Origin of the sequence: Phytoactinopolyspora halotolerans, assembly GCF_010550675.1 — a bacterium.
Lineage (GTDB): Bacteria > Actinomycetota > Actinomycetes > Jiangellales > Jiangellaceae > Phytoactinopolyspora > Phytoactinopolyspora halotolerans.
Window position 1 is genome coordinate 57,672 of the sequence record NZ_JAAGOA010000029.1, and the last position, 41,508, is coordinate 99,179.

The 41,508-nt window shown below is 67.7% G+C and carries 36 protein-coding genes and 1 tRNA gene; 25 read left to right on the top strand and 12 right to left on the bottom strand.

The window, feature by feature from the left end:
- Nucleotides 1-156 precede the first annotated feature (156 nt).
- From G1H10_RS28470 to G1H10_RS28495, 6 genes are all read left to right on the top strand, one after another.
- Nucleotides 157-870 carry a lysophospholipid acyltransferase family protein gene (locus G1H10_RS28470; RefSeq protein WP_163744360.1) on the top strand — a complete coding sequence of 238 codons (714 nt, stop codon included), beginning with the start codon at nt 157-159 and terminating at the stop codon, nt 868-870.
- A 224-nt stretch (nt 871-1,094) separates the two neighbouring features.
- Entirely contained in the window at nt 1,095-1,640 is a 546-nt protein-coding gene (locus G1H10_RS28475) for an HNH endonuclease (RefSeq protein WP_312856659.1), read from the top strand.
- Nucleotides 1,641-1,734: 94 nt separating this feature from the next.
- Nucleotides 1,735-2,208, top strand: a complete 474-nt coding sequence (locus tag G1H10_RS28480; RefSeq protein WP_163744362.1) for a YflT domain-containing protein — start codon at nt 1,735-1,737, stop codon at nt 2,206-2,208.
- Nucleotides 2,209-2,320: 112 nt separating this feature from the next.
- Complete coding sequence (locus G1H10_RS28485; protein ID WP_163744363.1) at nt 2,321-2,968, top strand: DUF6758 family protein; 648 nt, start codon at nt 2,321-2,323, stop codon at nt 2,966-2,968.
- Between the two features lie 3 nt (nt 2,969-2,971).
- Nucleotides 2,972-3,805, top strand: coding sequence for a RecB family exonuclease (locus tag G1H10_RS28490; RefSeq protein ID WP_163744365.1), 834 nt, complete (start codon nt 2,972-2,974; stop codon nt 3,803-3,805).
- A 221-nt stretch (nt 3,806-4,026) separates the two neighbouring features.
- Nucleotides 4,027-4,890 (top strand): L,D-transpeptidase, encoded by an 864-nt coding sequence (locus G1H10_RS28495; protein WP_163744367.1) that lies wholly within the window; start codon nt 4,027-4,029, stop codon nt 4,888-4,890.
- A 72-nt stretch (nt 4,891-4,962) separates the two neighbouring features.
- Here the strand turns inward: G1H10_RS28495 and G1H10_RS28500 are convergent, their stop codons facing one another.
- Nucleotides 4,963-6,369, bottom strand: a complete 1,407-nt coding sequence (locus G1H10_RS28500) for a DEAD/DEAH box helicase (RefSeq protein ID WP_216853755.1) — start codon at nt 6,367-6,369, stop codon at nt 4,963-4,965.
- A gap of 402 nt (nt 6,370-6,771) precedes the next feature.
- On the opposite strand from G1H10_RS28500, the gene G1H10_RS28505 reads away from it, so the two are divergent.
- Nucleotides 6,772-7,437, top strand: coding sequence for a ferritin-like fold-containing protein (locus G1H10_RS28505; RefSeq protein ID WP_376778674.1), 666 nt, complete (start codon nt 6,772-6,774; stop codon nt 7,435-7,437).
- Between the two features lie 31 nt (nt 7,438-7,468).
- Here G1H10_RS28505 and G1H10_RS28510 read toward each other — a convergent pair whose 3' ends face one another.
- The 3 genes from G1H10_RS28510 to G1H10_RS28520 all read right to left on the bottom strand — a co-directional run bounded on the left by G1H10_RS28510 (nt 7,469) and on the right by G1H10_RS28520 (nt 8,803).
- Nucleotides 7,469-7,702, bottom strand: coding sequence for a DUF3107 domain-containing protein (locus G1H10_RS28510; protein WP_312856660.1), 234 nt, complete (start codon nt 7,700-7,702; stop codon nt 7,469-7,471).
- A gap of 114 nt (nt 7,703-7,816) precedes the next feature.
- Nucleotides 7,817-8,449: a TetR/AcrR family transcriptional regulator gene (locus G1H10_RS28515; RefSeq protein WP_216853757.1), complete on the bottom strand. Its 633-nt coding sequence runs from the start codon at nt 8,447-8,449 to the stop codon at nt 7,817-7,819.
- 126 nt (nt 8,450-8,575) lie between these two features.
- Nucleotides 8,576-8,803 (bottom strand): hypothetical protein, encoded by a 228-nt coding sequence (locus tag G1H10_RS28520; protein WP_163744373.1) that lies wholly within the window; start codon nt 8,801-8,803, stop codon nt 8,576-8,578.
- Between the two features lie 185 nt (nt 8,804-8,988).
- On the opposite strand from G1H10_RS28520, the gene G1H10_RS28525 reads away from it, so the two are divergent.
- Both G1H10_RS28525 and moeZ read left to right on the top strand, forming a co-directional pair.
- The gene (locus G1H10_RS28525) at nt 8,989-9,954 is read left to right on the top strand and encodes an alpha/beta fold hydrolase (protein WP_163744375.1); all 966 of its coding nucleotides are present in this window, start codon (nt 8,989-8,991) and stop codon (nt 9,952-9,954) included.
- Nucleotides 9,955-10,003: 49 nt separating this feature from the next.
- Nucleotides 10,004-11,176 (top strand): adenylyltransferase/sulfurtransferase MoeZ, encoded by a 1,173-nt coding sequence (moeZ, locus tag G1H10_RS28530; protein ID WP_163744377.1) that lies wholly within the window; start codon nt 10,004-10,006, stop codon nt 11,174-11,176.
- A gap of 117 nt (nt 11,177-11,293) precedes the next feature.
- On the opposite strand, the gene G1H10_RS28535 is transcribed toward moeZ, so the two are convergent.
- Nucleotides 11,294-13,720: a flippase-like domain-containing protein gene (locus tag G1H10_RS28535; RefSeq protein WP_163744379.1), complete on the bottom strand. Its 2,427-nt coding sequence runs from the start codon at nt 13,718-13,720 to the stop codon at nt 11,294-11,296.
- A gap of 122 nt (nt 13,721-13,842) precedes the next feature.
- On the opposite strand from G1H10_RS28535, the gene G1H10_RS28540 reads away from it, so the two are divergent.
- Nucleotides 13,843-14,154 carry an MGMT family protein gene (locus G1H10_RS28540; protein ID WP_163744381.1) on the top strand — a complete coding sequence of 104 codons (312 nt, stop codon included), beginning with the start codon at nt 13,843-13,845 and terminating at the stop codon, nt 14,152-14,154.
- Nucleotides 14,155-14,283: 129 nt separating this feature from the next.
- Nucleotides 14,284-17,454, top strand: coding sequence for an ATP-dependent helicase (locus G1H10_RS28545; protein ID WP_216853758.1), 3,171 nt, complete (start codon nt 14,284-14,286; stop codon nt 17,452-17,454).
- Between the two features lie 389 nt (nt 17,455-17,843).
- Here G1H10_RS28545 and G1H10_RS28550 read toward each other — a convergent pair whose 3' ends face one another.
- Nucleotides 17,844-18,452 carry a MarC family protein gene (locus G1H10_RS28550; protein ID WP_163744383.1) on the bottom strand — a complete coding sequence of 203 codons (609 nt, stop codon included), beginning with the start codon at nt 18,450-18,452 and terminating at the stop codon, nt 17,844-17,846.
- A gap of 99 nt (nt 18,453-18,551) precedes the next feature.
- Here G1H10_RS28550 and G1H10_RS28555 point away from each other — a divergent pair, with 99 nt between their 5' ends.
- Genes G1H10_RS28555 through G1H10_RS28565 form a run of 3 tightly spaced genes read left to right on the top strand, consistent with a single transcriptional unit; the run spans nt 18,552 to nt 23,397 of the window.
- A complete protein-coding gene (locus G1H10_RS28555) occupies nt 18,552-19,103 on the top strand; it encodes an ATP-binding protein (protein ID WP_163744385.1) in 552 nt (183 codons plus the stop codon).
- Between the two features lie 39 nt (nt 19,104-19,142).
- Nucleotides 19,143-22,373 (top strand): ATP-dependent DNA helicase, encoded by a 3,231-nt coding sequence (locus G1H10_RS28560; protein WP_163744386.1) that lies wholly within the window; start codon nt 19,143-19,145, stop codon nt 22,371-22,373.
- Nucleotides 22,374-22,425: 52 nt separating this feature from the next.
- Nucleotides 22,426-23,397: an NUDIX hydrolase gene (locus G1H10_RS28565; RefSeq protein ID WP_163744388.1), complete on the top strand. Its 972-nt coding sequence runs from the start codon at nt 22,426-22,428 to the stop codon at nt 23,395-23,397.
- Between the two features lie 639 nt (nt 23,398-24,036).
- On the opposite strand, the gene deoD is transcribed toward G1H10_RS28565, so the two are convergent.
- Nucleotides 24,037-24,741: a purine-nucleoside phosphorylase gene (gene deoD, locus G1H10_RS28570; protein WP_163744390.1), complete on the bottom strand. Its 705-nt coding sequence runs from the start codon at nt 24,739-24,741 to the stop codon at nt 24,037-24,039.
- A gap of 15 nt (nt 24,742-24,756) precedes the next feature.
- Between deoD and nudC the strand changes: the two genes are divergently transcribed.
- Nucleotides 24,757-25,776, top strand: coding sequence for an NAD(+) diphosphatase (gene nudC, locus G1H10_RS28575; RefSeq protein WP_163744392.1), 1,020 nt, complete (start codon nt 24,757-24,759; stop codon nt 25,774-25,776).
- 22 nt (nt 25,777-25,798) lie between these two features.
- Here nudC and G1H10_RS28580 read toward each other — a convergent pair whose 3' ends face one another.
- Nucleotides 25,799-26,050, bottom strand: a complete 252-nt coding sequence (locus tag G1H10_RS28580; RefSeq protein ID WP_163744393.1) for a mycoredoxin — start codon at nt 26,048-26,050, stop codon at nt 25,799-25,801.
- A 182-nt stretch (nt 26,051-26,232) separates the two neighbouring features.
- On the opposite strand from G1H10_RS28580, the gene G1H10_RS28585 reads away from it, so the two are divergent.
- The 4 genes from G1H10_RS28585 (at nt 26,233) to G1H10_RS28600 (ending at nt 29,427) form a co-directional block, all read left to right on the top strand.
- On the top strand, nt 26,233-28,347 hold the full coding sequence (locus tag G1H10_RS28585; protein WP_246220062.1) for an ATP-dependent DNA helicase UvrD2: 2,115 nt from the start codon (nt 26,233-26,235) through the stop codon (nt 28,345-28,347).
- 118 nt (nt 28,348-28,465) lie between these two features.
- Nucleotides 28,466-28,699: a hypothetical protein gene (locus G1H10_RS28590; protein WP_163744397.1), complete on the top strand. Its 234-nt coding sequence runs from the start codon at nt 28,466-28,468 to the stop codon at nt 28,697-28,699.
- Between the two features lie 161 nt (nt 28,700-28,860).
- On the top strand, nt 28,861-29,133 hold the full coding sequence (locus G1H10_RS28595) for a WhiB family transcriptional regulator (RefSeq protein WP_163744440.1): 273 nt from the start codon (nt 28,861-28,863) through the stop codon (nt 29,131-29,133).
- A gap of 108 nt (nt 29,134-29,241) precedes the next feature.
- A complete protein-coding gene (locus G1H10_RS28600) occupies nt 29,242-29,427 on the top strand; it encodes a putative WhiB-interacting protein (protein ID WP_512700330.1) in 186 nt (61 codons plus the stop codon).
- A gap of 177 nt (nt 29,428-29,604) precedes the next feature.
- On the opposite strand, the gene G1H10_RS28605 is transcribed toward G1H10_RS28600, so the two are convergent.
- Both G1H10_RS28605 and G1H10_RS28610 read right to left on the bottom strand, forming a co-directional pair.
- Nucleotides 29,605-30,918, bottom strand: coding sequence for an ABC1 kinase family protein (locus G1H10_RS28605; protein ID WP_163744401.1), 1,314 nt, complete (start codon nt 30,916-30,918; stop codon nt 29,605-29,607).
- On the bottom strand, nt 30,915-31,961 hold the full coding sequence (locus tag G1H10_RS28610; protein ID WP_163744403.1) for a ThiF family adenylyltransferase: 1,047 nt from the start codon (nt 31,959-31,961) through the stop codon (nt 30,915-30,917). Before G1H10_RS28610 ends, G1H10_RS28605 begins: the two co-directional genes overlap by 4 nt.
- Nucleotides 31,962-32,689: 728 nt before the next feature.
- On the opposite strand from G1H10_RS28610, the gene G1H10_RS28615 reads away from it, so the two are divergent.
- A complete protein-coding gene (locus G1H10_RS28615) occupies nt 32,690-33,226 on the top strand; it encodes a M48 metallopeptidase family protein (RefSeq protein ID WP_163744405.1) in 537 nt (178 codons plus the stop codon).
- 42 nt (nt 33,227-33,268) lie between these two features.
- On the opposite strand, the gene G1H10_RS28620 is transcribed toward G1H10_RS28615, so the two are convergent.
- The gene (locus G1H10_RS28620; RefSeq protein WP_163744407.1) at nt 33,269-34,669 is read right to left on the bottom strand and encodes a zinc-dependent metalloprotease; all 1,401 of its coding nucleotides are present in this window, start codon (nt 34,667-34,669) and stop codon (nt 33,269-33,271) included.
- 81 nt (nt 34,670-34,750) lie between these two features.
- Between G1H10_RS28620 and G1H10_RS28625 the strand changes: the two genes are divergently transcribed.
- The 3 genes from G1H10_RS28625 to G1H10_RS28635 are packed head-to-tail and all read left to right on the top strand — an operon-like array spanning nt 34,751 to nt 37,371.
- A complete protein-coding gene (locus tag G1H10_RS28625; RefSeq protein ID WP_216853760.1) occupies nt 34,751-35,854 on the top strand; it encodes an NAD-dependent epimerase/dehydratase family protein in 1,104 nt (367 codons plus the stop codon).
- Between the two features lie 3 nt (nt 35,855-35,857).
- Nucleotides 35,858-36,280 carry a molybdenum cofactor biosynthesis protein MoaE gene (locus G1H10_RS28630; protein WP_163744408.1) on the top strand — a complete coding sequence of 141 codons (423 nt, stop codon included), beginning with the start codon at nt 35,858-35,860 and terminating at the stop codon, nt 36,278-36,280.
- A gap of 29 nt (nt 36,281-36,309) precedes the next feature.
- Nucleotides 36,310-37,371, top strand: a complete 1,062-nt coding sequence (locus G1H10_RS28635; RefSeq protein ID WP_163744410.1) for a YlbL family protein — start codon at nt 36,310-36,312, stop codon at nt 37,369-37,371.
- Nucleotides 37,372-37,423: 52 nt separating this feature from the next.
- Here G1H10_RS28635 and G1H10_RS28640 read toward each other — a convergent pair whose 3' ends face one another.
- Nucleotides 37,424-37,984, bottom strand: coding sequence for a PPA1309 family protein (locus G1H10_RS28640; RefSeq protein ID WP_163744412.1), 561 nt, complete (start codon nt 37,982-37,984; stop codon nt 37,424-37,426).
- 143 nt (nt 37,985-38,127) lie between these two features.
- Here G1H10_RS28640 and G1H10_RS28645 point away from each other — a divergent pair, with 143 nt between their 5' ends.
- Both G1H10_RS28645 and G1H10_RS28650 read left to right on the top strand, forming a co-directional pair.
- Complete coding sequence (locus G1H10_RS28645; RefSeq protein ID WP_163744414.1) at nt 38,128-41,097, top strand: UPF0182 family membrane protein; 2,970 nt, start codon at nt 38,128-38,130, stop codon at nt 41,095-41,097.
- A 200-nt stretch (nt 41,098-41,297) separates the two neighbouring features.
- Nucleotides 41,298-41,374: transfer RNA gene (locus tag G1H10_RS28650), tRNA-Met, on the top strand.
- Nucleotides 41,375-41,508 lie beyond the last annotated feature (134 nt).

Below are 41,508 nucleotides of genomic sequence, written 5' to 3' on the forward strand. Positions count from 1 at the left end.
AGACTCCGCGGCGGACCCGTCCAGCGGCCCTGGCCGGCGGCGTGACGCTCGGCCGGCGATTCACGCTCGCTAGGACTCTCGTTCGGAGGAGCTGACTCGCATCGTCTCCCAGCCTGCCGACGAGCGGTGCGGGCTGATCGGAGATAATGGGCAATTGTGGAGCTTGTGGGAGCGATCGCGGTCGGCTTGACACGCCTGTTCGGCAAGGTGGAGGCCGACGGGCTGGAGAACCTGCCGATGACGGGTCCTGCCATCATCGCGGTGAACCACACCACCATCGCCGACGTTCCGCCCGTGCTGTCCACCCTGTATGAAGCCGGGCTGCGTCCCAGCGTGCCGTGCCGGGAGCGCGGTTGCGGAAGCGACCATGGCCACGTGCGGTTCATGGCCGCGTCCCAGGTGTTCAACCATTCCTTGATCGGGCCGTTGGCCAGGCATGCCGGCATGGTGGAGGTGGGCCTTCGACAGGCCGGCACCGTCGCGCTCCGGGCGGCGCGCGAGGCGCTGGGTCGCGGGGAGATCGTGGGCATCTATCCCGAGGGTGATGTCTCGGCGAACGCCGACGGCTCACCTCGCCGGTTCCGATTCGGGGTCGGGCGGCTGGCCCTGGACACCCAAGCACCGGTGATCCCGATCGCGCACCACGATGCTCGCCAGATCGGCACCGGATCCGTCGCGCGCAGCCTTGGCGGCGCGCTGACCTCGATCGTCCGGCGGCCGACCGTGCGCTTGCGGGTCGGCAGACCGATCGCGGCGGACGAATTCGCCGGAATGGCCATCAGGGACGCCGTCGACCTCATCCAAACACGGGTCACCGACGTCTGGCGATCTTTGGTTCAGGTCGAAGCGCTCGGCAAGGGGCGCCGGTGATAATGAGCTTGCCGCGACCGACGTTGCGCGGCAGGCTGTTGTCCGATCCCGGTATGGACTCACCAGGTGGCGGCGGTTGACAGGATTTTCACTAGAATTCGCACATAGTAGAGAGGCGCGGCTACCCGCGCGAGGCACGATACCGGACACTGGAGACACGAGGACCACGAAACGAGCCAGCTGAGGCAAGGAGGACCGGCCATGTCACGGAAGGAGCCGGACAGGTGCAGACGCTAGTGCTGAACGCCACATATGAGCCGTTGGCTGTCGTCTCTGTCCGCCGTGCCATTGTCCTCGTGTTGACCGAGAAGGCGGTCATGGAGCACGCCGACGCGGACCGGATCATCCGCTCCGCGACGCAGGAGATCCCGGCTCCGCTCGTCGTCCGCCTGTTGCGGTTCGTGCGCGTCCCGTACCGCCGACGGCTTCCGTGGTCCCGCAACGGAGTCCTGGAGCGCGACGGCCGGCGCTGCGGCTACTGCGGAGGCCGCGCCGAATCGATCGACCACGTGCTGCCGACCTCTCGTGGCGGGCCGGCTCGGAGTTGGCTGAACACCGTGGCCGCCTGTCTGCCGTGCAATCAGGCCAAGGCCGATCGCACGCCCGAAGAGGCGGGTATGAAGCTGCGGATCGCACTCTACGAGCCCAAGGTACAGCGGGCTCTGGTGCTGGCATTGGGGATTCAACAGACACAGAGCCTACCGGATTGGCTCACCGGCACTCTCGCCGGCCATGGTGGTGCCGCGCCCGCGGCGGTATCGGCGAACTGACCGGGGGTTGTGCGCCGCGACATCGGACCAATGCGTGAATTTCGCTGTCCAGGAGTGGGATCATGGGAGACGTCGGACAAGCGAGGAGGACGTGATGGTCAGCCCGGTGCCGGGACTTCCCACTGGCCTAGTGGTGGGGACGTATGACGAATACCCAGACGCACAGCGCGCCGTCGACTACCTGGCGGACAACAAGTTCCCGGTGGAACACCTCGCGATCGTCGGCACCGACCTGCGCCAGATCGAACGCGTCACGGGGCGGATGACGTGGGGCAAGGCCCTGCTCGGCGGGTTGGCCACGGGTGCGTGGCTGGGGCTGTTCGTGGGCCTGCTGCTGAGTCTGTTCACCGATGAGGGATGGGTGCAGATCATCGTCATGAGCGTCGCATGGGGTGCGGTCTTCATGATGGTCTTCGGGGCCGTCGGCTATGCGTTCACCGGAGGCAGCCGCGACTTCACGTCGAAGAGCGTGACGGTGGCCGGCCGGTACGAGATCTACTGCCAGCACCAGCATGCGGAGGAAGCTCGCAACCATCTCGCCCGGTTGTCCCTTCAGTCGGGCCGCTAGAGCCTGATGCCGGCTGTGTCACCCGCTCGGGCGCGCCGGGGCGCCCAGCCGCTCTCCGAGACTGCGGCGGAAGCGCTTGACGGCGGTGGACAAAGCGAGGAGCGTCGACGTCGTGAAGGGTGAAATGAGCTGTCCGCGCTGCGGGCGATCCCCGCAGCCGCCCGGAGCATGGTCGAACCGTTGGACGTGCGGCGAGCACGGAGAGATCTTCCCGCTGTCGCCGGTGGCGGCCCCCAGCGCACGGCTCGCCCGTCAGCTCGGTGAGCGTTCCGACGTCCCATTGTGGCTGGTCTGGCCGCTGATGCGAGGCTGGGTCGTCGGCGCACTGCTGTCCGCCGGCGACGACGTCCACGGAGTGCAGGGCACGGCGGTGGCGATCAGTGGGCCGAACCCGTTCGGTGGGGCGGCGGATCTGGTCCTGGTCGCTGAGGAACAGGACGTCGGTCTGGGGGCCGGACTCGCCGGGGTCGAAGGGCGCGATCCCGGTGACGCCGTCAAGGCCGAGCCTCAGGCGCGAGTCGAGGTCGATGGCCGTACGGTGCCGCTGTGGTGCGTCACCGGGCATCCGGACCGTGCGGTCTACGCCGGACATTGGGATGGCCGATGGTTGTGGATGATCCTGCGCCCGCACATGGCCGGTGCGCTGCTGCTGGAGGATCTGGTGCTGGCGGACCTGCGCATGCTCGGTTCGGAAGCGGAGATGCTGCCGTACGGGGCACCGCCGCCGTGGCTGGCGGCCCGGTACGGATACGATCAATGAGTCATGACTGACCAGCAGACGCTCGACGGTATGCCGCGGCGGCTGTATCGGGCCACCCCCACGCGCCTGACCACCTGGCTGGACTGCCCGCGCCGGTACCGGTTCAGCTACCTGGACCGTCCGCCGCCGGACAAGGGGCCGCCGTGGGCGCACAACACGCTGGGGGCCGCGGTGCATAATGCGCTGGCTCAGTGGTGGCGGCTGCCGGTGGAGGCACGGACCGTTCCGCGCGCGGGTGTGCTCGTGGCCGAGTACTGGTCCATGGACGGCTTCCGCGATGAGGATCAGGCCAGGCTGTGGCTCAAGCGCGCCCGAGAGATGGTGGAGCGCTACGTCTCCGGTGTAGACCCGGACGACGAGCCGAGGGGTATCGAGCGGACCGTGAGCACCGTGCACGACGGCGCCGCGCTGTCCGGCCGGATCGACCGGCTCGACGAGCGGGAGGGGGAGCTCGTCGTCGTCGATTACAAGACCGGACGGCACCTGCTGACCACCGACGACGTGAGATCGTCGCTGGCGCTCGCCGTCTATGCCGCGGCCGCGGAACGCACCCTGCGCCGGCCGTGTCGCCGTGTCGAGTTGCATCACCTACCGTCCGGCGAGGTGGCGACGTACGAACACGACGAACGGTCCCTGGGGCGGCACCTGAATCGGGCCGCGGAGATCGCGGCGGAATGCGCCGACGCCGACGCGTCGTTCCGGTCCGGGCAGACATCGGAGGCTGACTTCCCGCCCACGCCGTCGCCGTTGTGCGGCTGGTGCGACTTCCGCCGGCACTGCCCCGAAGGGCAGGCCACCAGTCCGGAGCGACCGACGTGGGCGGGGCTGGCCGATTAGGCCGTGCCGGCATGGCTTAGGGCTCCTCCGTATGGCCGCGGCTCTCGGCGTGGAGATCATGGGGAACGCACAGACTGGTCCCGGACGTTTGACGGGGTGGATTCGAGGGGTATGTCCTACCCAAGATCGATCTTGCCCGCGGCGGGACGGTGGCGACGTGGGCGATGAGGCTGGAGACGGAGCCGGCGTCGTGCCGGTTCCGATGGTGTGAAGGAGTGTGGATGTCCGGACGCTACGGAGCGAGTCGGCACGCGCCGAAGCGGTATCCCGGTCGAGAGCGAGCGAGAGCACCCCGCCTTCTCCGGTTCGTCGGCGTCCTCCTCGGCGCATCCCTGTTCACCGGCGGCGTCTTCGCGCTCGTGAGCGCGGGGGACGCACCCGGCTCACGCGACGTGATGTCCGATGACCATGCCGCGCCGGACGCCGACGCCGCAGCGCTCATCCGCGATCCCGATCACATCTCGCGCTCGGGTGGGCGTGATCCCGGCCGTCGGGTCCATTCGCTTCCGCGAGTTGTGCCGGAACGTCGCGATGACGTTGAGGAACCGCGGACGCCGGCCCCGTCATCGTCGCCGACGGCGGACGACGACCGCCCCGCGGCGACGGTGCGACCGGAACGCCCCACGGCCGACCCGACCTCGGACCCGAACGTGAAACCTGAGGTCGACCCTGCCCTACCGGCCGACAGTGGTGAGGGGCGGCGGATCGTGTACGACATCACCCGGCAGCAGGTGTGGTTGGTGGAAGACGGCGACGAGGTGGTGCGGACCTACCCGGTCTCCGGAAGCCGGGACGACGAGTTGGTCCCGGAAGGCACCTATGAGGTCTTCTCCACGTCAGAAGACGCGATCAGCTGGGACTACGAATCCACGATGCGGTACATGGTCCGGTTCCACCGGGGCGAGAACTCGAACATCGGTTTCCATGACATCCCGGTCTACGACGACAGCGGTAAAGCGGCGCAGACCCTCGCTGAACTGGGAACGCCGCTCTCCGACGGTTGTGTGCGCCAGGCACCGGAAGACGCCGAGGCGCTGTGGGACTTCGCGCCCGTCGGAACCGAGGTCGTCGTCGTGCGTACATAGGCCCGACGACGACGTCCTCGTCTCGACTCGTCATCGACGGTTCGGCCCAGAATCTCTGTGGGCCGAACCGGCCTATTCACCGGGGGTGTTGTGCTCGACGGGCTTTCCTGCGCGGGTCCGACGCCGTGCTCGCTTGCGCGGCCGCGGCTGATCCGAACGGCTCTCCGCGTTGCCGGCACCGGGGTCGTCCGCCGACGATGACGCAGCGCGCGACTGCGTGCGCTGGCCGCCGCGCCCGGACTGACCGCCCTGTGCAGGGCGTCCGCCACCACGCGTACGTCGTCGCGTGCGCTTCGCCGCCGGGCCGCCGAGATCCTCTTCCTGTTCCGCGTCGAGGCCGGCGCGGGTCCGCTCGCTCCGCGGCAACTTCCCCTTGGTGCCAGGCGGTATACCCAGATCGTGGAAGAAGTTCTCGCTGCTCGAGTAGGTCTCCGGCGGGTCGGGGAACGGGAGCCCGAGAGCCTCGTTGATCATCTTCCAGCGGGCCAGGTCGTCCCAGTCGACCAGCGTGACGGCGATGCCGGTGGCACCTGCCCGGCCGGTCCTGCCGATCCGGTGCAGGTACGTCTTCTCATCGTCGGGACAGCTGAGGTTGACGACGTGGGTCACCGCCTCGACGTCGATGCCACGCGCCGCCACGTCGGTGGCGACCAGGACGTCGACCTTGCCGTTGCGGAACGCACGCAGCGCGCGCTCCCGCGCACCCTGACCGAGGTCGCCGTGGACCGCCGCGACGGCGAAGCCACGCTCGCTCAGCGCATCGGCCAGGCGCTGTGCCGCCCGCTTGGTCTGGCTGAAGATCATCGTCAAGCCGCGGCCTTCGGCCTGCAGCAGACGGGCGACCATCTCTTCCTTGTCGAGGTTGTGTGCCCGGTAGACGAACTGCGCCGTGGCCGGGACGGTCTGGGTGTCCTCGGCCGACTCGGCACGGATGTTGAGCGGATGCCGCATGTAGCGTCTGGCCAGGCTCACCACCGCCGCGGGCATCGTGGCCGAGAACAGCATGGTCTGCCGTAGCTCCGGGGTGAGCGCGACGATCTTCTCGACGTCCGGAAGGAAACCGAGGTCGAGCATCTCGTCCGCCTCGTCGAGCACCAGCACCTTGATGTGGCCGAGGTCCAGGTGTCCCTGCGCGGCCAGGTCGAGCAGGCGCCCAGGAGTTCCGACGATCACGTCGACCCCTGACTTCAGGGCGCTGGTCTGTGGCTCGTAGGCCCGCCCGCCGTAGACGCTCAGTATCCGGACGCGCCGGTCGGCGGACGCCGTCTCCAGATCGCCGGTGACCTGGTGGGCCAGCTCACGGGTGGGCGTGACGACGAGTGCCTGCGGCTTGCCGGGCTCGGTGGCCTCGGCGTAGTCGCGATCATCCGGTGCGACGATGCGCTGCAGCAACGGAATGCTGAACGCGTAGGTCTTTCCCGTCCCGGTGCGGGCCTGTCCGATCAGATCGCTACCGGCCAGCGCGGCGGGGAGTGCCATCTCTTGGATCGGGAACGCTTCGGTGATGCCGACGCGTTCCAATGCGTCGGCAATGGGGGGTAGAACCCCCAGCTCTCTGAAGGTAGCCAGAGTATTTCGCCTCTTTTGGTCGGTGGGTCTCCGAGGCGTGAACCCATCTCCGCGGGGCCGCTCACCCGAGTCTGATCTCGGAGGCACCGCGCCACGGGCTGGACGTCACGTGGCCCCGGAAGCGCCCGTTCGCTATGAGCGCTTACTGTCAATCGACACCAGTCTATGGTATGCGCGCAAGTCACGCGCGCCGGCGCCGGTCCCCGGCGAGTCATGATCATGAACACTATCCGTTCACATGGCACGGTAGGTGTTCATGATCATGATGGAAGGAGCGGGCGGTGCGGTTATGGTTGCAGCGTGGAGCAGCTGATGGACAACCCCGAGTACCGGGCCGGCGTCATCGATCTGCTGGGTGCATTGGGGGTGGGCGAGCTGACCGCGTTCCAACGGCTGGCCGCCGACGCCGAACTTGCGCCGACGCTCGCCGATCAGGCCGCACTGGCAGGAATGGCGGTGGCGGAGTTCCATCACTTCGAACGCATCCGCGACCACCTCGCCCAGTTAGGGGCCTCGGTCGATGAGGCGATGGCGCCGTTCCACGAGGCGTACGTGACCTTCCATGCGAACACGGCTCCGTCGGATTGGCTCGAAGGGCTCGTCAAGGCGTATGTCGGCGACCAGATCGCCACCGACTTCTACCGCGAGATCGCGGTAGCCGTCGACGACGACACCCGCGCCCTGGTGACCGAGGTCCTCGCCGATGCCGGCCACGCCGATTTCGTCATCGATCGGGTACGGTCGGCGATCGACGAGGATCCCAGCGTCGCCGGACGGCTCGCGCTGTGGGGGCGACGGCTCGTCGGTGAGGCGCTGGCCCAGGCACAGCGCGTGGCCGCGGACCGAGATGCGCTCGCGGCGATCTTCGTCGGCGGTGAGGGACGTCCGGGAATGGACCTCGCCGAGCTCGGCCGGGTGTTCGCGCGTTTGACTGAGAACCACGCGAAACGGATGGCGACGCTCGGACTCGCCGCGTAACCGAGTAGGGCGGTGCGGTGACCTGTCCGGCCTAGAGCGAGCCGAACCCGACCCGACGCTCCAGTTGCTCTCCGATCTCCACATAGGCGAGGTAGGTCGACCGGACGACCACGTGGCGACCGCGCTCATCGGTCAGCTCGAGAACTCCCTTCTCGTCGGCGAGCGCGGCGCGTACCGCCGCCGCCACCTCGTCTGGCGTCTGCGTGCTCTCGATCACGAGTTCCCGCGGTGCGTTATGCACACCGATCTTGACCTCCACGGTCACCTCTCATACCTGATTTGCGTGCACGGATGGCTTGTCACCATGTTCCAACGCCTCAGACTAGCCCAGTCGATTCCGGGTCTGGGTGCCTGTACGCCACGGGCGATATGCGGCGGCTCAGTGAGAGTGTTCGTGCGTGAGTGGGAAGCCCCGGATGCCGCGCCAGCCGAGGGAGGCGACGAGCTCGGCCGCCTTCTCCTTTTCGATGTTGCCGTCGACGGACAGCCAGTACCTCGCGGTCACTTGTGCGATCCCGACCAGTCCGACGGCGAGGAGGTCCGACTCCTCCCGGGAGAGCCCGGTGTCCTCGGCGATGATCGCGCTGATCTCGGCCGAGCAGAGCTGCGTCAACCGGTCGAGCCGGCCACGGACCGCGGGATCGTTGGCGAGGTCAGACTCGAACAGGAGCCGGTAGAACCCGGACTGATCGTCGACGAACTCGAAGTACGCGGCGACCGTCGCGATGACCCGCTGCTTGTTGTCGTCGGTGGACGCCAGCGCCCGCTGCAGCCGGCCGAGCAACTCGTCGATGGCCGTGTCGACCAGCGCCAGGTACAGGTCCAGCTTGCCCGGGAAATGCTGATACAACACCGGCTTGCTGACACCCGCGCGGACGGCGATCTCGTCCATCGCCGCGGCGTGGTATCCGTGCTGGACGAACACCTCACGCGCGGCATGCAGCAGGTGTGCGCGCCGCTTTCCGCGGGGCATGCGTACACCACGAGGCGGTACCTCCGGCACGGCCGTCACGCGTGCTCCTCCAGCTCGACTCCGATGTGCCGCCGTCAGCTCGTCCCTATGACGGGGGCCTGTAGAGCGGTCTGTGCGCGATCGTACCCGCTCTACTGCGCTCTAGCGGATTCTGCCTGGTCAGAGCTAGCGATATTCGTCCTCGTCGTACTCGACCGACAGTGTCTGCTCGTAGGCGTCCGCCGGGTCGACATCGATCGGGATATCGAGCGGGAGGTCGGCTTCGGACCGTTCCGGTTCTTCCGGATCGGCCTCGCTCCGGTCCGTGGCCTCATCGATCACGGGTTGCCGCTGCTCGTGGGCGTCCGCTTCCGGGGCCGGTTCGGACTCGGGCTGAACGTCACGGTCGGACATGGTGTACCTCCTCGTCACAGCGGTACCTCTTTCTGGCTGTTTCAGTCAAAGCTCGTGAGCGACGTCGCGGGTGCTTCACTTTCCCCGCGACGACGCGCCCCATGCCCGTCGACGTGCGACCCTGTGACGAGTCTGACTGATACTGGCGAGTAATGGGGCCGACAGAGCCGAATACGATCGTAGCTGTGGGTGCGATCACCAAATGGCCCGGGCGGGATGTCGTTCTGTCGACCGGGCACCTGATCCATGAGAGGCGTGCGGCCGCCGGTGCGGACAAGCCGGCGGCGGTCATGGTTCATGGGCTCGGCGGCTCGTCGAGCAACTGGACTCTGCTGATGTCCGAACTCTCCGGCGAGTTCGATCAGTGGGCGCCGGACCTGCCGGGATTCGGTGACTCGCCGCCGTCTGGTGACCACACCGTGCAGGCCTACGTCGCCGACGTGACGGCGTACCTGGAGCGTTTCGACACTCCGGTGCATCTGCTCGGCAACTCGATGGGTGGCCTGATCTCATTGCTGGTCGCTTCTGCGCGCCCGGACCTGGTACGCACCTTGACGCTGCTCTCCCCGGCGATGCCGCAGTATCTGCTGCCATGGGGCGCGCAGGCCACGGCGGTGATGGCCGCGCCCAAGCTCGGTGAGTGGATCCTCGGGCGGGTCAACGACGAGCCCAGTCAGGAACAGATCGAGCGGATGGCTCCGATGATGTACGGCGAGCCGGACAACCTGGACCCGGACGAGTTCGCGTTCGCCGTCCGGGAACGGATGCGCTGGGTGCGGCAGCCGCACGCGGACGACGTCCTGCTCGGTGCGTTGCGTTCGCTGGTCGCTCAGTACCTTGCGCCACATCGGCGCTCACCGTGGTGGGCGGCGCGGAAGGTGTTGTGCCCGACCATGGTCGTGGTGAGCGAACGGGATGCGCTGGTCGGTTCCTGGGTCGCGCGTCGGTGGTGCCGCACCATGCCCGGCGCTCGGGTGGTGAAGCTGGAGCGCACCGGGCACGTCGCGATGATGGAGCACCCGAGGGCGGTGGCCGGGCTGGTGCGGGCCTTCTTGCGTGACGTGTCCAATTCGCGAGACGATGTGTCCACAAAGCGAGCGGTCCCGGCGGGAATGCGCCGTCCCGTGGCACCGTTACGTGTGGAGAGCTAGGGCGATGGCGATTGCCCGACCGGCATCATTTGCGAACTAGGAGTAGATCGTGTCCTTACCACCTCTCGTGGAGCCGGCTGCCGAACTCACCGTCGACGAGGTGCGTCGCTACTCGCGGCACCTGATCATTCCTGATGTCGGCATGGCCGGACAGAAGCGGCTGAAGAACGCCAAGGTGCTGGTCGTCGGCGCCGGCGGCCTGGGCTCGCCTGCCTTGCTGTACCTGGCCGCCGCGGGCGTCGGGACACTCGGAATCGTCGAGTTCGACGAGGTGGACGAGTCCAACCTGCAGCGCCAGATCATCCATGGCCAGTCTGACGTGGGCCGTTCCAAGGCTCAGTCGGCGCGCGACTCGGTCAAGGAGGTGAACCCCTACGTCAACGTCATCCTGCACGAGACGCGGCTGGACAACGACAACGTCCTCGACATCTTCTCCGGCTACGACCTCATCCTCGACGGCACGGACAACTTCGCCACCCGGTATCTGGTGAACGACGCCGCCGTGATCCTCGGAAAGCCGTATGTGTGGGGGTCCATCTACCGGTTCGAGGGGCAGGTCAGCGTCTTCTGGGAGAAGTACGGGCCGCAGTACCGCGACCTCTACCCCGAAGCGCCGCCGCCGGGCATGGTGCCGTCCTGCGCCGAAGGCGGCGTGCTCGGTGTGCTGTGCGCGTCGATCGGTTCGATCATGGTCAATGAGGCGATCAAGCTGATCACCGGCATCGGTGAGCCGCTGATCGGCCGGCTGATGGTGTACGACGCCCTGGAGATGAACTACACCACGCTCAAGATCCGCAAGGACCCCAACGCGGAGCCGATCACCGAGCTCATCGACTATGAGGCATTCTGCGGCACGGTCAGCGACGAGGCGGCGGAGGCGGCAGCGGACGCCACCATCTCGGTCAAGCAGCTGAAGGAGTGGCTGGACGCCCGGGAGCGCGGCGAGCGAGACTTCGTCCTGGTCGACGTGCGCGAGCCGAACGAATACGAGATCAACCGGATCCCAGGTGCGGTGCTCATCCCGAAGGGCGACTTCCTCACCGGTGAGGCACTCGAACAGCTACCCCAGGACAAGCAGGTCGTACTGCACTGCAAGACGGGGGTGCGCTCGGCTGAGGCGCTCGCCGTCGTCAAGGGCGCCGGTATGGCGGACGCGGTGCACGTCGGCGGCGGCGTATCCGCCTGGGTGAACCAGATCGACCCCTCCCAACCCGCCTACTGACCCACACACGTCCCCGCCCTAAATGATCATGTGAAGTGGGTTTCTTCGTGCACTAACAGGTCTGCAGGCATGGTAGTGCACGGGAAAACCTACTTCACATGATCATTTAGGGCCGGACTACAGGAGGCCGCGGCGCTGCATCTGGGTCCAGAGGATCCAGCCCGGGAGGATCGGCAGCCAGAACGAGACGATCCGGAACAGCAGCACGGCCGGGACCGCTGCCGCCGTGCTGACACCGATCGTGGTGACGCCGGCGGTCAGGGCCGCCTCCACAGCCCCCAGGCCGCCAGGCGTCGGGACCGCCATCCCGATCGTATTGCCGACCAGCTGGACGATGGCCAGGTCGGCGATATCCGCGCTGCCGCCGACGGCGCGCAGGCAGAGATAGAAGCACAGCACCAACGACCCCGCTTGCATGAAGATCCCGCCGATGGCGACCGCGAGCTTACGTGGATTGCTGAGAACGTCGAGCAGTCGCGGGAGCCCTCGCTCGGCGAAGTCCGACCAGACTGAACGCAACCGGTGACGGATGGGCGGGATCAGGATGAGCACCACGGCGGCCAACAGCAGCCCGACGATCACCAGCAGGGTCGACTGGGACGGCTCCAGCCCGGCTGCAGCCGAAGACCCGGAGATCACCCCGAGCACCGCGATGGTGGGGAACGTGATGGCGACGTTGCCGACCTGGTTCGCCGCGACGCTGGCCGCAGCCAGGGGCCCAGCGACGCCGGCCTTGGTGAGCAGCCGGATGTTGAGCGCCACGTTGCTCACCGTCGACGGGGCGACCAGCCGGAGGAAACTCAGGCACACCTGGGCGCCGAGCGTTCGCCAGAACGGCACTCTCTCCGGGACGAAGCCGAGGATGGCGAACGCCGCCCCGACAAAGCTGAGGAACATGGCCAGGATGGCCGGGAATATCCAGCGTAGATCGGTCTGCCGCCACAGCTCAGTCAACGAGACGTCGACGAGTTGAGTCCCAACCAGATAAACGGCAGCCACCGCGCCGACCCCTGTGACCAGCGACAACGGCTTGAACCGTTGCAACCGGACCGGCTCGGTCTCGCGCCCGATCCGCTGGATCAGCCCGTCCCGGAGTTCGGTGAGTAGTTCTCGTCTGCCTTGCAACTCACGTCGCACGGTGCGGGGCAGCGCGATGACCTGCAGCAGGGGAACGGCGCTGTTGAGCACGTTGACACTGAGTACTTTCATGGCCGTGTCGATGGTGCGCTCGGCGCCCACCACCAGCGCTGTCGCCACCAGCGCCTGGGCCAGGTCCGCGCGCATAGCCAGATCCGGTGCGGCGACCTCGCCGCCGGACGGGTCCAGCAGCCAGATCTTGCCCGCGTCGGACACCAGGATGCTCCGCCCGGACAGGCGGCGATGCGCCACCTGGTTGCGGCGCAGCCGACGTATCTGCCTCCAGAGATCCTCCAGCATCTCGTCGCTGACTTCGTCGGCGGTGAGTTTCGACAGCGGCTGGCCAGGCACGTGATCGAAGATGATAGCGGTAGCCTCGCTGTTGACCTTGAGCACCTTGCGCAGCTTCGGGGTGCGTACACCTGCGCGGGACACGGCGAGCGACTGCAGGGTGATCTGGTTCACTGCCGTCCGCATGGTGACGGCTTGACGGGGCCGGACCTCCTCACGGGTCCGGACCTGATCCACGGCACGGGCCAGGACGCCGGCACCCTCGGTGTCCCGGTCTAGGACGAGCACCCCGAGCATGCCTTGATCGCTTTCAGCGACATACCGGCGATAACGTTCGACCCGGTCCGCGCGCAGTGCGGTCAGGGCATACCCGTTCGCCTTGAGAACGTTCGCGACCTTCCATCCGTTGGGTGCGACCGACGGCTGTCCGCTGATCAGTCGCACCAGCAGCCCGACGATGTAGCCGATGCTCAGTGAGGCGAGGATCCCCGCGACGGTGATCTCGCCCTCGAACAGGCCGACCGCGAAGCTCGCCGCGATGGCGAACGTCGCGACTTGACGGACCCGCTTGAGGTTGAGCCGCGCGACGACGGTGATCACGGCCACCAAGACGGCCGGATACATCGGCACCGGCGTGCCGGCTTCCCCTTGGATGCCGGGCACGAAGGAGTCATGCAGTCGCTCCGGCGACGAGTTGAGCAACCACTCGGAGACCAGCGTGGCCGTCGCAGCAGCCAGCGATGCGGCGATGAGCAGTTCGAAGGTGGTGCGGAACCGGCCGCGCAGCATGAGGATGACGACGATGACGAACGGAAGCGCCTGGGCGGTGAGGCCGGCCGCGAACGATATGATCTCGACCGGGCCGCGCGGCATGATGCTGTTCAGCTCTGCGAGATCGCCGGTGAGAGCTGTCAGCGTGCTCTCAGCTACCACAGCCAAGGTGACGAGTGTGGTCATTCCGACGGCCGCGAACAGCAGCCGCAAACCGTCCAGGGGCCTGCGGGTACGGCGAGGCAGCGGTGGTTCCTCGACCACCAGCCGACCACCGGAGGTCTCGCCCGCCTCTGTGGTTGCCTGCGTCTTGCTGTTGGCGACGTCGTGCTCGGGCTGCTCCATGGTCGAGCCTCCCCGTGCACGTACTATGTCGGTCGCGTCCGTCATGTCAGTCCGATCGTCGCACGTCATGGCGTAGCCATGTGGTGCCGACCCGGGAAATCGTACCCAGGAGATCATGACTTATGGACGACGAGTACGTCGAAGCTGTACTGAGCCTGGTGGAACGCATCCCACCGGGCCGAGCGATGGCGTACGGGGCGATCGCCGAGATCGTCGGCGGCGAGCTTGAACGCGGTGGCCCACGCCTGGTGGGGTCGGTGATGGCGTCGTATGGGGGAGCCGTGCCGTGGTGGCGTGTGGTGACCTCGTCGGGACGGCTTCCTCCTGGGCATGAGGTAGCGGCTCTGCGTGAGTTGGCGGCGGAGGGAACGCCGATGACCGCCGACGGCGCCCGGGTGGACATGCGCCGCGCCGCATGGTCCCCATCATCGTGATCATCAACGCTGAGTCCGGTCAAGACGCGGCCGGCCGTTGATGATCTACGCGGAGGAGCGGGACTGTCGGTGGGGTGTGGTGGGATGAGCCCGTCGATGGGGCACAGCGAGACGCTCGGGAGGTGAGGCGTGCGGTCGAACGGTGGGCCGGCGGTGCGGTTGGTGCGGCCGGAGCAGGAGCGGGCCGTCGTCGCTCCTCCTCAGCTCGACGAATCGCAACGACGCGTGGTGGAGCATCGCGGGGGACCGCTGCTGGTGCTGGCCGGGCCCGGGACAGGGAAGACGACGACGCTGGTGGAAGCCGTGGTCGACCGGGTGGAACGGGACGGTCTGAGCCCGGACCAGGTTCTGGTGCTCACCTTCAGCCGGCAGGCAGCGTCCGAACTGCGGGAACGGATCGCTCGTCGGCTGAGCCGCACGGTGCGGGAACCGTTGGCTCGCACGTTCCACTCGTACGCGTTCGGCCTGCTGCGGCGCGAGGCCGTGCAACGTGGCGATCCAGCGCCCAGGCTGATCTCCGGTGCCGAACAGGACGTGCTGATCAGGGATCTGCTCCGCGGCGACGTCGAGGAACTGGGTGCGGACTACTGGCCGGAGAAGTTGCATCGGGCGCTGCTGACCCGCGGATTCGCCCGGGAGCTCCGTGACTTGTTGATGCGCGCGGTCGAGCGCGGTCTGAGTCCGGATGAGCTGGAGGCGATCGGGCGTCGTGAAGGGCGTGCCGACTGGGTGGCCGCGGCGCGGTTCGCGCACCAGTATTCCGGGGTGACGGCGTTGCGCAAGCCGCCGTCGTACGACCAGGCCGAGCTGGTGCGCTCGGCATCCGGACTGCTGCGCGACGACCCGGAACTGCTGGCGCGAGAACGAGCCGCGCGCCGGTTCATCGTCGTCGACGAGTACCAGGACTCCGACCCTGCGCAGGAGGAGCTGCTGCACCTGCTGGCGGGCGGTGGCCGCGATCTGCTCGTGGTCGGAGACCCGGACCAGTCGATCTACGGTTTCCGCGGCGCCGAGGTGGATGGCATCCGTCGCTTCCCGGATCGTTTTCTCTCCGCGGACGGCGCGCCTGCCGCGGTGGCGGCGCTGACCGTCTCGCGCCGGTGTGGCCCGGCGTTGCTGGAGGCTTCCCGACGAGTCGCGGCTCGGCTCGGCGGGGCACACCGGCACCGTCAGTTGGAGCCGGGAGATCCGGACATGGCGGGCGCCGCCTCCGTACACGTCCTGGGCAGTCCGAGTCAGGAGGCCGCATTCATCGCCGGCCAATTGCGTGAAGCACACTTGGTGCGCGAGGTGCCGTGGGCTCGGATGGCCGTCTTGGTGCGGGCAGCGTCGGCGATCCCCGTGTTGCGGCGCGCGCTGAACGGTGCCGGGGTGCCGACGACGGTCCGGCTGGAGGAGGTGCCGCTCGTCGACCAGCCGGCCGTACGGGCGCTGCTCGCCATGCTCGAGTTGTCCACCGGCGATCGCGAGCTGGACCCGGAGCTGGCGTTCGAGCTGGTGACAGGCGTTCTGGGCAGTGCTGACCCGCTGGAGCTACGGCGGATGCGGCAGGAGCTGAGGCGCCATGAACTGGCCGCCGGCGGCGGTCGTGCTTCCGGTGAATTGCTGGTGGAGGCGATCGAGCAGCCCGTCGTGCTGACCCCCCTCGACGACGACGCGGTGGCACCGGCGGCCAGGATCGCGACGCTGCTTCACGCCGGACGCGATGCCGCAGCCGCGCCCGGCGCGACCGCGGAAGATGTGCTGTGGGCGATCTGGTCCGGCTCCGGGCTTGCACGGAGATGGGCGAAGACCGCACTTTCCGGTGGCCGCATGGGGCAGAGCGCTGACCGTGATCTCGACTCCGTGGTGGCGCTGTTCGACGCGGTGGCCAGGTACGTGGACCGGATGCCCGGGGCCGGGCCTGTCGGTTTTCTGGAGCACATCCGTGGTCAGCAGATTCCGTCGGACACGTTCGCCGCCGGTGCGCGGCCAGGTCAGACCACCGGGGCGGTGACGATCGTCACCGCCCACGCTGCCAAGGGGTTGGAGTGGGATGTGGTCGCCGTCGCCGGCGTGCAGGAGGGCGTCTGGCCGGACCTCCGGGAGCGGGGAAGCCTGCTCGGCACGGAGGAACTGATGGACGTCGTCGCTGATCGTGAGGCTTCCGCGGTCACCCGGGCAAGCGCGCGCCTGGCTGAGGAACGCCGATTGTTCTACGTGGCGCTCACTCGCGCCCGGCGACGGCTGGTGGTCACGGCCGTCTCCAACGAGGACGAGCAACCATCCCGGTTCCTGGACGACCTCGACCCGCAACCGGCTGACGCGCCTCCGGAGCGGCCGGTGGAGCGGCCGGCGCGCGGACTGGATCTCTCTTCGCTGGTCGCCGAGTTGCGCCGGGTGGTGTGTGACCCGGACGAACCGGAGCCGCGACGACGCGGGGCCGCCGTCCAGCTGGCACGGCTGGCGTCAGAGGGCGTCCGCCAGGCCGACCCGGATCGCTGGTACGGATTGCCGGCTCTCTCGGTCGCCGATCCGCTCGGGGAACCGGATGCGCCGGTACGGGTATCCCCGTCGCGGGTGGAGGAGTTCAACCGGTGCGAGCTGCGCTGGCTGCTGAAGACGTGTGGCGCCACCGATTCGGACATGACCCGCGCGGGTGTCGGCTCATTGGTCCATGACCTGGCCGAGAAGGCCGTGGCCGAGCAGTGGTCGGAAGACATGATGCTGACGGAGCTGGAACGGGCCTGGCCGAGCCTCGACGTCGGCGAGGGCTGGTCGGCCGCGCGCGAGTACGAGCGGGTACAGGAGATGGTGCGCCGGCTTGCGGGCTGGCTCAAGGAGAATCCCCGCCGGCTGATCGGTGTCGAACTCGACTTCGACGTCCGGGTGGGGCGAGCGCGGCTCGTCGGCCGGGTGGACCGGCTTGACGCCGACGACGAGGGCCGGCTCGTCGTCGTCGACTACAAGACCGGCAAGAGCAAACCGACAGCGGCTGAGGTCGGCGAGCATGCACAGCTGGCGACGTATCAGGTGGCCGTCGAACGTGGTGCGTTCGATGACGCCACGGGAGGTGAACGCCGGTCCGGTGGCGCCAGCCTCGTTCAGCTCGGCAAGCCGTCCCGTGGCAAGGCGGATGAGCAGCGACAGTCACCGCTGGCCGATGCCGAGGACCCGGAGTGGGCGCGGAAGCTGCTGGAGCGGACGGCCGAAGGCATGACGCAGCCGGTGTTCCAAGCCCGCCGCGGGAGCTGGTGCGGGTTCTGCCCGGCCAGGCCATCCTGCCCGGTCTTCCCGGACGGCGACCAGGTCACGCCTTGAGGCATGAAGTTCAGCTCGGTTCGTCGTCGGCAGGGACGTAGAAGAAGCCTCGGCCACGTCGACTGTCGCGGCCAGACCGCAAGACGCCTTGTTCGACGAGATTTTCGAGAGCGGCTCGTGCCGTGTTGCCGGAGGCGTTGAGCAGCGAAGCTCCTTCTCTCGACGAGATCCGCTTTCGCGCTCGGGCATAGTCGGCGAGTAGCTGTTCACGCGGTGGTCCGTGATGGCGCGGAGAATCCGACAAGTAGCGAAGTTGTAAGCAGAATCGGTCCGGCGCGCATGTGTTGAGCTTTTCCATCGACCAGCTGCACAGGCGGCGAGTTGATGGAGAGAACGACATCACTGGGTGGGATGGGAACCGGGCGGGAGCGATGACCTTCCGGCGCTGTTCAGCCCGCGCCCTCGATGAATGCCCGGACTGCGTCGGCGACGAGTTGAACGGCGATCGCCGCGAGTAGAAGACCTGCGATGCGGCTGATCAGGAGGATGCCGGACTCACGCAGGACCCGGATGATCACGACGCTGTACCGCATGAAGATCCACAACAACACATGTACCGCAAGGATCGCGGCGGCGACGGCGAGGTAGTCGGCGGCGTCGTCGGAGCGCTGCACGAACACCATGGTCGCGACGATCGCGCCCGGGCCCGCCAACAGGGGTGTGCCGAGCGGGACCATGGCCACGTTGCCTCTGGCCGGGGTCCCCGGATCGTCCATTGCGCCGGTCAGCAACTGCAGCGCCACGAGCAGCAACAGCAGCCCGCCGGCGGTCTGCAACGCGGGCAGGCTGATGCCCAGGTAGTCCAGGATCACTTGGCCGAACAACGCGAATGTGACGATGACGCCCAACGCCACCGCGACGGCGACCAGGGCCGCTCGCTGACGCTGGGCTGCGGTGCTTCCGGCGCCGGTCAGCACAAGAAAGATCGGTACGGTGCCCGGGGGGTCCATGATGACGAACAGCGTGACGAACGCCTCGCCGAACAGTTGCCAGGTCATGCCGCATTCACGCGGGCCATTCTAGGGGCTGACCACCCCGGGCGGCGGCCCTGTCGCACACGCTGATGGCGGGACGGCAGGCGTGGGACGATGTCCGGCATGTTCGTCGTGTTGGTCACCGGCGCCTCTGGTGCCGGGAAGTCCGCGGTCAGCAGATGGCTCGCCGCGCGCGGACACGACGCGCTGAGCTTGGACGGCTACGAAGGGCTCTGCACCTGGGTGGATGAGTGCGGCGAGGCTGTTCAGCGGCCGGACCATCCCAGCCGGGAATGGCTGTCTAGACACGCGTGGATCTGGCGGCCGGACGTATTGGATCGGCTCCTCGAGGACGCGCGTGGCCGCGGAACCGGCACGCTGTGGCTGGCCGGGCATGCCGAGAACCTGGAGGAGGTGCTCGATCGGTTCGATCTGCGGGTGCTGTTGCGGATCGACCAGGCCACGTTGCGGTCTCGGTTGGACGATCCTTCTCGCGGTAACGATCACGGTCGGGTCGGGGCGAGCCGTGCGCACGTGGTCGCGACGTTCGAGGAGTTCCAGTCGCGGCTGGCTCGCTGCTGCGAGAGAGAAGTCGACGCCACCGATGAACTCGACGTCGTCGGTGAGGCATTGGTACGGCAGGTGGCTCCGGTCCGCGGCCGGCCCGGCACCTGAGTCCGGACCGTGTCGGTGCCGCCTGCCAAGGTAGGCGGCATGAGGTTCACACCCAGCGATCTCGCGACGCGGCTAGGCCAGCCGGAGCCGACGGCCGAGCAGGCCGCGGCGATCTCGGCTCCGCTGCAGCCGGGGGTGGTCATCGCCGGTGCCGGCTCTGGCAAGACAGAGACCATGGCGGCGCGGGTGGTGTGGCTGGTCGCCAACGGTCTCGTCCGGCCCGAGCACGTGCTCGGGCTGACCTTCACCCGCAAGGCTGCCCGAGAGCTGGCGGCCCGGATCCGGCGCCGGCTGGCACAGTTGGCCGCGCGCGGCGTGATCGACCCCGGCGACGGTCTGCTCGACGGGGAGCCCACAGTCTCCACCTATGACGCCTACGCCGGGCGGATCGTCACCGAGCATGCCCTGCGGCTGGGACGGGAACCTGGCGCGCGGCTGATCACCGAGGCGGAGGCGTGGCAGTATGCACAGCGCGTGGTGTCGGCGTACGACGGTCCGATGGACGACGTCGAATACGCGCTGTCCACGGTGGTGCAGAAGGTGCTCGATCTGCACGGCGAACTCGCCGGGCATCTGGTCGGCCCGGAGCGGGTGCGCGAGTTCACCGCGGATCTGCATGCCCGGATCCATGCGCTCCCCCGAGCCAAGGGGCAGCGGACGAAGGCGGATGTGTACGCCGACGTCACCAAGGCGCTCAAGGTGCAGAGCGCCCGCGTCGCCCTGCTACCGATCGTGGAGGCGTTTCGGGAGCGTAAGCGCCGAGACGAGGTGGTGGACTTCGCCGATCAGGCCGAGCTCGCCGCTGCACTGGCGGACAGGTTCCCCGAGGTGGCCGAGGTCGAGAGCAGTACCTACCGCGTGGTTCTGTTGGACGAGTACCAGGACACCAGCCATGCACAGTTGGTGCTGCTCCGTGCGCTGTTCGGGGCCGGACATGCGGTCACCGCCGTCGGTGATCCATGCCAGTCCATCTATGGCTGGCGTGGGGCGAGCGCCGGGACGCTGTCGTCGTTCCGGCAGCAGTTTCGGACTGAGAACGACGCTCCCGCTCGGCTCGATTCGCTGACGACGAGCTTCCGCAACGGCGCCGAGATCCTCGACGTCGCCAACCGCCTGTCCGAGCAGTTGCGGGACGAAGGCATGGACGTTCCGGAGCTGACCGCGTTCGAGGGCCTGCCGCCCAGCGAGGTGGTGGTGGGCCTGCACCTGACCGCGGAGGACGAGGCCGCGGACGTGGCGCGTCGGGCGCGTGCGTTCTGGGACGCATCGCCGCCTGGGCGCAGCGCCGCGGTCCTGGTTCGCACCCGCAGCCAGATTCCGCGTCTGGAGACGGCGCTGCGTGCGCTTGATCTTCCGGTCGAGGTCGTCGGCGTCGGTGGCCTGCTCGCGACGCCGGAGGTCAGCGACATTGTCGCGACCTTACGGGTGATCGCGGATCCGGGCCGGGGCGACGCGCTGATGCGGCTTCTCACCGGCGCTCGCTGGCGGATCGGTCCACGCGATCTGGATGCGCTGGCCAGGTGGGCACGTCGGCTCGGCGGCCCGCAGCATCGGCAGGACGGCCCCGAGACCGCCGCGCCGGACGAGATCGACCAACTGAGCATCATCGATGCGCTGGATGCATTGCCGCCCCGCTCGGCTGACTCGACGGGCGACGACGGCAGCCCCGGGGATTCTGCTGGAAGCTCGTTCTCCGCCGAGGGATATCGGCGGCTGAGCGCTCTGGCCGAGGAACTGCGGGCGCTGCGGCGACGCACCGGACAGTCCCTGACTGAGCTGGTACATGACGTCGAGCGGACGCTGGGTCTGGACATCGAGGTGGCGGCGCGACGGGGACCCACCGGCCGGGTGAACCTGGATCGGTTCCTGGACGTGGCATCGGAGTTCGAGGGCGCGGGCGAGTCGGCCAGCCTGCCTGCGTTTCTCGCCTACCTCGAGGCGGCCGAGACGGCGGAGCGAGGGCTCGCCCCAGGTGAGGTAGAGGTCTCCGGAGACCGGATCCAGGTGTTGACGGTCCATGGCGCCAAGGGCCTGGAATGGGACGCCGTATTCGTCACCGGGCTGGTGGACGGGGTGTTTCCATCCGGTGGGGAACGAGACAAGGCCTGGCTGGGTGATCCGGGCGAACTGCCTTATCCGTTGCGCGGCGATGCCGATGCCCTGCCGGTGGTCGACGTCGCGGGAGCAGACGACCAGCAGAGCGTACGTGACGCGGTGGAGCGGTTCACGTTCGAGGCGGCGGACGCCGCGCGGCTGGAGGAGCGCCGACTCGCCTACGTGGCCGTGACCCGGGCACGCTCGGTGCTGGTGTGCAGCGGATACCGATGGGACGATGCGATCCGGGTGCGCGAGCCGTCGCCGTTCCTCCACGAGATCAGTGAGGTTTGCCGGGCCGGTGCGGGCGAGGTGGCGCTCTGGGCCGACGAGCCGGGCGAGACCAACCCGATGGCGGAGAACCAGCCGATATGGGAGTGGCCGTACGATCCGCTGGGCGCGCGCCGAGCCGTCATCGCCCAGGGCGCGGCCATGGTGCGTGCGTCCGCGGCCGGTGACGTCGATCTAGAGGCTGCGGCCGCCATGGCTGAGTGGGACGACGAGGTCAGCCGGCTGCTGGCGGAGCGGGACCGGCAGCGTCGCGGTCGGACCGTCGAGGTGGAATTGCCTGGCCACCTGTCCGTGTCGCAGCTGGTGCAGCTGCGACAGAGTCCGGATTCGCTGGCGCGTGAGTTGCGACGGCCGGTGCCGCGTCCGCCTGCGCCCATGGCGCGTCGCGGCACGCTTTTCCACGCCTGGTTGGAGACGCGCTGGGGGGCACCGCAGCTGGTGGATGTCGACGAGTTGCCCGGCTCGGCCGATGAAGGAGGCGCACCGGATCTGGAGATCGCCGCTCTGCAGGATGCCTTCCTGGCGTCGGAGTGGGCGGAACGGACGCCGATCGAGGTGGAGGCGCCGTTCGAGCTGCTCGTCGGCGGTGTGTTGTTGCGTGGCCGGGTGGACGCCGTCTTCGGCACCGATGCGGGCGGCATCGAGGTGGTGGACTGGAAGACAGGGAGCCCACCGAAGGACTCCGCGGACGCGGCGGTGAAGACGGTGCAGCTGGCCGCCTACCGGCTCGCGTTCGCCCGTCTCCGCGGGCTCCCGTTGGACCGGGTCGGCGCGGCATTCCATTACGTGCGCGATAACTTCACATTGCGTCCTGCCGATCTTCTCGGAGAGTCGGAGCTGGAGTCGCTGGTCACAGCGGTGCCGGAGGCGGAGGGCGAGCTGTGAGGCGACCGACACCTGTTGATCTTTCAGGCATTTGCCGGAACACTTACATCTCGTGATGATCGAGCTGACGCCGCTACGCCGGATAGCTGCGTACGCGATCTGCGCAGATGCGGATGATCGTGTTCTGCTGATCCGGGAGTCGATGAACTCTGGAACGCCAGGTGTCTGGACGCTGCCCGGCGGTAGCGTCCTGCAGGGTGAACACCCGGAGGCGGCCGTCGCCCGTGAGGCGGAGCATGAGACCGGTATCCAGGTGAAAGCGTCGGGAATCGTGGACGTCGTCGCCGATACGCGAGAGCTGCGGCATCGGGGTGTCACGCTGCACACCGACCGGATCATCTTCCGCGCAGAGCCCGTCGGCCCCGTCACCGGCCCCGGGGGTGACGGGGTTTCGACGTCGCCGAAGGTCGACGCCGTTGCCTGGGTGAGTCGCGACGAGGCGGCGTCGCTGCAATTGCGTCCGTTCGTCGCACAGGCCCTGAAGCTTCCGCTTTCCGCCGAAGATCTGCCACCGGAGCAGATGCCGGAGCTACCGGGGTTCCATATCGTGGAGTCGCCCGACGGGCGGCCCACGGTGCAGCGGTTCGCCGCCTACGGTGTGGTGCGCGATCCCATCGGGCGACTGTTGTTGACGCAGGTCGCCGAGGGCTATCCCGGCGCCGGCAACTGGCACCTGCCTGGCGGGGGCACGGATTTCGGTGAGCAACCCACGCAGGCGCTCCTTCGTGAGCTGGAGGAAGAGACGGGGCAGCTGGGGCGCGTCCGAGCGCTTCTCGGTCTGGGTAATCACCATGAACCCGCGCAGATCGGTCCGGAAGGGTTTCCGATCGATTGGCACGGCGTGCGCCCGTATTACGACGTATTCGTCGACGATCCACAGCCGCTGAACATCGTCGACGTCGGCGGCTCGACCGCGGCCGTCCGCTGGTTCACACCGGACGAGGCGTCGTGGCTGCCGTTGACTACGGTCACGGCTGAGGCGTTCGACGCAGCCGACATCGCCAGCGAGATTCTCCGCCGTTGACGCAGCGTGCCTGCGCGCCGCCAGCTGTCGTAGGTGCGCGGCGCCATCTTGCCTGTGGGCCCAACTCACCCAGGGAGAAGCGCCATCCCGCCTCGGGCGTGCCATCGCGCTGGGCTTCACGTGGGGAGCGCCGTCACGTTGGGCTGCAAGCATCTAGGCGGCGGCCTCATCTCGTCGGGCCGAGACGGCGTGGCAGAGACGGCGTGGTCGGGGCGGCGTGCGGTCGGCGTCGGTGAGCCTGACCGATGGGCCTATCGCGGTGTCGTGTGATCTGCCGTGTGACTCCTGGCCGGATTCTGGCATCGTGCGCCGAGTCGTGGCGCTCCACGCCGCTATACGCGGTCAGAGTGCGCACGACAGCCTGCACGGCTGCCAGAACCCGGTATTCAGCGGCCTACGTTCACACGACTGCACGCACGGCCGTCCCTCCACCGGCCGACACTCCCACGACAGACCACACGAAGCCGTTGTGCGCGGAGCCGTGTGAAGCTGAGCCGGTTATGAGGCGGGCCATGTGGTCTGCCGTGCGAGCGAGAACCGGTCGACAGCAGACTGTGTGGCTTGTCGTGCCACGACCACCGGGCCCTACCGTGGGCGACGTGTCCGAGCTGGGCGGTCTCCTCGCTTGGGGTACCGGTGTCAGGCAGTGACTGTCGCGAGTGTGAGTTCGACCATGTCGGCAAAGCTGCGCTCGCGTTCCTCGGAGGACAAGGCCTCGCCGGTGACGAGGTTGTCGCTGACCGTGTTCACCGACAGTGCTCGCGCTCCGAACTTTGCGGCCAAGGTGTACAGCGCCGATGTCTCCATCTCGATCGCCAACACGCCGTACTGTGTCAACCGCTCTCGTAGTTCGGGTCGGTCGTGATAGAAGGCATCGGTGCTGAAGATCTGACCGACGTGGTGCGGCACGGCTGCTGCCTCGGCTCGCTCGACGTAACCGCGGACCAGCGAGAAGTCGGCCGTCGGCGCGAAGTCGAAACCCTCGAACCGCAGCTCGTTAAGTGACGAATCGGTGCAGCCGCTCATCGCCACGACGATGTCGCGCACCTTGACCGTCTCCAGCAGCCCGCCACACGATCCGACCCGGACGAGGGTCTGCGCTCCGTACTCGGCGAGCAGCTCGTGTACATAGATCGCCAGCGACGGTTGTCCCATCCCGGTGCCCTGTACGGAGATGCGGTGGCCTCGATAGGTTCCGGTGAAGCCGAGCATGTTGCGGACCTTCGAGTAGCAGACGGCGTCCTCGAGGTAGGTCGTCGCGATCCATTCCGCGCGCAGCGGATCGCCCGGAAGCAGCACAGTGTCGGAGATCTGGCCGGGAGCGGCGCCGATGTGGATGCTCACGGAGCACGACGTTACATGCGCCCGTTCGGTGTGCGGAACTTCCCCGCGGCGGCCGGTGCCGAGCCGGCCGTTAAGCTCGGGGCCGTGGACGACGCCTATACCTTGCCCGGTCCATTAGCGCTTTCCCGTTCCACGGTCGACCGCGCCGCGCATCTGCGCGGCGATGAGGAATGGCTGTCGCAGGCGTGGGCGGATCCGTCCACCAAGGTGCTCGTGGTCGGTGATGGAAAGGTGGCGGCCGACGGCGCGGCGTTGCGGTTCGTCCGGCCGGACCAGGCCCCGCCGGGCGAGCGGTACCTGCTCGGTGTCGAGGATCGCACGGTGTATGCCGCCGTGCGTGCCGACGGCGTGTTGGACGCCGGGGCGAGCGGAGCCACCGTCACGCACGCCGACGAGGCAGTGGGGGCGTCCGCGTCCGAACCCGCCGCGAACGGTCTGAGCCTGCGGGAGGTCGGCTCGGCCTTGAGCGATCGCGACGCGGGGCTCGCGGTGCACGCCATGGCGCTCGCGAACTGGCATGCCACCCACGGGCACTGCCCCCGGTGCGGCGCGCCGACCGTCGTTGCGGAAGCGGGCCATGTCCGGCGCTGCCCCGCGGACGGGTCGGAACACTATCCACGCACTGATCCAGCCGTCATCATGCTCGTCGTCGATGAGAACGACCGATGCCTGCTCGGCCACCAGCGACGCTGGCCGGCGCGGCGCTACTCGACGCTGGCGGGCTTCGTGGAACCGGGTGAGACGCCCGAGCACGCCGTCGCTCGCGAGGTCGGCGAGGAGGTAGGGATATCGATCAGCTCCTGCCGGTATGCCGGCGCGCAGCCGTGGCCGTTCCCGTCCAGCCTGATGTTGGGGTTCTACGCGACCGCGCCCGGCGCCGAGCCCACACCCGACGGTGAGGAGATCGAGATCGCGCGGTGGTTCACGCGGGATGAGTTGGCGGCGGCGATCGGCGGTGGCGACGTGTTACTGCCGCCACCGGTCTCGATCGCGCGCCGGTTGATCGAAGGGTGGTACGGCGGGCCGATACCCTGAACGGCCCCGCCGTGGCTCGTCGTTACGCTGCGGCGATCTCGGCGAGCTTGCTCTTCACCTCGGCTGGGCTCGGGTTTGTCATGGCGCTGCCGTCGGAGAAGACGAGCGTCGGAACGGTGGCGTTGCCGTGGTTGATGCTCTTCACCAGCTTGGCCGCTTCGGGATCGGCCTCGATGTCCACCTCGTCGAAGGTCACGCCCTCCCGATTGAGGGTGCGTTTGAGGCGGCGGCAGTAGCCGCACCACACCGTGCTGTACATGGTGAACGAAGGCATCGATTCTCCTGTCGACGTTATCGCTGACGCTGGTACAACACCTCTCATGCCGCACGTGTTCCATCACGAGCGGTTGCCCGCGGAGGGCATCCCTCCCGTCAAACCGGACGATGTGCGTCGAGCTCGGCGGCTCGCCAGGGGTGTGCTGGCGGCTGTCGGGACGGGGTGCCAGGATGGAGTCCATGGCTGTCCCCGATGTCCTCTCGGCGCTCGACCCGGAGCAGCGGGAAGTGGCAGCCGCATTGACCGGTCCCGTCTGCGTCATCGCCGGTGCCGGCACGGGAAAGACGCGGGCTATCACGCACCGGATCGCGCATGGTGTGCTCTCGGGTGCGTTCGACCCGCGTCGCGTCCTGGCCGTGACGTTCACCACACGTGCTGCCGGCGAGATGCGTGGCCGGCTCCGCACACTCGGGGTCGAGGGCGTCCAAGCCCGTACTTTCCATTCCGCCGCGCTGCGGCAGGCGCGCTACTTCTGGCCGCAGGTCACCGGGTCGGATCTTCCGGAGATCGCGCAGAGCAAACTGAGCCTGGTGGGTGCGGCCGCGAACCGCTGCCGGGTGGGTACCGACCGCGCCACCTTGCGAGATCTGGCCTCGGAGATCGAGTGGGCCAAGGTGAGCAATGTGCTGGCGGAGCGCTATCCGGAAGCCGCGGAAGCCGCGCTGCGCGAGGTCGCCGGCATCGACGCGCCGACGGTCGCCCGGGTGTACGCCGCCTATGAGGACCTGAAGTCCGACCGTGCGGTGATCGACATGGAGGATATCCTGCTGGCCGCGGTCGGGTTGTTGGATGCGAACCCGGGCGTCGCGGACGCCGTGCGAGCGCAGTACCACCACTTCGTCGTGGATGAATACCAGGATGTGTCGCCGCTGCAGCAGCGGCTGCTCGATCTGTGGGTGGGTGACCGGGACGAGATCTGCGTCGTCGGTGATCCGGCTCAGACGATCTACTCGTTCGCCGGTGCCCGCCCCGACTACCTGCTCGATTTCACTCAGCGGTTTCCCGCCGCGACCACGGTCCGGCTCTTTCGCGACTATCGGTCGACGCCGCAGGTGGTGAATGTCGCCAACGCGGTGCTGCGGCCCAGCAGCCGAACGTCCAAGGGTGTCGTTCTCGAGGCGCAGCGGCCATCCGGACCCGAAGCGGTCTTCATCGAGCACCCCGACGAGGTCGCCGAGGCCGAATGGGTCGCGGGGGAGATCCGTCGGCTGATCGCCGCCGGGGTCCCCGCGCGCGAGATCGCGGTGCTGTTCCGGGTCAACGCCCAGTCGGAGAACTACGAGCAGGCCCTTTCCGACGCCGGTATCGCGTACGTCGTACGTGGAGCCGAGCGCTTCTTCGAACGAGCCGAGGTGCGGCAGGCGGCGATGTTGCTGCGCGGTGCCCTACGCGCCGGCGACACGGCGGCGGACTCCCCGGATGCGGCTGCGGCCACCGCAGCCGTGTTGTCCGCGGCGGGATGGTCCGCCAAGCCTCCGGCCGGCGGGGGAGCGGCGCGTGAGCGCTGGGAGTCGCTGGCCGCGGTCGTGTCGCTCGCGGAGGATCTCGTGGCGGCGCGTCCGGACGCCACGTTGGCGGACGTCGTCGCCGAGCTCGAGGCCCGTGCGGCGGCACAGCATGCGCCGGTCGCCGATGGTGTGACGCTCGCGTCCTTGCACGCCGCCAAGGGGCTGGAGTGGGATGCCGTGTTCGTCATCGGGGTGCACGAAGGCACCTTGCCGCTGAACTACGCGGAGACCCCCGAGCAGATCGAGGAGGAGCGCCGGCTGCTCTACGTCGGGGTCACCCGTGCACGTGAGCATCTCGCGGTGACCTGGTCGTTGTCCCGGCAGCCGGGCGGCCGCGGGTCTCGCAAGCCCAGCCGGTTCCTTGACGGCGTGCGGCCGGGGCGATCGGCACGCGCCGGCGGCCGGACGACGCGGTCCGCCGCGAGCCGGACGAGGTCGCCGGCGCGTTGCCGGACCTGCGGTACCGCGTTGGTGGATGCCACCGCTCGCAAACTGGGGCGGTGCGGTGACTGCCCGTCCGCCGTCGATGAGGAGCTGTTCGAGCGGTTGCGCGCTTGGCGGCTGGAACGCGCCCAGGAGCAGAAGGTGCCGGCGTACGTGGTGTTCACCGATGCCACGTTGACCGCGCTGGCGGAGGCCAAACCCGCGGACGAGGCCGCGCTGCGGGCCGTGCCCGGCGTCGGCCAGAGCAAGCTGGAACGGTATGGCGCGGACGTGCTCCGCCTGTGTAGTGAGGCGTCCGGTGACTCTTCGGACGACGCGGACACGAAAGTAGTCAAAAAATAGGTTGCCCCTTACCCGTAGACCCGTTAGTGTGATCACGCACGTTGTCGCGCAATGCGTCGTGCGTGCCCTGAGTCGGAAGGCCCGGCTGGGAGCGACAGACCGAGAGGAGGGCATTTTGATGAACGCCACAAAGCTTCATCTGCGAGACGTCATCTCGCTCGATGACTATGCCTGCATGAATGCCCTCAACGGTCGCTTTGCGCTCGCTGGGAGCCGTTCCGTCTCGCCCGTCATCGCTCCGTCGACGGGAGGAGTGCGTCCGCAGGCAGGCAACAGCATCCTGATGGTCACGCGTCTCGTTGATGAGGCCAAGGCCGACGTGCGTGTCCGTAACTTGGGGCCGCCGATCTGATTGTCATCAGTATCGGCGCCTACAGGCCGCGGAACCCGCACACCGGGATCCGCGGCCATTTTGCTTTTAGGGGCACGTTCAGGCGCATCCACTCGGCATCTGACGTGTGCCTCCGCCACCAACAACCACAAGAAGAGGGAAGGAGGTGACAGGTACTCATGATGTTGGCGAGTGTCCTCGATGAAGCGTTCGTCACCGACGAGGTGACCCCTTGTCGGACCGATCCGGAGCTGTGGTTCGCCGACACGCCTGCCGACGTCGAGCTGGCCAAGGAACTGTGCCGGAGCTGCCCGGTGCGCGAGCAGTGCCTTGCCAGCGCGCTCGACCGAGCGGAGCCCTGGGGCGTCTGGGGTGGTGAGCTTTTCGAGGCCGGCGTGGTCGTACCGCGCAAGCGTCCTCGAGGACGGCCCCGCAAGACCGAGTTGGCGGCGTGATTCTCAAGTTCGCACAGCCGAGTGTGAGGAGTCGAAGACGTGGAAGTTTTCCCGAACCCTGATATGGCACGACACGACCAGACTGACCTGATCTTCCGGAGTGACAACATGAGTTTGCTGAATGAAGCCTTAGCGCGAGCGCATTGTCGCGACCGCATGGCTGAGGCGGAGGAGCAGCGGCGTGTGAGCCGGCTGCTGAAGGCCCAACGGCTGGAACGTCGCGCGGCTCGTGCCGCTCGGCGCGCGCGCCGGCTGGCCGCCGCGGCCATCGCGGCCTCCAGCCGCGCCGCGTAGGCGACGGCCGGACGAACCGGCGAGACGGCGAGACGGCGGACCGGCGAGCGGACAAACCGGCGAGGCCGCGACGCGGCGACGCCAGCTGAGCGGGAGCTAGTGTTCATCCATCGACGGGCGGGGCATGGCATGGCCATGTTCCGCCCGTCGATGTGCGTCCGGCCCGGGGAGATGCGGTTACTCGCCCCGGAAGCCGGGCACCCAGCGTTCGAACTCGGCCCGGAACGGCGCCTCACAGTCGAGCTGTGACAACACTCCGATGCCGCCGAGCCATACGCGGTGGACCAGCAGATACGACGGCGGCACATTCAGCTTCAATCCGACCGTGTAGCCAGGCTTGCGCGGATCGTTGATCCGGTTGAACTGGTCGCGCATCCATGCTCGGTTGAAGTGGAACGTCTCGGTGGAGGCCGGTTCCAGGAACGGCGCGAGGTAGTCGTAGAGACTCTCCGGGTCGATCGTGATGTGAGGCAGGATGAAGCCTTCGTCACGCAGACCGTTGACCATCTCTTCGGTGTCCCGGTCCAGCGCGCGCCGCACCAGCCGGCCGATAGACGTGGGAAAGCCTTCCGGCAGCCGGGCGACCGCGCCATAGTCCAGTACGCCCAACCGCCCGTCCGGCGTCACACGGTAATTGCCTGGATGCGGGTCGGCATGCAGCAATCCGGCGCGCTCCGGCCCGGAGAAGAGGAACCGCACGTACAGCAGGCCTACGCGGTTCCGTTCTTCCTGGGTCCCTTCGGCGATGATCGTCGACAGTGGTGTTCCCTCGAGCCACTCGGATACGAGGACGTGCTTCGCGCCGTGGATCAACCGCGGTACGGCGAACTCGGCGTCACCGTCGTAGGCGTACGCGAAGCCGTCCTGGGCATCGGCCTCGAGCCGGTAGTCGAGCTCCTCGAGCATCCGGTCGTGCAACTCGTCCAGGATGGCCTTGGCGTCGACGCCGGGGACCAGCGAGCCCAGCGTCTTACCGAGCCGCGCCACCTGGGTGAGGTCTGAACGCAGCGCCTCGTCCGCGCCTGGGTACTGGATCTTCACCGCTACGTCGCTGCCGTCATGCCAGACCGCGCGGTGCACCTGACCGATCGACGCGGCGGCGGCGGGACGATCGTCGAACGAGACGAATGAGCGCCGCCAGTCCGGGCCCAGATTCTCCGCCATCACCCGATGCACTGTGCTGGCACGCATGGGCGGCGCCGACTCCTGCAGCTTGGTCAGGGTCTCTCGATACGGCCCCGCGACATCCTCGGGCAGTGCGGCCTCGAGCACGGACAGCGTCTGCCCGAACTTCATCGCTCCGCCCTTGAGTTCGCCCAGAACTCGGAAGACGTGCTCGGCGGTACGCCGTTGCGTTTCGGCGGTTATCGTCTCGGCCGATCGGCCGCCCAGACGCCGGCCGAGTCCCAGCGTCGCGCGCCCGGCGACACCGAGCGGCAAGCTCGCGAGCTTGGCGGCTCTGGTCGCGGCCCTACGTGGCAGTTCGCTCACGTCAACCATTCTGCCGTGTGTTCCCAGGTACACCCACAATCCGGGTGCGGTTGCCAGCTCCGGCGCCGGGGCAATCCGTACGGAAGCTCAACTTCGACGGTGGCATCGACCGCGCAGACTTCGAAGCCGTCGAGGTAGGCCAGTACCTGGCCGGCCGCCATCCCGGCGACGGCAGCGGTCAGGCTCGCGTCGCAGGGCGGCGTCGTCGGCGGATACCTGCCTGCCTGGTCGAGAACGGTGGGCCAGTCGGGGTCGCGGTCGGTGCGGTGCAGGTCCAGGCAGCGCAGACAGGCAGATTCACCGGGGATGACGAGCGGTCCGACAATACCGGTGACCTCGACGATCTTGACCACCAAGTGCGGTATGCGCTCGCGGCAGAAGACGGCGGCATACGGTGTCGGATCGGCGCATCCGGTCGCGTCGAGGACGACGATGTCGGGTGGCGGCGCTCCCGGGACTCCGGTCGTCACCGTGCCCTGGTGACCCAGCATCTCGCTCAGCGAACGATCGCGCGCGATACCCACCGCCTCGTGTGGGTGTGCGCCGGGGGCGACGTCGGCCTCGGTGACGAGGCGCTGGTCGTCGGCCCACACCGTTCCGACGCCGCCGGCGTCGAGCAACCGGGCCACGGACGCGCCGACCCGCCCTCCGCCGACCACCTTGACCCTCCGCTTGCCACGTGCGGCGAAGGCCGCCAGCCCGCCGTCCGGGCTACGGTCCACTAGGGCGAGGCTGGCCAGATCCGGCCGATGGTGCTCGCGCGGCGTGTCGGAGCCTGACGTCGTCGCGTCGTGGTCGACGACGGCACCGACCGGCGTCAGTAACCGCAGAAGCCGGTCCACGGTGTCTTTGCGGCCGCCGGCGGCGACCGCGATGTCGCGGAGAGTGGGCAGGTCGTTATTGCCGTCCATCGCCCGCAACACGGTCGCTTCGATGGGACTGAGTCCGCCGAAGACGTGGCTCTGATTCGCGGTAGTTCCGATCTGTACGGTCGACGGCTCGCGCCAGGCAAAGCTCAGGGCGGGGTGTAGTTGGGGGCGCACGGTGAAGACCTCCGGCGGATACGGCGACGGGATGTCGGCACGCGGTGTGTGGCCGTCACACGATCTTGCCGTGTTCGGCGCGGACCGTGCTCGAGATATCCACAGGATCCGTCGATGGGTCGGCCGGAGACGAACGGCGAGGCCCCCAGGGCCGCACGGTGGCGGAACGTGCCTTCCCCGTCGCACGCCGCGCGCACCGGCGTTTTCCGAGGGCCACGCCGTCCAACGAACCATGGACCGGGCTGTTCGGCGCCGCGCCGGTGTGGATAACGCCCTGTGTTCGCGACCGCGCGATCCTCGGTTGCGGGCCACGACGTGGTGCCTGTTGGTCCCTGGTTCTGAGGCGAACGTACGGCTGACTCGGCGTGGCCGCAACATGAACGGACAATATATGTCCACGGCTTGTGGATAAACCTGTGGAGGACTTGTGCAGGGGTGCGGAAACTACTGTGGATAGGCGGTGGGAAGCCTGTTGACAGCTTGGTGATAACTTCGGGCGAACTTCCCTGACCTGGGCTGACACCTGGGTTGAGGTGTGGACAAAGAAATATCCGCCACAGGCCTGATCGTTTGGTGGAAGACGAGTACCGGTGCAGTCCGGCGCCCATCCGGCAAAAGTTATCCACAACAAATACCCACATCGGACATCTGTTGCTATTACCGTTCCTACATGGAGCAGAGGACGGCCTGGTGTCCTCACGGGCGGTGTTCGGCGGACAGGGAAGCGGATGGAGGCTGAACCGGAGATCGAGGTCCGGCGTTCCACGAGGCGCCGGCGCACCGTGACCGCCTTCCGTGAGGGCGGTCGGATCGTCGTGTGCCTTCCGGCCCGATTCAGCGCCGCCGAGGAGCGGCGGTGGGTAGAGACGATGCTCAGGCGGCTCGAAGCTCAGGAGCAACGGCGCCGACCCAGCGACGAGCAGCTGCTGCGGAGGGCACGAGAGCTGTCGAGGCGGTACCTCGACGGGCGTGCCGAGCCGTCGAGCATCCGATGGAGTTCGGCGCAGCGCAGCCGGTGGGGTTCATGCACGCCGAGCGACGGTTCGATCCGGCTTTCGGAGCGCCTGCTGGGCGTGCCCCCCTGGGTGGTCGACTACGTGATCGTCCACGAGCTGGCGCATCTGCTCATCTCCGACCACCGGGCCGAGTTCTGGGAACTGGTCCGACGCTATCCGCGAGCGGAGCGAGCACGGGGGTTCCTGGACGGCCTGGATTACGCGACGAACTCACGGCAACCGGACGACGACGAGGACAGCATCGATTGACGACCGTGGATCCGGCGCCGACGACCGACTCGGTGCCGCCGTCTACCGATCGTCGCCGTGCTGCTCGTCACCCTCGTCTGGCGTGTCGCCGGAATCGTCCTGGGACGTCTCCGGGCCGTCGTCGTCGGCGGCCTGTGCGTCGGCCGAACGCAGCGCATCTTCCAGTTCGGACACATCCACGACCGTGTCGCGTTCCAGGAACGCCGCCGGGTCGGCCAGGTCCTCGGCGGACGGCATCAGGTCGGGGTGAGCCCAGATGGCGTCCCGGCCGGTGACACCGCGCGCCTCGCGGGTGGTCGCCCAGAACGTCGCCGCCTCGCGAAGCTTGCGCGGCCGGAGCTGCAAGCCCACCAGCGTGGCGAAGGTGTGTTCCGCCGGCCCGCCGGCGGCGCGTCGCCGGCGCACCGTTTCGCGCAAGGCGGAGGCGGACGGCAGCCGCCCGTCGGTGGCTTGCGTGACCACATCGTCGACCCAGCCCTCGACGAGCGCCAGCGCGAGCTCCAACCGTTCCAGGGCGGCCTTCTGCTCGTCAGAGGTAGGGATGTCGAACAGTCCGCCCTCCATCGCCTCCTGGAGTGCCTGCGGATTCGCCGGATCGATGTCGCGGAGCTTCGATTCGATCGAGTCCGTGTCCACGTTGACGTGTCTTGCGTACTCCTCGACCAGCGAGATGATGTGCGAGCGCAGCCACGGCGCGTGCGCATAGAGGCGCACATACGCGGCCTCACGGAGCGCGAGATACAGCGTGACGTCCCGCGGCTCCACACCGAGGCCTTCGCCGAAGGCCCGCACGTTGGCCGGCAGCAGGGCCGGATGCCCTTCAGCCAGTGGGACGCCGATGTCCGAGGCGCCACAGACCTCGCCTGCGAGTTTGCCGATGCTCTGGCCGACCTGGGCTCCCCACATCGAGACGCCGACCTGCTGGAGCATCCCGACCAAAGGCCCGGCGGCCTGCGCCATCTCCGGCGGAAGCGACTGGCTCATGGCGTCGGCCACCTTGGCCGCCACCGGTTCGACCAGGCCTCGCCAGGAGGCCTGGGTGCCTTCGACCCACTCGGCGCGGCTCCACGCGCGCGGTGTTCCGCCGGTGGCAGGGAACGACGTGGCGTCGTCCAGCCAGGTCTCAGCCAGCCGGAACGCGTCATCCACCTCACGACGCTCCGAGCCGCTGACCGACCGGTCGCCACCGGCCGAGACCACGTCCCGGGCGGCGGAGTTGGCCAGGTCCCAGTTCACCGGACCGCCGGACCAGGACAGCATCTTGCCGATCTGCTGCAGCATCTGACCGAGATCGGCGCCTCCCTGCTGACCGCCCATCATGCCGAACAGGCTGCTCAACGGGTCTGTGCCGCCGGCGCCGCCGGAGCCACCACCGGAGCCTTGCTCGGGCTTCTTGTCGTCGTCATCGTCGTCGGAACGGAAACCGAAAGGGACGTCACTCATAACTATGCCTCGCGCCTCGGGCAGGATGGGAAGCGGTAGGGGCGCCTCATACGCCCCACCGTAGTAGCAGGAGGAGCAAACGTGGGCACACAGCCGGGCGTGGTTCGCGCTGGGCGCAACAACACCGGTCGCGGAATAGCGGTAGCGGTGACGGGTGCGGCGTCCGGCGTCGGCCGGGAACTCGTCCGTCGGCTGGCTAGACACGAAGGCATCCGGCAGGTCATCGGGCTGGACGAGGTTCGTGGCGATGTGGAGGGGGTGACCTGGCGCGTCGTCGATCCGACCGATCCGGCCGTCGTGACGAGGCTCACAGGCGTGGACGTCGTGGTCCATACCGCGATCGACCTCAACGTGACCGGCGACGCGGGCCGGCGGTCATTGCGCAACGTGAGGGGCACGCAGACCATTCTCACCGCTGCCGCCGCGGCTGCGGTGCGCCGGGTGGTCGTGGTCAGCAGCTCCATGGTGTACGGAGCGGCGGTCGACAACCCGGTCCCGTTGGATGAGTCCGCGCCGTTGCGCGCGCCCGCGGACGGCGGCTTGGTCAGTGATCTGTTGGAGATCGAGGAACTCTGTGCACGAGCCCCGCGCTCGCATCCGGGTACCGCAGTCACGGTCGCGCGGCCGGCGGCGCTCGTCGGTCCGGGCGTCGACACGGTGCTGACCAGGCATTTCGAGGCTCCTCGACTGTTGGCCATCCGTGGTAGCGAACCGATGTGGCAGTTCTGCCACATCGACGACCTCGCTTCGGCCCTGGAGTTCATCGCCCGGCACGACATCGACGGTCCGGTAACCGTCGGCAGCCCCGGCCACCTCGACCAGCAGGCCGTCGAGACGCTGAGCGGACGTGTCCATGCCGAGCTCTCGGAGTCGTTCGCCCTGGGAGCCGCGGCTCGGCTGCATCGCCTTGGGGTGACACCGGTGCCGGTCAGTGAGTTGCAGTACGTCGTCCACCCCTGGGTGGTGTCGGTGAGACGGCTCACCGAGGCGGGCTGGCGCGCTGAGTACAGCAACGAACTCGCACTGCAGGCGTTGATGGAGGGCGTGAGCGGCCGGCATTCGCTGGCCTCGCGCCGCTTCGGAAAACGCGAGACCGCGGCGACGATCGGCGCGGCGGGCGCTACAGTCGCCATATTGGGTACGGCTGTGGTCGTCCGAAAGGCACGCAAACGAAAGCGGGGGTAGGTAATGGGCGTGGTCAGGCTCCTGGACGTTCGTTCTGAGCCGCTGTCCGTGGATGAGCTCTTGCGTGCGGTCGCCGATGACGGCGCGGGCGGCACGTGTGTCTTCATCGGGACGGTCCGCGAGATCGACGAGGCTCGCGCCGTGGAGGTCTTGGAGTATGAAGCCCACCCGTCGGTGCAGACGAAACTGCGCGAGGTAGCCGAAGGCGTGACCGCGGCGTATCCGCTGCGCGCGCTGGCGGCCGTGCATCGCGTGGGAGAACTGCGGATCGGCGATGTGGCGGTGGTGGTCGCGGCGGCTGCCGAGCACCGTGAAGAGGCCTTCGCTGGGTGCCGCAAGTTGATCGACGACCTCAAGCGAGAGGTGCCGATCTGGAAGCATCAGGTGTTCGCTGACGGCGCGACGGAGTGGGTCGGCTCACCGTAACGGTGCGGGCAGGCCGTAATCTGAACCAAATGACTCGTCGTTCTGTCAGCCTCATGGTGTCCGGCGCGCTGATCATCATGCTCGTCGCGGTGGCCGCACAATTGCCGGTGCCGTACGTCGTCTATTCACCCGGTCCGGTCGTCGACACACTCGCCCAGCTGGAGACCGACGACGGCGAGGAGATACCGGTCGTGCAGATCGACGGTGCGGATACATATCCGGTCGAGGGGGAGCTGGACCTGACCACGGTCGGCGTCACCTCCGCCGACACTGAACTGGACATCCTGACGGTCCTGCGTGCGTGGCTGGACGACGACCGCGCAGTGGTTCCGCGCAGCACCGTCTACGAGGACGACGAGACGGCCGAGGAATCGCGTGAGCAGAGCGCGCAGCAGCTCTCCCGGTCGCAGGAGACCGCCAAGGTCGCGGCGTTGCGAGAGCTCGGTTACGAGGTGCCGCAGCAGGTGGTGATCGCTACGGTGTTCGAGGGCACGCCGGCTGAAGGCGCCCTGGAGCCGGGCGACATCATCGTCTCCGTGGACGGCACTCCCATCGCGTCGCCCGACGAGGTGGCCGAGATGATCAGGGAGCGGGAGCCCGGTGACACGGTAGAGATCGGCATCCGGCGCGACGGTGAGGAGATGACGGTCACGCCGGAGACGGAGGCGGCCGAGGACGGCGGTCATCCGGTCGTCGGTTTCGGGGTCGACTGGGGCTACGAGCTCCCGGTCGACATCACCATCACCATCGACGACGCCATCGGCGGTCCGAGCGCCGGGATGATCTTCGCCCTGGCCATCTACGACACGATGACCGAGGAGCCGCTGATCGAGGGGACTCACATCGCGGGGACCGGCGAGATCACCGGCGACGGCGAGGTGGGGCCGATCGGGGGCATCCAGCAGAAGATCGCCGCGGCCAGTGACGACGGCGCCGAGCTGTTCCTGGCTCCGGTCCGCAACTGCAGCGACGCGGTCAGCGCGAACAACGGTGATATGCAGGTGGTTCCAGTGGAGAACCTCGCCGACGCGATCGATGCGATCGAGACGTACACGGAGGGCGATCCCGCGGACCTCGCCACGTGCGAATGACCCGGCACCGTCCTGCCGCTCCGCGCTTTGGCGCGACGGCCGGCGCTCGGGGTCAGGTGAGTGTATCGGCGAGAGCGTTGGCGATCTCCGGTGACAGCTCGGCGTCCTGGATGAGTTCGCTGTCCTCCTCGTGACCGCGCACGCGCAGCACCGAGGTCCGTGAACCGTCTCGGAGCACGCCCACAACCACGCGAACGTCGGTGCGGTCGGGGTGGTTCTGCGCCCAGTTCACGGCCGCCTCGTCGTCGGCGGGCACGTCGTCCTCGGCGCCGGGCGGCAACACGATCCGCTCCACGGCCAGCGCGCAGCCGCGCACGGTATCCGGCCAGGCGATGGAGGGAAGAAGGTCGTCGAGCGAGCGCCCGGCGATGTCCTGCTCGATCGGGGTCAACGCGTCGTCGGACACCGAGTCCTTGGACAAGCCCAGGTTGCCGGCCAGATCCGGTTCGCGTTCCAGGAGCTCGCCGGTGGGCGCGAGCGCATACAGCCGAGGCTGTTGATCCCAGCCCTCCTGCTGGACGTGGTTCTCGATCTCGACGACAGCACGGGAGAGGGCCGTCGGGGGGTGTTCCGGGGCGTCCCCGTTGGTGGAGGTGGGCTCATCGGTGTTCATGTCGTCATGCTCCCACGAGTGTTTCGGTGTCCGAGCCGCAGATGCCGAGGTTACGGCCGTGTTGCCAGAAGGCGATCAGATCTTGATGCGTCTTGGCAGGACCGGTTCGAAAACCGGTGCGACCGTAAGATAGCTTTCATGGGGTGAGCCAGAATTTTCCTCGTCCAGCTGGTCCATCCCGCGGTGGCGGACGCCGGTCGCGTGCGCTGGTTCCGACTCTGATCGTACTCGCGGTGCTGGCCGTCGCGTATCTACTTGTTGTCAACTTCTGGACGGAACGGCTGTGGTTCGATTCCGTCGACTTCACCCGGGTGTTCACGACGCAGCTGATCACCCGATCGTCGCTGTTCGTGGTGTTCGGTCTGTTGATGGCCGTGTCCATCGTGGTGAACGGCGTCATCGCCTACCGGTTGCGGCCGAGTTACCGGCCGATGAGCGTCGAGCAGCAGAGCCTCGACCGATACCGGGACGCGATCGATCCGGTGCGTTCCTGGGTTCTCGGTGCCGCGGCCCTCTTGGTGGGCATCATCGCCGGTGCGAGCGCCGGCGGTGAGTGGACGACGTTTCAGCTGTGGCTGAACGGCACGGAGTTCGGCGTCGAGGATCCGCAGTTCGGGACCGACCTCGGCTTCTACGCGTTCTCCTACCCGTGGTGGCGCTATGTGGTGAGCTTCGGCTTCGCGATCGTGACGCTCGGTCTGATCGTCGCCGCGATCACGCACTACATCTACGGCGGCATCCGGCTGCAGACCGCGGGTGAGAAGGTCAGCCCGGCCGCTCAGGGGCACCTGTCGCTTCTGATCGGTCTGTTCATCCTGCTCAAGGGCGTGGCGTACTGGCTCGACCGATACGCCATGCTGATCGATGACAACGACTTGTTCACCGGCGGGAACTACGCCGACATCAACGCGTTACTGCCGGCCAAGACCATTCTGATCTTTGTGGCCGGGATATGCGCGATCCTGTTCTTCGTCAACGTCTGGCGGCGCAGCTGGATGCTGCCCGGCATCGGTGCGGGTCTGCTGGTGCTCTCGGCCGTGCTGCTCAGCGGGCTGTGGCCGTTCATCGTGCAGCAGTTCCAGGTCAACCCGACCGAGGCCGATCGTGAGGCGCCGTACATCGAGCGCAACATCGCGGCCACGCGCGACGCCTACGACATCGACGGCGTGGACATCCAGTCTTATGAAGCTGAGACGACGGTGGAGGCGGGCCAGCTGGCCGACGACGCGGGGAGCATCCCCGGTATCCGGCTGATGGACCCGACGGTCATTCCGCCGGCCTACCAGCAGCTGCAGCAGGTCCGTGGTTTCTACACCTTCGCGCAGCCCGCCGACGTGGATCGCTACGAGATCAATGGCGAGGTGGTCGACTCCGTCGTAGCGGCCCGCGAGATCGACATCTCCGGTATTTCGAGTGAGCAGCAGAACTGGGTCAACCAGCACACTGTGTACACGCACGGCTTCGGGATGGTCGCTGCTTACGGAAACAGAAGTGAGACTGACGGCTCCCCCGATTGGATCGAAGAGGACATCCCGTCGCGTGGCGATCTGGGCGACTACGAGCCACGGGTGTACTTCGGTGAGAACTCGCCGGAGTATTCCATCGTCGGCGCTCCAGAGGGTGAAGAGCCTGTGGAGTACGACATCCCGGAGGATCCCGAGACAGGCGGAGAACGGCGCAACACGTACGACGGGAACGGCGGGGTGTCGATCGGCTCGTTCTTCAACAGGGTGCTCTACGCCACCAAGTTCCAGGAAGCGAACATCCTCCTGTCGGACCGAGTCAATTCTGAGTCCCAGATCCTCTACGATCGCGGCCCGCGTCAGCGGGTGGAGAAGGTCGCACCGTGGCTGACGGTCGACTCTAACCCGTTCCCGACCGTGGTCGACGGGCGCTTGGTCTGGGTGATCGACGCATACACCACGCTCAATTCGTATCCATACTCGCAGCGAGTGTCGTTGGAGGAAGCCACCAGCGACTCGCGGATCGCGCGCCCTGCTTTGGCAGCTCAGCCGGATGATTACATCAACTACGCGCGCAATTCTGTGAAGGCGACCGTGGATGCGTACGACGGCACAGTGACGTTGTATGAGTGGGATAACAGCGACCCGGTCTTGCAGGCGTGGATGGACGTCTTTCCTGAGTCGGTCACACCGCGATCGGAGATCAGTGACGACCTGATGAACCACCTCCGGTATCCGGAGGACATGTTCAAGCTGCAGCGGCGAATGCTGGAGCAGTACCACGTGACCGACCCGTTCACGTTCTACGAGGGCACCGACCGTTGGATTGTGCCGAACGATCCAACCTCGAACCTGGATATCGACCAGCCGCCCTACTACCAGTCGATCCAACTGCCGGGCAGCGACGAAGGTGTGTTCTCGTTGACGACGACGTACACGCCTCGTGGGCGACAGAACCTGATCGCCTTCATGACCGTGAACGCTGACGCCCGACATGAGGACTACGGCCAGCTGACGGCGCTGCGTCTACCTGGCGATACCCAGATAGACGGTCCGGGACAGGTAGCGAACGCCTTCGAGAGCAACGAGGAGATCGCCAGCCAGCTCACCCTTCTTGGCGCTGGTGAGGGGGCGAACGTCGAGTTCGGTAACCTGCTGACGTTGCCGGTCGGCGGTGGCCTGCTGTACGTCCAGCCGGTATACGTGGTGCGGCAGGCCGGCGATGCCGTCTATCCGTTGTTGCGCCGTGTCATGGTGCGGTTCGGCACTGAGATCGGGTTCGATACGAGCCTGCAAGGGGCTCTCGACGACGTCTTCCGCGGAGAATCCGGCGTGGAGACCGAAGAAGAGGGTGAAATCGAGGACGCCGAGGTTCCCGAGCCCGAGGGTGAAGGCACCGACACCGAGGAGCCGCCGGAGAGCGAGCAGGAGCCGCCCGCAGACTCCGAGCAGTCTCCTCCGGCAGACGAGCCTGATGAGGAAGCGCCCCCGGCGGACGGCACGCTCGAAGAAGCGATCGCTGATGCTCAGCAGGCGTGGGAGGATGCGCAGGCGGCACAGTCCGAAGGTCGCTGGGCGGACTACGGCGAGGCCTTGGATCGCCTCGAGGACGCCCTCAGCCGTGCCGACCAGCTCTCCCAGGGAGAATAGATAGCTAGCGCAAATCGCTGGGCTTGGATGTGGCCGGGGTTCACTGAGATGGTGAGCCCCGGCCACGGCTATACGGCGGGTACGGCCTGGCGCTGCAAGCTCCGTAGATGCGCACATTTACAGTGGTCACGAGGCTATTCCAGCCGATCGGCTGCCCGATTTGGTGTGGCTCGGATCGTGACGTAATATTGTCAGTGCGACGCGGGGTGGAGCAGCTCGGTAGCTCGCTGGGCTCATAACCCAGAGGCCGCAGGTTCAAATCCTGCCCCCGCTACCAGGTAAGACGGGTCTTCGGATTCTGGCGGGGTGCTGGGTTCATCGGACGACGATGGAGCCCAGCACTCGCCAGTTGGGTTTGCCGGCGTAGAGCAGGGCGCGGACTCGGTAGTTGCGGAAGTTGCGGAACCCGTA

Excerpts from the sequence above, each read along its gene's own strand:
- G1H10_RS28635 (WP_163744410.1), top strand. The coding sequence starts at position 36,310 with ATGACTCGTCGTTCTGTCAGCCTCATGGTGTCCGGCGCGCTGATCATC.
- nudC (WP_163744392.1), top strand. The coding sequence starts at position 24,757 with ATGCGCCCGTTCGGTGTGCGGAACTTCCCCGCGGCGGCCGGTGCCGAG.
- G1H10_RS28600 (WP_512700330.1), top strand. The coding sequence starts at position 29,242 with ATGAGTTTGCTGAATGAAGCCTTAGCGCGAGCGCATTGTCGCGACCGC.
- G1H10_RS28585 (WP_246220062.1), top strand. The coding sequence starts at position 26,233 with ATGGCTGTCCCCGATGTCCTCTCGGCGCTCGACCCGGAGCAGCGGGAA.
- G1H10_RS28580 (WP_163744393.1), bottom strand. The coding sequence starts at position 26,050 with ATGCCTTCGTTCACCATGTACAGCACGGTGTGGTGCGGCTACTGCCGC.
- G1H10_RS28495 (WP_163744367.1), top strand. The coding sequence starts at position 4,027 with ATGTCCGGACGCTACGGAGCGAGTCGGCACGCGCCGAAGCGGTATCCC.
- G1H10_RS28535 (WP_163744379.1), bottom strand. The coding sequence starts at position 13,720 with ATGGAGCAGCCCGAGCACGACGTCGCCAACAGCAAGACGCAGGCAACC.
- G1H10_RS28555 (WP_163744385.1), top strand. The coding sequence starts at position 18,552 with ATGTTCGTCGTGTTGGTCACCGGCGCCTCTGGTGCCGGGAAGTCCGCG.
- G1H10_RS28590 (WP_163744397.1), top strand. The coding sequence starts at position 28,466 with ATGAACGCCACAAAGCTTCATCTGCGAGACGTCATCTCGCTCGATGAC.
- G1H10_RS28480 (WP_163744362.1), top strand. The coding sequence starts at position 1,735 with ATGGTCAGCCCGGTGCCGGGACTTCCCACTGGCCTAGTGGTGGGGACG.
- G1H10_RS28490 (WP_163744365.1), top strand. The coding sequence starts at position 2,972 with ATGACTGACCAGCAGACGCTCGACGGTATGCCGCGGCGGCTGTATCGG.
- G1H10_RS28560 (WP_163744386.1), top strand. The coding sequence starts at position 19,143 with ATGAGGTTCACACCCAGCGATCTCGCGACGCGGCTAGGCCAGCCGGAG.
- G1H10_RS28630 (WP_163744408.1), top strand. The coding sequence starts at position 35,858 with ATGGGCGTGGTCAGGCTCCTGGACGTTCGTTCTGAGCCGCTGTCCGTG.
- G1H10_RS28550 (WP_163744383.1), bottom strand. The coding sequence starts at position 18,452 with ATGACCTGGCAACTGTTCGGCGAGGCGTTCGTCACGCTGTTCGTCATC.
- G1H10_RS28640 (WP_163744412.1), bottom strand. The coding sequence starts at position 37,984 with ATGAACACCGATGAGCCCACCTCCACCAACGGGGACGCCCCGGAACAC.
- G1H10_RS28615 (WP_163744405.1), top strand. The coding sequence starts at position 32,690 with ATGGAGGCTGAACCGGAGATCGAGGTCCGGCGTTCCACGAGGCGCCGG.
- G1H10_RS28620 (WP_163744407.1), bottom strand. The coding sequence starts at position 34,669 with ATGAGTGACGTCCCTTTCGGTTTCCGTTCCGACGACGATGACGACGAC.
- G1H10_RS28520 (WP_163744373.1), bottom strand. The coding sequence starts at position 8,803 with ATGTCCGACCGTGACGTTCAGCCCGAGTCCGAACCGGCCCCGGAAGCG.
- G1H10_RS28500 (WP_216853755.1), bottom strand. The coding sequence starts at position 6,369 with ATGGCACTCCCCGCCGCGCTGGCCGGTAGCGATCTGATCGGACAGGCC.
- G1H10_RS28505 (WP_376778674.1), top strand. The coding sequence starts at position 6,772 with ATGGACAACCCCGAGTACCGGGCCGGCGTCATCGATCTGCTGGGTGCA.
- G1H10_RS28595 (WP_163744440.1), top strand. The coding sequence starts at position 28,861 with ATGTTGGCGAGTGTCCTCGATGAAGCGTTCGTCACCGACGAGGTGACC.
- G1H10_RS28540 (WP_163744381.1), top strand. The coding sequence starts at position 13,843 with ATGGACGACGAGTACGTCGAAGCTGTACTGAGCCTGGTGGAACGCATC.